Origin of the sequence: Okeania sp. SIO2C9 (assembly GCF_010672455.1) — a bacterium.
GTDB lineage: Bacteria > Cyanobacteriota > Cyanobacteriia > Cyanobacteriales > Microcoleaceae > Okeania.
Genome location: NZ_JAAHGO010000026.1, coordinates 5,710 through 63,380 on the forward strand (window position 1 = coordinate 5,710; position 57,671 = coordinate 63,380).

General features: G+C 36.2%; 45 protein-coding genes and 3 pseudogenes. 24 read left to right on the plus strand and 24 right to left on the minus strand.

What is annotated here, in order from left to right; all coding sequences use genetic code 11:
- A partial coding sequence (locus F6K23_RS20335) for a hypothetical protein (protein ID WP_293159184.1) occupies window positions 1-587 on the minus strand: 587 nt, incomplete at its 3' end.
- A gap of 787 nt (window positions 588-1,374) precedes the next feature.
- Here F6K23_RS20335 and F6K23_RS20340 point away from each other — a divergent pair.
- Entirely contained in the window at window positions 1,375-1,518 is a 144-nt protein-coding gene (locus F6K23_RS20340; protein WP_293159186.1) for a hypothetical protein, read from the plus strand.
- Between the two features lie 262 nt (window positions 1,519-1,780).
- On the opposite strand, the gene F6K23_RS20345 is transcribed toward F6K23_RS20340, so the two are convergent.
- On the minus strand, window positions 1,781-2,443 hold the full coding sequence (locus F6K23_RS20345; RefSeq protein ID WP_293159188.1) for a PEP-CTERM sorting domain-containing protein: 663 nt from the start codon (window positions 2,441-2,443) through the stop codon (window positions 1,781-1,783).
- Between the two features lie 787 nt (window positions 2,444-3,230).
- Here F6K23_RS20345 and F6K23_RS20350 point away from each other — a divergent pair.
- Complete coding sequence (locus F6K23_RS20350; protein ID WP_293159186.1) at window positions 3,231-3,374, plus strand: hypothetical protein; 144 nt, start codon at window positions 3,231-3,233, stop codon at window positions 3,372-3,374.
- 281 nt (window positions 3,375-3,655) lie between these two features.
- Here the strand turns inward: F6K23_RS20350 and F6K23_RS20355 are convergent, their stop codons facing one another.
- The gene (locus F6K23_RS20355) at window positions 3,656-3,745 is read right to left on the minus strand and encodes a PEP-CTERM sorting domain-containing protein (protein ID WP_293159190.1); all 90 of its coding nucleotides are present in this window, start codon (window positions 3,743-3,745) and stop codon (window positions 3,656-3,658) included.
- A 649-nt stretch (window positions 3,746-4,394) separates the two neighbouring features.
- Between F6K23_RS20355 and F6K23_RS20360 the strand changes: the two genes are divergently transcribed.
- Window positions 4,395-5,123: a Bax inhibitor-1 family protein gene (locus tag F6K23_RS20360; RefSeq protein WP_293159192.1), complete on the plus strand. Its 729-nt coding sequence runs from the start codon at window positions 4,395-4,397 to the stop codon at window positions 5,121-5,123.
- Between the two features lie 107 nt (window positions 5,124-5,230).
- Here the strand turns inward: F6K23_RS20360 and F6K23_RS20365 are convergent, their stop codons facing one another.
- Complete coding sequence (locus tag F6K23_RS20365) at window positions 5,231-6,442, minus strand: transposase (RefSeq protein WP_293159194.1); 1,212 nt, start codon at window positions 6,440-6,442, stop codon at window positions 5,231-5,233.
- 431 nt (window positions 6,443-6,873) lie between these two features.
- Between F6K23_RS20365 and prfB the strand changes: the two genes are divergently transcribed.
- Together prfB and F6K23_RS20375 are read left to right on the plus strand one after the other, a co-directional pair.
- Window positions 6,874-7,996, plus strand: a protein-coding gene (gene prfB / locus F6K23_RS20370; RefSeq protein WP_293159196.1) for a peptide chain release factor 2 whose coding sequence is annotated in 2 segments (ribosomal slippage) — window positions 6,874-6,945 and window positions 6,947-7,996 — 1,122 coding nt in all. Because the reading frame shifts where the segments join, the coding sequence is not laid out codon by codon here.
- Between the two features lie 481 nt (window positions 7,997-8,477).
- Entirely contained in the window at window positions 8,478-9,089 is a 612-nt protein-coding gene (locus F6K23_RS20375) for a hypothetical protein (RefSeq protein WP_124142708.1), read from the plus strand.
- A gap of 393 nt (window positions 9,090-9,482) precedes the next feature.
- Here the strand turns inward: F6K23_RS20375 and F6K23_RS20380 are convergent, their stop codons facing one another.
- The 4 genes from F6K23_RS20380 to F6K23_RS20395 all read right to left on the minus strand — a co-directional run bounded on the left by F6K23_RS20380 (window position 9,483) and on the right by F6K23_RS20395 (window position 12,691).
- Window positions 9,483-9,707: a hypothetical protein gene (locus F6K23_RS20380; protein ID WP_293159199.1), complete on the minus strand. Its 225-nt coding sequence runs from the start codon at window positions 9,705-9,707 to the stop codon at window positions 9,483-9,485.
- 569 nt (window positions 9,708-10,276) lie between these two features.
- On the minus strand, window positions 10,277-10,873 hold the full coding sequence (locus F6K23_RS20385) for a DUF2589 domain-containing protein (RefSeq protein WP_293159201.1): 597 nt from the start codon (window positions 10,871-10,873) through the stop codon (window positions 10,277-10,279).
- A gap of 176 nt (window positions 10,874-11,049) precedes the next feature.
- A complete protein-coding gene (locus F6K23_RS20390; protein WP_293159202.1) occupies window positions 11,050-11,643 on the minus strand; it encodes a beta/gamma crystallin-related protein in 594 nt (197 codons plus the stop codon).
- A 415-nt stretch (window positions 11,644-12,058) separates the two neighbouring features.
- Complete coding sequence (locus F6K23_RS20395) at window positions 12,059-12,691, minus strand: DUF2589 domain-containing protein (RefSeq protein ID WP_293159204.1); 633 nt, start codon at window positions 12,689-12,691, stop codon at window positions 12,059-12,061.
- A gap of 1,705 nt (window positions 12,692-14,396) precedes the next feature.
- Here F6K23_RS20395 and F6K23_RS20400 point away from each other — a divergent pair.
- Window positions 14,397-14,522, plus strand: coding sequence for a hypothetical protein (locus F6K23_RS20400; RefSeq protein ID WP_287324968.1), 126 nt, complete (start codon window positions 14,397-14,399; stop codon window positions 14,520-14,522).
- A gap of 254 nt (window positions 14,523-14,776) precedes the next feature.
- Window positions 14,777-16,237 carry an AAA-like domain-containing protein gene (locus F6K23_RS20405; protein ID WP_293159205.1) on the plus strand — a complete coding sequence of 487 codons (1,461 nt, stop codon included), beginning with the start codon at window positions 14,777-14,779 and terminating at the stop codon, window positions 16,235-16,237.
- Window positions 16,238-16,509: 272 nt separating this feature from the next.
- Here the strand turns inward: F6K23_RS20405 and F6K23_RS20410 are convergent.
- Window positions 16,510-16,644 (minus strand): annotated as a pseudogene (locus F6K23_RS20410) (Uma2 family endonuclease); the annotation flags it as partial.
- Window positions 16,645-16,691: 47 nt separating this feature from the next.
- Between F6K23_RS20410 and F6K23_RS20415 the strand changes: the two are divergent.
- The 4 genes and pseudogenes from F6K23_RS20415 (at window position 16,692) to F6K23_RS20425 (ending at window position 18,775) form a co-directional block, all read left to right on the plus strand.
- Window positions 16,692-16,841 (plus strand): hypothetical protein, encoded by a 150-nt coding sequence (locus tag F6K23_RS20415; RefSeq protein WP_293159206.1) that lies wholly within the window; start codon window positions 16,692-16,694, stop codon window positions 16,839-16,841.
- Between the two features lie 65 nt (window positions 16,842-16,906).
- Entirely contained in the window at window positions 16,907-17,056 is a 150-nt protein-coding gene (locus F6K23_RS20420; RefSeq protein ID WP_293159207.1) for a hypothetical protein, read from the plus strand.
- Between the two features lie 24 nt (window positions 17,057-17,080).
- A pseudogene (locus F6K23_RS42880) lies at window positions 17,081-17,398 on the plus strand (signal transduction protein); the annotation flags it as partial.
- Between the two features lie 3 nt (window positions 17,399-17,401).
- Window positions 17,402-18,775 carry an NACHT domain-containing protein gene (locus tag F6K23_RS20425; RefSeq protein WP_375340774.1) on the plus strand — a complete coding sequence of 458 codons (1,374 nt, stop codon included), beginning with the start codon at window positions 17,402-17,404 and terminating at the stop codon, window positions 18,773-18,775.
- Between the two features lie 149 nt (window positions 18,776-18,924).
- Here F6K23_RS20425 and F6K23_RS20430 read toward each other — a convergent pair whose 3' ends face one another.
- Both F6K23_RS20430 and F6K23_RS20435 read right to left on the minus strand, forming a co-directional pair.
- Complete coding sequence (locus tag F6K23_RS20430; protein WP_293159211.1) at window positions 18,925-19,026, minus strand: zinc ribbon domain-containing protein; 102 nt, start codon at window positions 19,024-19,026, stop codon at window positions 18,925-18,927.
- Window positions 19,004-19,849 (minus strand): RNA-guided endonuclease TnpB family protein, encoded by an 846-nt coding sequence (locus F6K23_RS20435; protein ID WP_293159213.1) that lies wholly within the window; start codon window positions 19,847-19,849, stop codon window positions 19,004-19,006. The genes F6K23_RS20430 and F6K23_RS20435 overlap by 23 nt, the downstream gene beginning before the upstream one ends.
- 764 nt (window positions 19,850-20,613) lie before the next feature.
- Between F6K23_RS20435 and F6K23_RS20445 the strand changes: the two genes are divergently transcribed.
- Window positions 20,614-21,423 carry a hypothetical protein gene (locus F6K23_RS20445; RefSeq protein WP_293159217.1) on the plus strand — a complete coding sequence of 270 codons (810 nt, stop codon included), beginning with the start codon at window positions 20,614-20,616 and terminating at the stop codon, window positions 21,421-21,423.
- 243 nt (window positions 21,424-21,666) lie between these two features.
- Here F6K23_RS20445 and F6K23_RS20450 read toward each other — a convergent pair whose 3' ends face one another.
- The gene (locus F6K23_RS20450; protein ID WP_293159219.1) at window positions 21,667-21,795 is read right to left on the minus strand and encodes a hypothetical protein; all 129 of its coding nucleotides are present in this window, start codon (window positions 21,793-21,795) and stop codon (window positions 21,667-21,669) included.
- A 288-nt stretch (window positions 21,796-22,083) separates the two neighbouring features.
- Between F6K23_RS20450 and F6K23_RS20455 the strand changes: the two genes are divergently transcribed.
- From F6K23_RS20455 to F6K23_RS20465, 3 genes are all read left to right on the plus strand, one after another.
- Window positions 22,084-22,323 (plus strand): hypothetical protein, encoded by a 240-nt coding sequence (locus F6K23_RS20455; protein WP_293159220.1) that lies wholly within the window; start codon window positions 22,084-22,086, stop codon window positions 22,321-22,323.
- Window positions 22,324-22,529: 206 nt separating this feature from the next.
- Window positions 22,530-22,625, plus strand: a complete 96-nt coding sequence (locus F6K23_RS20460) for a hypothetical protein (protein ID WP_293159308.1) — start codon at window positions 22,530-22,532, stop codon at window positions 22,623-22,625.
- Window positions 22,626-22,949: 324 nt separating this feature from the next.
- The gene (locus F6K23_RS20465) at window positions 22,950-23,207 is read left to right on the plus strand and encodes a toxin-antitoxin (TA) system antitoxin (protein WP_293159222.1); all 258 of its coding nucleotides are present in this window, start codon (window positions 22,950-22,952) and stop codon (window positions 23,205-23,207) included.
- 131 nt (window positions 23,208-23,338) lie between these two features.
- Here F6K23_RS20465 and F6K23_RS20470 read toward each other — a convergent pair whose 3' ends face one another.
- Window positions 23,339-24,442: a pentapeptide repeat-containing protein gene (locus F6K23_RS20470; RefSeq protein ID WP_293159224.1), complete on the minus strand. Its 1,104-nt coding sequence runs from the start codon at window positions 24,440-24,442 to the stop codon at window positions 23,339-23,341.
- A 551-nt stretch (window positions 24,443-24,993) separates the two neighbouring features.
- Here F6K23_RS20470 and F6K23_RS20475 point away from each other — a divergent pair.
- The 5 genes from F6K23_RS20475 to F6K23_RS20495 all read left to right on the plus strand — a co-directional run bounded on the left by F6K23_RS20475 (window position 24,994) and on the right by F6K23_RS20495 (window position 32,887).
- Window positions 24,994-25,125 (plus strand): hypothetical protein, encoded by a 132-nt coding sequence (locus F6K23_RS20475; protein ID WP_293159226.1) that lies wholly within the window; start codon window positions 24,994-24,996, stop codon window positions 25,123-25,125.
- A gap of 124 nt (window positions 25,126-25,249) precedes the next feature.
- A complete protein-coding gene (pcrA, locus tag F6K23_RS20480) occupies window positions 25,250-27,595 on the plus strand; it encodes a DNA helicase PcrA (protein WP_293159228.1) in 2,346 nt (781 codons plus the stop codon).
- Between the two features lie 1,041 nt (window positions 27,596-28,636).
- On the plus strand, window positions 28,637-29,320 hold the full coding sequence (locus tag F6K23_RS20485) for a Crp/Fnr family transcriptional regulator (RefSeq protein WP_293159230.1): 684 nt from the start codon (window positions 28,637-28,639) through the stop codon (window positions 29,318-29,320).
- 426 nt (window positions 29,321-29,746) lie between these two features.
- Complete coding sequence (locus F6K23_RS20490; protein ID WP_293159232.1) at window positions 29,747-30,652, plus strand: AraC family transcriptional regulator; 906 nt, start codon at window positions 29,747-29,749, stop codon at window positions 30,650-30,652.
- Window positions 30,653-31,192: 540 nt separating this feature from the next.
- Entirely contained in the window at window positions 31,193-32,887 is a 1,695-nt protein-coding gene (locus tag F6K23_RS20495) for a PP2C family protein-serine/threonine phosphatase (protein ID WP_293159234.1), read from the plus strand.
- Between the two features lie 613 nt (window positions 32,888-33,500).
- Here F6K23_RS20495 and F6K23_RS20500 read toward each other — a convergent pair.
- From F6K23_RS20500 to F6K23_RS20510, 3 genes are all read right to left on the minus strand, one after another.
- Entirely contained in the window at window positions 33,501-33,719 is a 219-nt protein-coding gene (locus tag F6K23_RS20500; RefSeq protein ID WP_293159236.1) for an NfeD family protein, read from the minus strand.
- A gap of 639 nt (window positions 33,720-34,358) precedes the next feature.
- On the minus strand, window positions 34,359-36,419 hold the full coding sequence (locus F6K23_RS20505) for a cation:proton antiporter (RefSeq protein ID WP_293159238.1): 2,061 nt from the start codon (window positions 36,417-36,419) through the stop codon (window positions 34,359-34,361).
- 1,543 nt (window positions 36,420-37,962) lie between these two features.
- Window positions 37,963-40,041 carry a cation:proton antiporter gene (locus F6K23_RS20510; protein ID WP_293159240.1) on the minus strand — a complete coding sequence of 693 codons (2,079 nt, stop codon included), beginning with the start codon at window positions 40,039-40,041 and terminating at the stop codon, window positions 37,963-37,965.
- Between the two features lie 905 nt (window positions 40,042-40,946).
- Here F6K23_RS20510 and F6K23_RS20515 point away from each other — a divergent pair.
- The gene (locus tag F6K23_RS20515; protein WP_293159310.1) at window positions 40,947-42,677 is read left to right on the plus strand and encodes a bifunctional serine/threonine-protein kinase/formylglycine-generating enzyme family protein; all 1,731 of its coding nucleotides are present in this window, start codon (window positions 40,947-40,949) and stop codon (window positions 42,675-42,677) included.
- 244 nt (window positions 42,678-42,921) lie between these two features.
- On the opposite strand, the gene F6K23_RS20520 is transcribed toward F6K23_RS20515, so the two are convergent.
- A complete protein-coding gene (locus F6K23_RS20520; protein WP_293159242.1) occupies window positions 42,922-43,158 on the minus strand; it encodes a hypothetical protein in 237 nt (78 codons plus the stop codon).
- A 164-nt stretch (window positions 43,159-43,322) separates the two neighbouring features.
- Between F6K23_RS20520 and F6K23_RS20525 the strand changes: the two genes are divergently transcribed.
- The gene (locus F6K23_RS20525; RefSeq protein WP_293159244.1) at window positions 43,323-43,472 is read left to right on the plus strand and encodes a hypothetical protein; all 150 of its coding nucleotides are present in this window, start codon (window positions 43,323-43,325) and stop codon (window positions 43,470-43,472) included.
- Window positions 43,473-43,640: 168 nt separating this feature from the next.
- On the opposite strand, the gene F6K23_RS20530 is transcribed toward F6K23_RS20525, so the two are convergent.
- From F6K23_RS20530 to F6K23_RS20545, 4 genes are all read right to left on the minus strand, one after another.
- The gene (locus F6K23_RS20530; protein ID WP_293159245.1) at window positions 43,641-43,784 is read right to left on the minus strand and encodes a hypothetical protein; all 144 of its coding nucleotides are present in this window, start codon (window positions 43,782-43,784) and stop codon (window positions 43,641-43,643) included.
- Window positions 43,785-43,892: 108 nt separating this feature from the next.
- Entirely contained in the window at window positions 43,893-44,069 is a 177-nt protein-coding gene (locus F6K23_RS20535) for a hypothetical protein (protein ID WP_293159246.1), read from the minus strand.
- A gap of 643 nt (window positions 44,070-44,712) precedes the next feature.
- Window positions 44,713-45,606: a hypothetical protein gene (locus F6K23_RS20540; protein ID WP_293159248.1), complete on the minus strand. Its 894-nt coding sequence runs from the start codon at window positions 45,604-45,606 to the stop codon at window positions 44,713-44,715.
- A gap of 1,435 nt (window positions 45,607-47,041) precedes the next feature.
- Window positions 47,042-50,728, minus strand: coding sequence for a WD40 repeat domain-containing protein (locus F6K23_RS20545; protein ID WP_293159250.1), 3,687 nt, complete (start codon window positions 50,726-50,728; stop codon window positions 47,042-47,044).
- A 480-nt stretch (window positions 50,729-51,208) separates the two neighbouring features.
- Between F6K23_RS20545 and F6K23_RS20550 the strand changes: the two genes are divergently transcribed.
- Window positions 51,209-52,021 (plus strand): SnoaL-like polyketide cyclase, encoded by an 813-nt coding sequence (locus F6K23_RS20550; RefSeq protein WP_293159252.1) that lies wholly within the window; start codon window positions 51,209-51,211, stop codon window positions 52,019-52,021.
- Between the two features lie 36 nt (window positions 52,022-52,057).
- Here the strand turns inward: F6K23_RS20550 and F6K23_RS20555 are convergent.
- Together F6K23_RS20555 and ylqF are read right to left on the minus strand one after the other, a co-directional pair.
- Window positions 52,058-53,279: pseudogene (locus F6K23_RS20555) on the minus strand (RNA-guided endonuclease InsQ/TnpB family protein).
- 502 nt (window positions 53,280-53,781) lie between these two features.
- Window positions 53,782-54,663: a ribosome biogenesis GTPase YlqF gene (gene ylqF, locus F6K23_RS20560; protein ID WP_293159254.1), complete on the minus strand. Its 882-nt coding sequence runs from the start codon at window positions 54,661-54,663 to the stop codon at window positions 53,782-53,784.
- Between the two features lie 524 nt (window positions 54,664-55,187).
- On the opposite strand from ylqF, the gene F6K23_RS20565 reads away from it, so the two are divergent.
- Window positions 55,188-56,894, plus strand: coding sequence for a SulP family inorganic anion transporter (locus F6K23_RS20565; protein ID WP_293159256.1), 1,707 nt, complete (start codon window positions 55,188-55,190; stop codon window positions 56,892-56,894).
- Between the two features lie 308 nt (window positions 56,895-57,202).
- Here F6K23_RS20565 and F6K23_RS20570 read toward each other — a convergent pair whose 3' ends face one another.
- Complete coding sequence (locus F6K23_RS20570) at window positions 57,203-57,613, minus strand: universal stress protein (RefSeq protein ID WP_293159258.1); 411 nt, start codon at window positions 57,611-57,613, stop codon at window positions 57,203-57,205.
- Window positions 57,614-57,671 lie beyond the last annotated feature (58 nt).

Consider the following 57,671-nt stretch of genomic DNA (forward strand, 5'->3'; position numbering starts at 1 on the left):
GGTACTGGTTTCATTTCCGCAATCACTTCTCCAGAAAAGGTTGTCTCTATAGGGTCAATACTTCCATCAAAAATACCCTCAATATATTCGGCATCTACACCTGCCATCTGAAATGTTATGTTACCAATACCTCTTGTTTCATCGCCAAATTCATCAGTAAACCATCCATTCAGGTCTAACATTATTTCTGCACCACCATTGGTGTCCATTACAGTTACAGTAGAACCAGAGTGAAGGGCAAAAGTATTCACACCATCACTTGTATCAGGATTACCAAAAGTACCTAAATCTAAGAAGGGATTTGTAACACTGGTTACTTCAAATGGACTGTCACCACTTCCATCAAACGTTAGCGGACCTTGAATAGTTGCTGCGTTAAATTGTGTAAAACTACCAGTTGTTACACTGGCAATTAAATCACCAGGATTTGGGTTAAAGCTCAACTCACCTTCTGACAAAGTAATGTTTGTGAAGAAACCATTGAAAGCAATTCTTCCAGTTAATCCAGCAGCTTCAGCAGCACCAGCGAATACAGCACCTAAAGCGAAAGGAAGAGCAGCGATGGAAGCAACGATTTGGTTTTTCATTTTTGAGACTCCTAATGATTAGTTATTTGTTTACTCAGTGACGATGAGGATAATACTTAGATTCTTATATACTTAACTACTTAAATTAAAGATTGATACTTCTCAGTAGTTTTAGGGGTTTGTGAACCTCTGTTGCCCTCATGAATATAAACTAACTAATTTCGCTGAGGAGTTGCAACCCTTTTTCCCAGTCTTTACTGAATCTTTAAAAAACTCTACTGCTAATTTCACCCTATTTAATGCTATTTCACCAGAGATATTTACCGAATCAAAGTGTTTTTGAGCACACATATAACAGTATTAACAATTAGGACAATAGTCGTAGATATATATAGTTAATTGATTTTACCTATTTGATATATATGGAAAATGATGAAAAAAAAGCCTGATATAGATTTCCATCCCATTCTCAGTAATTAGTCTACACAACTGAGTAATGTTACTAAGCATTTTTTACTAAGCTAAATTGCATTTTCATCAAATATAACAAGTCATTGTGAAATGTGTTTCATATCACTGACAAAAACAGATGTAATATGCTAGATATATGTAAAAATTTCATGAAAATGTCACAATAATCTAATCTAATGTATAGAGCTAAATAGAAGAAAAGTTAGGTAAAAGTCGAGGAGGCTTACTACTGGTAAATGACTATAAAATTAGGTCAATAGCTTTTTCTTTAAAGGGGATAAAAAAAAGAAAATTTAGTATTTTTTTGCCTTCCTATTGCAAAAGGTACTGCCAAGAGGCTAACTGAAATGACAATACCGGGACACAGAATTAATGAGTGTACATCTTCTTGATTCATACTTCAGTGCCTAACACTAATATTAATAGACTGACTTCCTTAATTATCCTTGCTAGTTTTATGTGGGGTCGTCTATGGAAAATGTTACCAACAATTAAGAGACAGTCTAGCGATCGCTATTAATTGATAAATACTAGGAGCGGGAGCGTGCAAAACTCCGACAAATGATCGACGACCGCTAATGAACTAGCGGTCGCCCTAAAAATTTATAACAGATACTTTTTGTAATAGGTAGATGTAAAAATCTCAGATAATTAAATGGATTTGAAATAATAGTTAGAAGGGAGCAAGCGATCGCTGTTTTTTCTACACTCTGATAATTTGACTAATGTAGATATTATTGTTGATACCAGAGCGACCGCGCACAAAATCATCAACCTTTAGATTAGGAGTTTTTCTGGCGACGGCTAGCTACTAAACCTGCAGTCACTACACCTAGACCGAATAATACAGTTGGTTCAGGTACTGGTTTCATTTCCGCAATCACTTCTCCAGAAAAGGTTGTCTCTATAGGGTCAATACTTCCATCAAAAATACCCTCAATATATTCGGCATCTACACCTGCCATCTGAAATGTTATGTTACCAATACCTCTTGTTTCATCGCCAAATTCATCAGTAAACCATCCATTCAGGTCTAACATTATTTCTGCACCACCATTGGTGTCCATTACAGTTACAGTAGAACCAGAGTGAAGGGCAAAAGTATTCACACCATCACTTGTATCAGGATTACCAAAAGTACCTAAATCTAAGAAGGGATTTGTAACACTGGTTACTTCAAATGGACTGTCACCACTTCCATCAAACGTTAGCGGACCTTGAATAGTTGCTGCGTTAAATTGTGTAAAACTACCAGTTGTTACACTGGCAATTAAATCACCAGGATTTGGGTTAAAGCTCAACTCACCTTCTGACAAAGTAATGTTTGTGAAGAAACCATTGAAAGCAATTCTTCCAGTTAATCCAGCAGCTTCAGCAGCACCAGCGAATACAGCACCTAAAGCGAAAGGAAGAGCAGCGATGGAAGCAACGATTTGGTTTTTCATTTTTGAGACTCCTAATGATTAGTTATTTGTTTACTCAGTGACGATGAGGATAATACTTAGATTCTTATATACTTAACTACTTAAATTAAAGATTGATACTTCTCAGTAGTTTTAGGGGTTTGTGAACCTCTGTTGCCCTCATGAATATAAACTAACTAATTTCGCTGAGGAGTTGCAACCCTTTTTCCCAGTCTTTACTGAATCTTTAAAAAACTCTACTGCTAATTTCACCCTATTTAATGCTATTTCACCAGAGATATTTACCGAATCAAAGTGTTTTTGAGCACACATATAACAGTATTAACAATTAGGACAATAGTCGTAGATATATATAGTTAATTGATTTTACCTATTTGATATATATGGAAAATGATGAAAAAAAAGCCTGATATAGATTTCCATCCCATTCTCAGTAATTAGTCTACACAACTGAGTAATGTTACTAAGCATTTTTTACTAAGCTAAATTGCATTTTCATCAAATATAACAAGTCATTGTGAAATGTGTTTCATATCACTGACAAAAACAGATGTAATATGCTAGATATATGTAAAAATTTCATGAAAATGTCACAATAATCTAATCTAATGTATAGAGCTAAATAGAAGAAAAGTTAGGTAAAAGTCGAGGAGGCTTACTACTGGTAAATGACTATAAAATTAGGTCAATAGCTTTTTCTTTAAAGGGGATAAAAAAAAGAAAATTTAGTATTTTTTTGCCTTCCTATTGCAAAAGGTACTGCCAAGAGGCTAACTGAAATGACAATACCGGGACACAGAATTAATGAGTGTACATCTTCTTGATTCATACTTCAGTGCCTAACACTAATATTAATAGACTGACTTCCTTAATTATCCTTGCTAGTTTTATGTGGGGTCGTCTATGGAAAATGTTACCAACAATTAAGAGACAGTCTAGCGATCGCTATTAATTGATAAATACTAGGAGCGGGAGCGTGCAAAACTCCGACAAATGATCGACGACCGCTAATGAACTAGCGGTCGCCCTAAAAATTTATAACAGATATTTTTTGTAATTAAGTATAGATGTAAAAATCTCAGATAATTAAATGGATTTGAAATAATAGTTAGGAAGGAGCAAGCGATCGCTGTTTTTTCTACACTCTGATAATTTGACTAATCATAGATATTCTAATCATAGATATTATTGATTAGACCAGAGCGATCGCAAAGACAATCATCAACTTTTAGTTTAGGAGTTTTTCTTACGACGGCTAGCGACTAAACCTGTAGCAACTACAGCTAGACCGAATAATGCAGTTGGTTCTGGAGCATCAATCATCACATCAAGCTGTGAGTTAGTAGTTTGTGAACCTCTCTTGCCCTCACGAATATAATCTACCTAATTTCACTGAGGTATTGCAACCATTTTTGCGAGACTTTACGGAATCTTTAAAAAACTCTACTACAAAATTAACTTTACGTCATGAGATTTTACGAGGTATTTACGGAAATAAGGCATTATTTTTTACATTTATGTATCAGTATTAACAACTAGGCTAATAGTCATATATTTATGTAGTTAGTTGATTGAAACTACTTTATATCGATAAAAAACGAGGATAAACAGTTATATATAGATTTAATTCTCATTTAACAATTAGTCCAAACGACTCAGTGATGTGACTAAGTATTTTCCGATCAGCTAAAGTGAATTTTCATCGGAACTAACAAATTATCGTGAAGTGTGTTTCATATCACTGACAAAAATCAATATAATATGCTATAAGCAAAAATCCAACTAAAATGTCACAATAATATGTAGATATAAAAAGTCAGGTCTAAAGTAGAAGAGGCTTGGAATTGGCAACGTACAATACCAAGACACAAAATTAATGAGTGAGGATCTGAAATTCAACTCTGACTCCTGACTCCTAGTTCCTGACTCCTTTCTTGATAAAAGTCCTTTTTTGTAATTAAGGAAAACTCTTATGGCTAATACCAGCAATTTTCGTCAAGCAATTCGTGAGGCTCAAAGTCAAAACCTAGTTGGCCCAAACGTGATTTCTAATGCTCTACCTTTTGTAGGTGGTGGCCTAATTCTCACAGCAGTAGGTACTTTTGGTGGCCTACAAGTGCTACAGTCTAACCCCGGTCTATTTATGACCACATTCTGGGTAGCACTTATCGGCGAATTAGCATTATTTTTTATTGCCCGTGGAATTGCGGAAAGAGGCAATAATAACGTAGCCCTACCTTTATTAGCTACTTACAGCTTGTTATCCGGCTATACCCTGAGTGGTTTAGTATATGTGGCCTTAAGTACCCAAGGAGTAGGTATTGGAGGAGTAGGTTTTGCGGCTCTCGGTTGTGGTGTCACCTTTATTGGAGCTCGTCAAATAGGCTCAAATCTATCTGAAGAAGATGGCATGGCCTTGACTAAAACTGTCAGCTTGGGAATAATTGCTTTATTAGTAGCAGTTGTAGGCCAAGTTATTTTTAGCTTTTTCGGTGTTTATACTCCAAGTTGGTTAGAAATAGGTATATCTGGCATAGGTGTATTTCTATTTGCTGGCGCTGCAGTAGTAGATTTCTACATTTTGCCCCGTACTTATCGTGACGATCAGTATATTCCCGCAGCTCTCTCGATGTACTTAACTTACATCAACCTATTCATTTTTATTCTGCGACTTTTGATTGCTATTAATAGTCGCGAGTGACATACTCCCACACTGATTACAAGAATCAGTGTGGGCTTCTCAGCGACTTCTCTATGAGAACATTGACTGAGCTAGCACGGGATGCCCCACCGCTCCAATTCAATTAGTTAGAATAGGCTTAATTGTACGCCTTCACATCCTTCAAACCTTGTTGTTGGTAGTAGGTTTTTAATCAAAGCCTTTGCTCTATTCTTGATATTAATTGCAGCATTTAAGTCACGCCCAATTGATAGATTACATTGAGGACAATTGTGCTTTCTTTGAGCCAAAGTTTTCTTGACTTTATGTCCACAATTACTACATTCAGTTGATGTTCCATGAGGTTTTACTTTGACTATTAACTGACCAGCTCTTCCAGCCTTGTCAGTTAATATTTGATTAAATTGACCCCACCCTGCATCATGTACAGACTTTGCTAATTTAGACTTAGCCATACCTTTTATATTCAGTTTCTCAACTGCTACAATATCGTAATTAGATAATAAATTATTAGCCGTTTTGAAATGAAAATCTTTTCTTGTATCAGCTACCTTTCTATGTTTCTTAGCTAATTGTTTAATTGCTTTTTGCCTACGCTTACTGCCCTTTTTTCTTCTAGATACTTTCCTTTGGGCTGATTTAAGTTTACATTCAGCTTTTCTCAAGTATTTAGGAGCAGGTATAGATTCATTATCAGAAGTTACTACAAAATCAATTAAACCTACATCTATACCTACTATTTTACCTCGTTTTATATCTGGTTTGATTTCGGGTACAGTTTGATCCTCTAAACTAAAAGTGACAAAATAACCGTTAGATTTTCTCGTAACTGATACAGTTTTCATCATAAATCCATCTGGTAATGGTCTGTGAACAATTACTTTGACATCACCTATTTTAGACAACTTGACTTGATTATTAACAAACCAGTGTTGTTTAAATTGAGGATAAACAAAAGTTTTATATTGGTTCAATCCTTTAAATCTTGGTTTACCAAGACGCTTTCCAGACTTATCACTTTTCATCCATCTATCAAAGGCTAACTCAACTCTTTTTGGTACTTCTTGCAATACTTGAGAATGAATATCTTTGTACCATGGTCTATCGATTTTTAATTTAGGTAATGATTGTTTTTGACTATAGTAAGTCGGTTGGTCTTTTAATTCTGGCAAGTGGCAAATTAAAGGACAATAATTAATTGAGCATCTATTTTGCTTCCACCAATCAAATCTTTGAGCCAACATATAGTTGTACTGGAAACGTAACATTTCCAGAGTTTTATCTATTTTTTCTGCTTGAGTTTTTGTTGGACGTAATTTGTATTGGTAAGCAATTCTCATCTCGATATTTCTTGAGCTACCAGAATTATATTATCATAGTTTATATACATATTTGCCAGATATTAAAGATGAAAAAAACATGACAAAATCATGAATAATTAATGATTAACAATTATTAATTAGCCAGATAATGTACAAGATAAACGTTGAGAAATTGACACACATTGTAGAAAAAAAATCACGCATTCATCCCACACTGACTAAGCACGTTTTCAGTTTGGGACTTCTGCTTAAAACAGCTAAAATTTGAAAAACCCGGTATTAGTGCTAAACCTAGCACTGAAATAAACCAGGTTTTATTGTATAGTTTATGTTGAATAATGGTTTGTGTATAAGTTTAAAGATATAACCTGCATGGAAAACCACAAGCTCAAAGAAACAAAAAAGCTGAAAGCTAATTGCTATATTTCTATTGAAAGGAGGCGATCGCCATGGAAGTATTAGACATTAAACGAGAAATTGAAAATTTGTCCTCTCGTCTGGGAAAAACCCAGGACTATCTTTGACGTTCCGGCACTAAAAGCAAAAATCCAAGATTTAGAGCAAGTTGCAGCTCAACCGGAATTTTGGGATGACCAAACAACGGCACAAAATACTCTGCAAGAGCTTAATGACCTCAAATCTCATCTACAGCAATATCAGCAATGGCAAAATAATCTGGAAGATACTAGAGCAATCTTTGAGTTATTGGAGCTAGAGACAGATGAATCTTTATTGGAGGAAGCTCAAGCAACTATCTCTGGTCTCAACCAGGAGTTAGACCGGTGGGAACTACAGCAATTATTATCTGGTCTCTATGACCAAAATGGTGCAGTTATTACTATTAATGCTGGCGCTGGAGGTACAGACGCTCAAGACTGGGCAGAGATGTTGTTGCGGATGTATACCCGGTGGGGAGAAAGTCATAACTATAAGGTACAGTTGGCAGAAATTTCTGAGGGAGATGAAGCAGGTATTAAGTCTGCAACTCTGGAAATTATCGGGCGCTATGCTTACGGTTATCTGAAAGCAGAAAAAGGTACTCACCGCTTGGTCAGAATTTCACCTTTTAATGCTAATGGCAAACGACAAACCAGTTTTGCAGGAGTGGAAGTGATGCCTGTGCTAGATAATTCTGTAGAGTTGGAAATTCCAGAAAAAGATTTGGAAATTACTACTTCTCGGTCTGGCGGCAAGGGTGGTCAAAACGTCAACAAAGTTGAAACAGCAGTGCGAATTGTTCATATTCCTACAGGTTTAGCTGTGCGTTGTACTCAAGAACGCAGTCAGTTACAAAATAAGGAAAAAGCTTTAGCATTGCTCAAAGCTAGGTTACTGATAATTGCCAAAGAGCAACGCGCTCAAGAAATTGGTGAAATTCGGGGTGACATGGTAGAAGCAGCTTGGGGTAATCAAATTCGTAACTATGTATTCCATCCTTATCAGATGGTAAAAGACTTACGGACTCAGAAAGAAACTACTGCTATTACAGATGTAATGAATGGCGAGCTAGACTCATTCATTGAAGCTTATCTGCGACAGGAAAATCAAATGGTCGAGAGTCAGTCTGCATAAACAAAGGCAGAAGGCAGAAGGGACAATTGGAAGGGGTTTCTGACCCCAACAAGCTTCTGATTTATGAATTCGTTAATGGTTCGGGGGCGGGTTTATCTGAATAATTTGTCATACCATTAACTTAACGCGGAACCCGCCCCTACTGAGGAACCCGCCCCCTACTGTGGAATTCGTTAATGGGTCGGGGCGGGTTTATCTGAATAATTTGTCATACCATTAACTTAACGCGGAACCCGCCCCTACTATTCAACATTTTAGGTGTGTCACACCACTACTGGACTGTACACTTTATTTACGCAGGAACTCTACATATAGCAAGCAAGGGCGAATGCCATTCGCCCCTACTCAGCTACTCCGCTACTCCCCCGCTCCCCCGCTCCCCTACTCAGCTACTCCGCTACTCCCTATTCCTACTCCCTCTTTAGCCCAAAGTATGTCACAATGAAGATATTTTATCCAACCCTGACTATAATATGTCCTCATGTCAAAGGTCTACAGCACTATAGAGCTAATAGATATCCTAGCTGAAGAGCGCCAAGCTTGTCTGCAAGGCCAGCGCCTGAATTTGGCAGCAACTCCCCGCACGGGAAACCCAGTAGTTGACCATTTTCTCAAACCAGAAGCTTTCCAAAAGTTTACTGCATATCAAGATTTTAAGGCTGCTGTTCATCGCTATCAAACAGAATATTTGGTTTCTGGTATTGTGTGGCGACAGGTGACAGTTAATGATAAGATTATTAGTTTTCCCGTAGTGCATGAACAATTAATTGCTTTATTGAGCGATCTAGAAATTTTGCAGGCAGCAAAGGTTTCTGTATTAAATTTCTGGAGTCAGGTGACAATGGGGATGGACTTATATTTAAGTGTGGGTAGTGGTCGAGACTTTCGCAAAATAGAAATACAAGAAGTAGAAGCGATCGCTCAACGTACAGAATGGGCAAATATGTTGAAGTGGGAAAAATCCAATTTTCTGGAGATGCTATTACAGTTAGGATGGGGAAAACCAGAGTTAGCAGCTTATCGTAGTGGCTGGCCTAATTCTGGAAGTGAGTATATTCATGCTGTGAAACCAGGAAAGCAACCTATTTGTTAAAAAAGCGGTCAGCACCTCAGCAGTAAACGTTATATAGTGGTTATGCGTAAGTCCTGTTCATCTAAGTTTTCTGGTGAGTGGTTGGCGATCGCCCGTTTGACAGCAGATTTCAGGTAAATAGCGAGTGGTGGCGGTAAAAGTTCAATTTTACGAGCGATCGCCAGTTTGTGGAATTCAGGAACTGGGAAAATTTACCGACCAAAATTAGAGGAAATTCTGTTTTTACCGCAAGATTGATTGGTTTTTCCTGCGGAATGCTGCGCAAACATGCCCTAGCTCCCCTACGGGAGAGCGCGGGTCTTCAACCAACGTTGAGATAAAATTATTTCCTCTCTTTACTGCGATTTAATATAACGAAACTGAGTATGCTAAATAGCAATCAGGAAAAAAGCCTTATCGAAACTGTCTTCTTGTCTGTTCTACCTTCTGCGTAGCCTCATGTAACTGATTTACCAATTTCAGGCTATCAGCAGATTTTTCAGCATCGACGTGGAGAGCTAATCCACACATCGGGCAAACTATCGGCTCTCCAGAGAGCAACATCGGCATAGTAGTGGGGATGACAAAAGTGCATTCGGGGCAGGGAATACCATGTTGGTGAGTAGACTGTCTGGGCATAATATCTCCTATACAAAATAAATTACAAATTTTACGAGGGAATACCGTTTCACAGAAGTTAAAAGTCAAAAGTAAGATTTTATAGACTCTAAACTTTGATGCCAAACTAATTTCAGGAATTTATTTTAAATATATAGTTTGAAACTATTTGTGACATCTTTCAAGTGAATTGGTATAATAACTCTGCTGTCATCTTTTTGACCAAAAGATCGGGTCTCAAGCCTCCCCTTTTCAGGGGATGAAAAAAATCAAATTCAGTATTTCAATCCCGATGGCGATCGCCAGATGTACTGATAAGTGAGGTGTTGGTAATTTGAGGTATGATACCATGTCCGGATAAGAGCGCGATAGAACTCCGTGACCTTTACGCGACCAAAAGACTTTCTCCTTCTACTCGGGGTTTCTTCTATCTTTCTTCCCTCCTGACTCGCTCCGACTGACTTCCCCTCCTGGGAGGGGCACGCGGGTGGGTTGACTCCTAAAGAATTAAGACTAATATCATACACTAATTTACCAACGCCATAAGTGATAACTGATAACTGAAATGCTGATGGTGTATCCTAGCCTTCTTAGGACGGCTCAGTGGTAGTTGTTGTATCACTTTCCTCTGATGAGTTTTCAGCATCAAGAGTTTCTACTTTTCCGCTTGTGGTACTAATTCCTTGTTCCATCACCCTAAATAAGGTCAGCAAACCAACCGGAGTATCCGCTTGACCTGCGCTGATATGTATCTTCATTGCCGAGCTAGAACTCTGTTTCGCTAGACCCGCTTTAAATGCCAAGATATTAGGTTCCAGAGAAGAGTCTTGACCAGATGTCTCAGTGGGATTAATGGTTGTTCTGTGTTCAAGCTCAACTGCTTCATTAACCTCTACCCCAAAGTCAATGGTCGCCTCGCGTACTTCTATTATGGGAATAGGGACGATGGACAATACTGGAATCTCGACCGTAAACTCGATTGTATCTCCCCCTACTCCCGTCTTTGTATACTTAAAAGTAAATGTTTTTAACTGACTAACTCCTTCGTCATCATCATCAAACCCTACTTGTTCAATAAAATTAGCAGTTGCTTGCGCTGCTTGGCTTTCAGCTTGCACGAGTGCCAACAATGGCGCTCCAATAATCTGATACAGTGGTACCGATGATAGGTCTGTAGCATTTGGCATAGTTTAATCTCCAAAGTTTTTTTACTGGGTAATTAATAATTAATAATTATTAATTAAATAATTGAGGTTAAAAGCCTCCTCTTTCAAGGGAAAAAAAATTGATTTTTTCCCCCTTTGCGTCAATCTGATGGTTTTAACCATAGGTAATTATCAATTAATGAAAAGTCGTGGCAACCCTAAAAGTTCGTCAAATCCAGTTTTAGCGAAATCGATGATAGTGCTGTCTCTGGCAGACTTGTGAGTTCCCTTGTAACCACCTCAACGTTAATTTCCTCAAGATCTTTCATCAATAATTTTTCAACCTTGATCGAAGAGGTAATATCATTGAAATCGTCTCCCACCCAAGGAGTGTCCTTTGTAAAAGTCTTGGCTCTACCTTGGAATCCCTCATGTTCGTAAAGTGTAACCTTCATCCCCCTTGGTACTTTCAAGGAACTCAACTGATCGTTTTCTAAGCTTGCGGTATCGTAGCTTCCCTCACTGAGTTCCTGACACGCTCCTTCATAATTCTCATGTTGATAGATGACGACTTTGCTGGTCGGGATTGGGTCATTTTTGCTGGTCGGGATTGGGTCATTTTGATTGCTGAGAATAGCAAACTTCAGATCGATGGTCGCTTCCTTAATATCCGTTCGGGGAACAGAGAGGAGTTTAAGAAACGGATCTTCTTTGTATAAAGGTCTTAGATCGCGAGAATAGTTATCTGAAATAACTCGTGCTTGACTGATTTCACTAAGAATTTCTCCGATAATATGTTTCAATTTTGCCATAATATTAGTCTCCAAGTTTTGATTACAGGATAGTTAATAATTAATAATTAATAATTAATAATTAATAATTAAATAATTCTGGTTTGAAGGAGCAGTCAGCAAGCCTCTTGCCTCCTCCGGAGGAGCTGCCTCTTGCAGAGGAGCTTCCGCTTTTCATGTCGGCGACAGCCGAAGTGCGAAGTTGTGCGGAACGCTAAACGCTATATCCAATCAACCAAGAGAAAAGTGCTAGGATATTTCCTGACCTTCAATTCCCGTAAGGTTTTAACCAGAGGTAATTATCAATTATCCATTAATGAAAGGATTTTCCTCTGAGGTTGAATAAACTGTGACCATATCCACATTCACAAACTACCATGAATGTAGATATGAAGTCACGCTACTCAAATATCAAAGCTCTATATTTGAGTTGTGCTTATACTGTTGTTGTAACTGGTTCTGCGTCCGGCGATGTAATAATATCATTGAGAATAGTCAAGACTTTCTGCATTCCTGCTGGCATATCATCCTGTACAGCATGGAGAGAGATATCCATGGTATATTCAACTGCATACTTAGAGTTCGCAGCCGAGGAGCTATCTTTTTTGGCAGAATATGCGGCGTTGAACTTCGCTTGAACTTTTGTCCCACCCCAGCGAGATTTGGCTTTGACGCTTGCGCTTATATCTTTTTCCGTTCCCTCTGTTGTTGTTTTTTCCGTTTCTGTTTCAGCACTGATATTCGCCTTGAATTGGATCGTCATATCATCAATGCGAATATAGGGGATAGGCACAATTGTTAGTAATGGAACTTCGAGTGTTTTATATGTTGTTGTACGATCAGTAAGACTACTATCATTTTCATTCTCTGCATCTGTATAACCCGTACTATATTTAAAACTGATATTCTGGATATCACCTTCCTCAGTCATACCAATTGACTCAATAAACTCAACCGTCGATATTGCTGCTTGTGACTGGGCTTCAACTGCAGCAACCAAGGGACCACCAATGATATTGCCAAAGGGAATGGCTCCCAATTGTTCTGTTGCCTCGATTTGAACTGTCATAATAATTTCTGTTGTTTAATGCTTAAAGGACAATTGTTAGAAAAAATTCTGCATTCTTCTAGTTACAGATATTTTTTCTTAACTAGCTATTAGCTTTTAGCATTTCCGTTCCCGAAGACTCCGCAAACAGCGAGCCTCCTGGGAAGGAACTAGGTTAACAGTTTTTAGCAGCTCTGGGTTTACCCCGGTTTCTATAAAGGAGGGGTTGGAATTCCCTTCTAAAGATTTACTGCCAACTGCTAACTGCTAAGTGCTGATTGCTTATTTAAGTGGTTCAGTAACTTCTCAATCCACTTATGACTCCATAGTGGCAAGTTTCTGCTGTAAACGCCACTAAAGTTTGCAATTTTAAGAAAAAAGATAAGGATTTAGCTCCAGCAATTCCCCAAAGCTAGTACCCATAACAATTTCAGAGATATAAAACTTAAGAACATCCCTACTATTTAGGGGAAAATTGCTTAACTTTGGAAAAACTTAAAAGTTAAGGATTTTAGGCGTTGGTAATTTGAGATCTGATATCTTGTCTGTATAAAAGCGCGATCGAACTCCATGACCTTTACACAACCAAAAAACTTTCTCCTTCTATTCCTCTTTCTTCTTCTTTCTTCCCTCCTGACTCCTGAGGACTGACTCCTGACTCCTAGGTGATTGAGATTAATACCATACACTAATTTACCAACGCCGGATTTTACTTCTGGTTTCCGATGGACAATAATCAGAAAAAATTCAAATAATCCACAAAAATTTCTATTATCAAATTTATTCCATAAACACCACTAAAGTTGACAATTTTTAAGAAAAACTTAATAATTTAGTACCAGCCAATCCCAAAGACCAGTTATTGTATTGGTTTCAGATATCGAAAACTTATATTAATAACCTCATCACTTTGGAGTGTTATCAGAAACCGGGTTTATTGGAGACAGATGTGAGTATAAGCATTTTTTATGAACCCGGTTTCTCTGCTTTATTTATACCGACACTACCGGATTTGAAATTGTACTTATTATATCATGTCCGTTTATATCGTTTGTGTAAACCCAAGGGTGAATATCTACAGGAAATAATGGTTTTTTTCTTGCGAGGGTAGCCTTTCTTCCTCTTCTCTCTTCCCTCTTCCTTCTTCCCTCTTCCTTCTTCCTTACCTTTGCTATACAAGACCGATGCTGCCGGACATGATATTACTTAACTTTTGACCGGAAAATTTGGGTCAATAGCCTCCCCTTTTAAGGGGATAAAAAAAAGAATATTCCGTATTTCAAGCCTCCTAGTTCAGCAGGAGGTACTGATAACTGATAACTGATAACTGATAACTGAAATGACAACCCCCAAACTTAAAAACTTTACTTCAAATTCCGCACCCTTAACATATTTTAACATTAAACTGTAGTCTAACATTATCAAGTATTTGCGGGTAAATAGACTTGTTTTGAAATCAAGAATTGTCCTATGACTCTAGATAGCCAAATAATTTGTTCGGCAATGACATCTTTAAAATAACTTGAGAGAACCCGATCCTTGAATATTGGCGTAATCTGAAATTCGATGACGCCTATTGGCCAAGTTTTTAGATGCCTGCAAGTAAGCATAGGTAACCGTATTTATGCTGAATGAACCAGGAAAATCTAATTTGGTACTTAAATTGTACGGATATAATGTTAACCAATACTGAATATGAAGTTAATTTTCTTGCCAAAAGATCAAAATGACTTTTTCCCAAAATAAACCCGTGGATTTTGAACCTATTAACAAAAAAATCCTAGATGCAGAAGTTTTACAGGAAAACAACTTATCGGAGAAATATACAAGAATTTATGGCGTTGCTGAATAAATGTATGATTTTACAGGATTCAGGAGTCAGGATTCAGTAGGTATAAAAGAGTTTTTCAGTAACTTTCAGAAGAAGAAATAAGTATAATTTGCACTGTTGTTTTGGCTTAAAATTTACCCAAAATTGAATTTCATACCGTGTTTCAGCAACGCCGAATTTATAAATGATCCCTATTTTATGAAGATAGGCATCAGGGACATCTTTACTTCTACAGATAAGATAAAAAATTTGTTAATCAAAAAAATATAACAAAAATGAGTAAATATGTACGCAGACGTGGTGTAACCCTTACCAATCAGGGTTCAAGGAAACTTAATCAAGCCAAATCAGAGGCAGAAATTGAGCAAAACCAGCGATACACCCTTGAATCTCTTAGTAAAAAAATAGGTTTAACTCCCAATACCCTTAGCAAAATATTTACCTGCTCGTCAGGAGTCGATAAACGTACCTTAAAATGCTGCTTCGATGCCTTTAATCTGAGTTTGTTAGCGGATGATTATCTCTACTTGAAGTCTGAGCAAGATAATCAGGTCCAGATTAACCCTATACCCCCTGCAGAAAACTACTCCTTCCTAGAACCAGTCTGCAATTCTCCTTTCGATATGCTGCGCGATCGCAACAACGCTGCCCAAATAAAAAAAATGGTTCAACCACAAGACGATCTGCAACCTCGTTTGCCAACAGCACCGGGAGGACAGATGCCCCTATATTCTGTCTTTTACATTGACCGTCCCATCATTGAATCCCTCTGTTACGAAGGCATCCAGGAACCAGGTACACTGTTGAACATCCGTGCTCACAAGCAAATGGGCAAAACCTCCCTAATGAGCCGTATCTTGTATTACGCTAGATCCCTCGATTATCAAACCGTTTCCCTGAACTTACAACTGGCAGATGCAGAGATTTTACAGAACCTAGAACGCTTCCTAAAATGGTTCTGTGCTAGAGTTAGCAAGGAGTTAGAATTTCCCTATTCGCCATCCCATGAGCAGATAGCTGATTTTTGGGATAATTCCTTGGGCAGCAAATCAATCGCCACTGACTATTTCAATGATATTATCTTAGCAAACCTAGATCGTCCTTTGGTAATAGCTATTGATGAACTCAATCAGCTTTTTGCCTACCCCGATATTGCTCGTGAATTTCTCCAACTTCTGCGAACCTGGTCTGAGCAAGCAAAAGCAGGGGTAGCAGAAAGTAATGCTTGGCAAAAGCTGCGACTGGTGACAGTTCATTCTACGGAAATTATCATGCCTCCATCGATTAATCCCTCCTTGTTGAATACTGGGTTAGTCATCAATTTACCTGAGTTTACTCCAGCTCAAGTGCAGGATCTAGCACGGCGCTACGAACAAGAGATGACCGAACAACAAATCCAGCAACTAATTACTATTCTAGGCGGACATCCCTATCGCTTACAGTTAGCATTTTATTACCTACACCAACAGACTATAACCCTAGAAGAACTTTTAGAAAATTCTCAGAGCGCAACTTCTCTTTATGCAGAACATTTAAAACAACAATGGTGGAATCTGCAACGCTATGATGAATTATTGCCTATCTTTACTGAAATTGTGAACAACCCCAAACCGATAGAAATAAAAGTATCCCTTGGTTATAAGTTGCAAAACATGGGGTTGATTCATTTGGAAAGCGATCGAGCGTGTCTGTCTTGTGAGTTATTTCGTCCGTTTTTTATGGGAGTTTTGAATTGATTTAGGACTTACGCAGATACGCTATATATAGCGCTCAAAACTATTGGACAATAGTTAGTTATTGTAATCTATACATAGTGCCTTTGCATAAGTCCTGTTGATTGTTATTTTGACTGCGTTACATTTCATTAATACACTCTACTAGACTAATGAAATAACTACTTAGGTAAGGTTGATGGTAGGCAAATGCGGCGCTCACACAGATTATGGCACGGATGCACAGATTAAGTGTAAGTGTATTTCATTAATGGATAATGGATAATTACCTCTGGTTAAAACCGTCCTAATTTTTGCAATAAATCGAAAACCACATAATACCAGACTCCTATTCGTGCATAACCTGCAAGTTTACTACCCAATTCGTTCCCCACTTTGTTAGAAACTATTTCCACTACTACATCTGGTGCTTTACCAAATTCCCAAGTATAATAGCTGAAGAAACTATGGTGAAATTATGGATTTTGTTTCAATTGCCAAAATAGCAGCACCAATTGCAGGTTCTTTGGCAAATGTTGCTGTTCAAAAAGGATTTCAATTTATTAATCAAACAGACATACAAAAAGCATATGTAGGGGCGAATGGCATTCGCCCTCAGTTGATTTAGTATCCGTGCATAAGTCCTGATATATAATTTAATACCAAAGATTTAGAAGAGAGTATGGTGAAATTATGGATTTATTTTCAATTGCCAAAATAGCAGCACCAATTGCAGGTTCTTTGGCAAATGTTGCTGTTCAAAAAGGATTTCAATTTATTAATCAAACAGACATACAAAAAGCAATTGAATCTGGAATCAAAGCTGTGGAAAAAGAGGAATAAAAATTCCCTGAACAACAGCGTTTATTTTATTCAGCTAGAAAAGATGGTTGGTCTGGAACCGATAATTTTTTAAATCATTATTTTAGTGATTCTGGCGTTTTAGCACAACTGCAAAAGCCTTTAACTAATCAAGGCAAACCAGACATTAAAGTTTTAACTGAAATATTTAAACAAGCAGCAGAAGCTAAAAATATTAAATTGACTGAATCAAGTCTACAAAAATGGATAGAAACATTTGTTAATGCTTATTTTCAAAACACTACAACTTATATTAGCTTCCAAGTTGCTAAAGAAGATTATTTGAAGCAGCTAAATACCTGGTTTAATAATGTAATTTTTGCTGGCATTAATGTTGCGCCACAAGAAGAAGAAAGAAAAAAGTTAGTTGATATTTTTGTGATTCCAGAGGTGAAGGAAGAGGCTTATAAACAAGATTTTCTATTAGCAGAAACTCCAGAAAAACTAGAAAATAAACTCTTGGTAAATACTTCTGGTCGTAAATTTTTAGCTTCTCAGTTATTGAGTGAAAATAAGTCTCAAAAATTTGTCATCTTGGGTGGACCTGGTTCTGGTAAAACAACCTTAATGAGTTATTTTGCTCTAATGTTGGCACAGAAACAGTCTCAAGTTTTGGGTTTAGACCGCGATCGCGACTGGTTGCCTATTTTAATTAGAATACGAGATTTTGTCAGAGATTTAGATAAAACTATTCCGGAACATATTCGTTTATTTGCTGAAACAAATATGGCACTCCAAGATTTGCCGACAGGATTTTTTGAGCATTGGTTAGAAGATGGTAGAGCTTTAATTTTACTGGATGGTTTGGATGAGGTGGCGGAAGAAGGCAAACGTTATGATGTTGTGCGGCGCATTGAGACTTTTTTAGGGAAGTTTGATAAAAATCCAGCAATTATTACATCTCGCCCTGTGGGTTATCGGCGCGACTTTTTCAATACCGCAGAATTTCCCCACTATCAAATGCAGTCTTTTGATGATGACAAAATTTCTCTGTTTCTTGATAACTGGTACAATAGTCGTTTTGCAGATCCACAGCAAGCACAAAGGTGGAAGGAAAGTTTACAAAGGGCGTTGGGTGAGAATGACCGGATTAAATTATTGGCAAGAAATCCGTTGTTGTTGACGATTATTGCTTTGATTCATCGGTATCAGGCGGTTTTGCCGAAGCAAAGAAATAAACTTTATGAAAAAGCAGTGGAGACTTTGTTGGTTTCTTGGGATGAAATCAAGGAATTGAGCAGTCATCAGCGACTGAAGCATTTGGATATGGAGGATCTGAAACGGTTGATGGAATTGTTGGCATATTGGGTACATACTCAGGGAAAGTTTGGGAATGAGGAAGAGGGTGGTACTTTGATAGATAAGGATGACTTGATTGAAAAGTTGAATCTGGAGATTCGGGAATTAAAGGATTTAAAGTTGTATCAAGCACAGGAAGAAACAGGAAGATTTCTGGAGTTGATTCAGGGGCGCACTGGTTTATTGAATGAGCAGGGGCAAGATTATTATGCTTTTGTGCATAAAACGTTTCAAGAATATTTGTGCGCTCAAGAGATTCAATATCGGGCAAAGAATGAATATGATTTAGGAATTATTTTGAATTGTATTCGGGAGAATTTGCACGATGCTCACTGGCGGGAAGTCTTACTATTGCTGGTCGTTCTCGGCCATATTGGATCAAATTTCGGAGGATGTAGTTAATGCTCTATTACCAGTTCTACTAAACTTACCCAAACTTACCAATACACGACCGCATAGGTTTTGGAGCTAGTTTCCTGTTTCACAGAAGACCACTGACCGCAGTCTGTAACTTATCTTCTCCACAGGCTTAAATTCGCTTGAAACTCAAGCTACTGATACACATAATTTTTCAGGTTGATAGCAGCGTTCAAATCTCTGTCAGCTTGAAAACCGCATTCACTGCATTTGCTAACGCAAAGCTGCGCTAACATAAGTTCTCAAGTGTAACGGCATTTTCTGTTGATGCCCACAGTTTGAACATATTTGAGAACTTGGATAAAATCTATCCGCTATGACTAATTCACTGCCGTACCATTCACATTTGTATGTAAGCTGACGCTTGAATTCATAAAATCCACAATCTGCTATGGCACTTGCTAATTTGTGATGTCTTGGTGCGCGTTCCCTTGCGACTGGCGTCGTCGCGGGGTCGCACCGCTTTTTGAGCATTCCACTTACATTCAAGTCCTCAATTACTATGGTGCTGTGGTTTTTAGCTAACCATGTCGTGAGTTTATGTAGAGTATCTGCTCTGATATCAGCAACTTTTTTGTGAACTTTGGCTAATTTTTTTACTGCTTTGAGTCGGTTTTTGGAACCAATAACTTTTTTGCTGACTGCACGTTGATGACGAACTAATTGTTTTTTGGCTTTCCTGTAAGCTTTGACATTAGCAAATTTACTGCCATCAGAACAGGTTGCTAATGTATTTATGCCTATATCTACACCAATAATTTCACGTTGCTTTTGAGTTGGATAAGGTTCAAAATCGTACTTAAAACTGATGTACCAACTATCTGCTCGTTTGGATATGGTGACGTTTTTTACTGGTACTGAAGGTAAAATTTCATAAGTTTTTACTACTCCTATTCTGGGTAATTGTATGTAGTTACCTTGAGTGATTTTAATACTTCCTTCTAAGTAAAAGCTGTCTTTTCTGCCTTTTTTCTTAAATTTAGGAAACCCACATCTAGGAATATTTAGAAAGTTTTTAAATGCCCTCTCTAAATCCCTTAAGGCTTGCCCTTGGTGCACATTTAGATACTTCATAGTACCAGGGATTAATTGATTTGACTTCAGCTACTAAACGTTTGTGCAAAGTAATTGCACTGGGACGTTTCTTGGTTAATTCGTACTCTTTGATACAAGTTGTTAACCCCCAGTTATAGGCATGACGTTAGCGTTTGCGGTAGCATTCCGATAGGAAAGCTTTGCGCCAGCAAACTACTCCTGCGTGTTTGGCAAGTATTGTTTTTTGTTGATTGTTAAGTTTTAACTTAGTTTTAAAGGATTTCATTGTCAGCGAGGGGTTACCTCCTGTCATAAATTAAACACAACGCAATTATATCACAATAAATATCTAATTATATCAAATTTTTTAACTTCTGTAGTTAGCCCTCAACATCCCACCAACGCAACCAAACATCCTGCTTGCCTTCAAATTCTCCTGACCATAAAGTTAACCCCAACCCGACTTTTTCTAACCAAATTTCCGTCATTTCACGACTTACGCAGTACAACGTATTTTCGTCGTTGCGACCGATAGGGAAGCAATCTCAAATCCTAGTTTTTCGTACCTCATGCGTAAGTCTTATATGAATAAGATGACTGCCATATTCTATACTTTAAAGGAACACCTCAATTCTCACATCTGATTCCTGATTGCTATATTCTACATTTGTTCCTGAAGACGAGATAAACTCGTTGAATTATTATATAAAGATAACTGGTTATTGTGTGATATTTGACAATAAAAATTGTCTTTAGTTTGAAAATCTCAATGAGGAGTTTAATTGATTATGGTAGGATTAGATAGGAACAATTTGAATAATTCAATTATTGCAGATGGAAATCACGATGAAGAAGAAATAGAGGCTAAAAATTATCGACAACAAAGGTTTCAAGAGTTTTCTACTGATTCTGCTAAAATAAGTGTTTACTTCCGAAACCTTCAAGAAAAATTAATTGAGAAAATTAACCAATACTCAGTTATAGTTGGCTGTGTAGCGTGGTTCACAAATAAAGATGTTTTAAAAGCTTTAGCTACCAGAGAAAAAGTATCAATTATTATTCAAAAAGAAGATTTTCTCAGACCAGATACAGGTGATTGGTCGAGTAAAAAACTAAAACGCCTTTATGGTAATTTACCTCCTGGTCCATCTAAAAGTGGTGAATATTGGGGTGATTTGTTACAAAGCTTAAATATTAATAGCACTTGGGATTCTGAACCCATTCGGTGGGCAGGTAACTTCAATACTGAAAAATTACCAGCATTTCCAAGAATGCACAATAAATTTTTAGTATTTTGTGAGTTTGAATTAGTTGAGCGTTTAATTCCGATAAATGATGATAATGACAATCTCTATAGTATTAAGGCTGATTTAGAAAAAGAACTGAAAATAGTACCAAAAGCTGTATGGACAGGTTCATTTAATATTACTAATAATGGCACAATGTCATTAGAGAATGCTGTATATATAGTAGATACTAAAATATCTAAAGCTTACTATGATGAATGGCAATACATTTTTGCTTTAAGTGAATCTATTCCCAACAAACATTGGAAAAAATATTGGGATGCACCAGAGGAATTTAGAATCGGTACTTAAACTATTAATATAATCAGCTTCTGGCCTCAATAAATAGGGGGCTTTTTTTTACATCAATTAAGACAGGTTGTGTGGGAGTGATCGCCTTAATTTTCATCAGTCCAGTAGGGTGCGTTACGCTAACGCACCATCCATAAAACAGGTATCGTAGATTGACAAATCTAAAATGGTCTGTTACGACGGATTGTTAAATCTCTTTTCTGATATGAATTTAAGCCGTCTAAATGAGCCTACAAATTTTGCTTAAACAACACTAAAAGTTTGAAAAAGTTGTTTCATTTCAGCTTTAAGTGCTGAAATTGCATCTTCTAAAGAACCACAATCATCTGTATCAAGTAAATGAGCATCACCAAAATCAGCACTTGACCACAAATAAACAGGTAATCCAATAGTTAAACTTCCTCTCCACGCGATCGCCTACTTATATCATGTTCGGTTTAATGCTTGTCAAAAAAAATTAGCACAGAGATAATTAGTGTGCCACATATTTGCCAAGTATTCCGAGGGAAAAAGGGTGATTCGTAACCCATCAAATGCAACATTTTAGGTGTATCACTTGCCACGATCCAGAAACTTATAAATTAACAGAGTTTGCTGTTGTTTAAATTAAGATTTTATTTTAGAATAAAAAATATGTCCTAATATATTCTAGCTAGAAATATGAACCAAAAACTAACGTTAAATATTGAAGAAGATCAACTCCATTTTCTTCTCCATCATAAAAACTATGGCTTTAAAGATGAAGCAGAAATGATTAAGGTGGCCTTGCAAAAGTTACAGTCAGAATTAGAAGCTCAAGATTTACAAGAGTCAGCACAATTATATGCAGAAATATACGAAGAAGATGCCGAATTACAAGAATTAACTGAGACTGCTTGTGCATATTTTAAAGAAACATGAAACTAAAACGAGGTATGATTATTGATGTGAATCTTGACCAAAAAATTAGGTCTCAAGCCTCCCCTTTCAAGGGGATGAAAAAAAATAAACTTCAATATTTCAAGCCTCTGACTTTAGGCAGAGGTACTGATAACTGATAACTGATAACTGATAACTGAAATGACCCTACTTTAGGTTCAGAAACAGGAAAGATTAGACCTTGTATTATTGTCACGAATAATACTTATAACGAGCGTGTACCTGTTATTCAAGTTCCGTTACAAACTGGAGTCAAAAAAAGGCAAGGATTAAAACTAATGTAGTAATTGAACCATCTTCAGTTAACTGTTTAAGTGAAAAATAAATAGCAGATTGTTTACAAACTAGACCCATTGATTATTGTTCTAGTTTAGTAAGTATTAGGGGTGAACTAGAAACAGAATTAATCCTAAAAATTGATCTAGCTTTAAAAATTGTCTTTGCTCTATAGAGTATTATTGTTTTAGCTTTCCACGATCCAAAAACTCGTAAGTTAACTGAGTTTGCAGTTGTTTAAATTCAACTTAAATCCATTAGGCTGAGTTAGTGTTAAATTAACCGAACCTTCGAGGCTATAATTAGAAGATATCACTCTTAGATACGAAGCTATGTCAAACAAAACATTTGACCTGAAACAACTACCAATCAGTATTACTGAATTACTATATTCGATTCAAAATGAGCAAGAAATAGTCATTACTAATGATAATATTTCGGTTGCTAAATTGACTCTACTTAATCCAGTTGCTGAAACTAGATTGCCATTAGAAAAAACACCTCAACCTGGATTAAATTTAGGTGCTATGGTAATGATTGATGACTTCTATCAACCTTTACCAGATGAATTTTGGTTGCAAAATAGATGAAATTACTGTTAGATACACATACTTTTATTTGGTGGGATAGTGAGCCATCAAAACTTTCTCAACGTGCATTAGAGTTATTAACAGATAAGAATAATTTGAGGTTATTGAGTGTGGTTAGTCTCTGGGAAATTTCAATCATGGCAGTATGCAGAATCAGCATAATTTACACTATATTCTTGTAGATCGTATGCATATCGAAGTGCTTTGTCTTGATCCCATATATGCTCTAATGCAGTTTTCAGACTCACCCAGAAATCTAGAGATCCTATAGAAAAATCCGAGGATTCATTACTGTATTTTATCCAAAGACTATAAATAGCCTTTAAGTCTTCATCAGGAATACTGGTTGTCATACCATCTGGCATAACACTATCCGGACGTCCCCTGAAGATTGGAGTAGGTGTCTCTGCGTATGTTATTTTAGGATTGAGAATTTTGTCAATATTAGTTTTCTCTTGGCAACCAGATATCTGTCGCAGAATCCTTTCTGTTTCTTGATCAGCTTGCTTCCATCTCCCCTGACTTAAAAGTTCCTGCAATAGATTGTAGTCTACTCCAATTTGTGATTTCAGTTGAATTTTTCCCAGGTCAGCCCCTTTAAAGTTGACTTCTTTAAGGTTAGCTCCACTAAGGTTAGCTCCACTAAGGTTAGCTTCACTGAGGTTAGCTTCACTGAGGTTAGCTCTACTAAGGTCAGCTCTACTAAGGTCAGCTTCACTGAGGTTAGCTCTACTAAGGTCAGCTTCACTGAGGTCAGCTTGACTAAGGTTAGCTCCACTGAGGTTAGCTTGACTAAAGACAACTTTACTAAGGTCAACTTTACCAAGGTTAGCTCCACTAAGGTTAGCTCTACTAAGGTGAGCTTCTCTGAGGTTAGCTCCACTAAGGTTAGCTTCTCTGAGGTTAGCTCCACTAAGATTAGCTTGACTAAGGTTAATTCCAATAAGATTAGCTTGACTAAGGTTAGATCCATAGTTAAGGCTAGCTCTACTAAGGTTAGCTCCACTAAGTTTAGCTTCTCTGAGGTTAGCTCCACTAAGTTTAGCTTCTCTGAGGTCAGCTCCACTAAGGTCAGCTCCACTAAGGTTAGCTTCTCTGAGGTTAGCTCCACTAAGGTTAGCTTCACTAAGGTTAGCTTCACTAAGGTCTACTTGAACATCTCTTTGTTGTTTTCGCCACTGATTCCAAGTATCAATCCCTTTTCTTAAAATTTCTAGCTGCTCAGTATTAGCCATTATATTTAATCTCCAATTTTTGTATTTCCAGTCTATTCAAAATTTCACTCAAGTCAAACAGTACAAATACTTAATTTGACTTTGCTAACCTCAACCTGAATAGTTACATTTTACTTTTGACCTCCAATAATCCTCAAGGAATAACAATCGGATAATTACAGCAACAACTCAACTGTTCTCCGTCAATGTTGCAGATTTGTTTAAAGGGTTTGATGGCGGACAAGTTCATTTATTATCCGGTTCAACAACAGAATTGATACAAAAATGCCCCAGTATTGTCGGGGTTATACCATTTTGAAAAAAGAATGTTACGAATAATAAGCACCATAAAAAGACTTTCAGATAAAGTCTGTTTCAAGAAAAAGGTAATTTGCCACATCAAAAATGGTATTAAATCTATCCATTCTGCATTCTAAATTCTAAATTATAAGAAATACCCTAATTATTTGTAGCAAACATTTATCAATTTGGTATTATAATCTTGATCAAACTTGATAAAGTTGCGACTCGTTGCACGATCCCTAGGTTTACACCTAATACCAATTCAATAAATGTTTGTTACAAAAAAACAATTGGATCGAGTTATTAGTTTAGTGATCGCGGAGCATGGTGTCAGCCGTATTGCTCAAATTACTGAAGATGATGCCATGGGTTGGTTTGAACATTGTGGTTTATTCATATGAAAACCGCTGTAATGTGGAACATGCCTCCACTATTGCAACATTTTAGTTGTGTCAGTCAACTACTATTTTGTTTTAGTTTGGTGATAATATGCAATATATTAACTGATATATTAAATACTTAACTATGCAAACTACTGAATTTCTGAATGAGCTAAATTTATCGCAACGTCAAGCAGTACAACATTTCTGCGGGCCGATGCTAGTTGTGGCGGGAGCTGGTTCTGGCAAAACTAGAGCGCTCACCTATCGCGTGGCCCATCTAATACGTCATCATCGGGTACATCCAGAAAATATTCTGGCGGTGACATTTACAAATAAAGCTGCACGGGAAATGAAGGAGCGGATCGAGAAGCTATTTGCTGGGCAACAAGCAGAAGCAAAATATGGTAAACCATTATCAGCTTTAACACTGGAAGAACAGACTAAGTTGCGATCGCAGGTCTATAAAAGTATTACGAAACATTTATGGATGGGAACTTTTCATAGTCTTTGCGCTCGTATTCTGCGTTTTGATATTAATAAATATCAGGATGAAAAAAAACGTCGTTGGGATAAAAATTTTTCTATTTTTGATGAAAGTGATGCTCAAACTTTGATTAAGCAAATTGTTACTAAACAGCTCAATTTAGATGACAAAAGATTTGAACCACGTTCGGTTAGATATGCTATTGGTAATGCTAAAAATAAGGGAATGTCGCCTCTAGAATATCAAAGGTCGGAACCAGATTATCGGGGGCGGGTAATTGCTGAAGTTTATGGTATTTATCAAGATAATTTGGCAGCTAATAATGCTCTTGATTTTGACGATTTAATCAGAATACCTGTAGAATTATTTCGGCAAAATGAGCAAGTATTGGCTTATTGGCATAAACATTTTAACCATATTTTAGTGGATGAATATCAAGATACTAATCGGACTCAATATAACTTTATTAGATTTTTAGCAACTAATGGTGAAGACCCTAAATATTTTAATAAATGGGAAAATCGTTCTGTTTTTGTGGTGGGAGATGTAGACCAATCTATTTATTCTTTCCGCATGGCAGATTACACAATTTTGCTAGATTTTCAACATGATTTTGGTGATGGTTTGGCGGATGAAGATACGCGGACAATGATTAAATTGGAGGAAAATTATCGGTCGCGGGAAAATATTTTGGAAGTGGCAAATAAGTTGATTGAAAATAATACTCAACGTATTGATAAAATTCTCAAACCAACGAGAGGTTTAGGGGAAGAAATTTATTGTTATGAGGCAGAAAGTGAGTTGGAAGAAGCGGAATTTGTTTGTAGTAAAATTCAGGAAATTACAGACCAAAACCCAGAGTTAGATTTAGGGAGTTTTGCTGTACTTTATCGGACTAATTCTCAGTCACGCGCTCTGGAAGAAGCTTTGATTCATTACGATATTAAATATGTGATAATTGGCGGATTGAGATTTTATGACCGGAAGGAAATTAAGGATTCTTTGGCTTATTTACGAGTTATTGCTAATCCGGCTGATACTGTTAGTTTGCTCAGAATTATTAATACTCCGAGAAGAGGTATTGGTAAGGCGACTATTGATTCTTTGGTAAATGCTTCTTTGGAGATGGGAATACCTTTGTGGGAAATTATTAATGATGAAACTTCTGTTAATACTTTGGCTGGTCGTTCTGCAAAGGCTGTGAATAGATTTGCTGAGATAATTAAGAATTGGCAAAATGAAGTAGAAAATCTGACTGCTGTGGAAATTGTTGAAGGAATTTTGGAGACTTCTGGTTATATTGAAGAGTTGAAAAAAAAGGGTACGGAAGAAGCAGATAATCGACTGGCAAATTTGGGGGAATTATGTAGTGCTGTTGCTCAATTTCAAGAGGATAATGAAGATACAAGTTTAGGAGGTTTTTTGGCGAATGCCTCTCTAGCTTCTGATTTAGATAATCTACAAGATGGGCAGGAAGCTGTATCGTTAATGACTTTACATTCGGCTAAAGGTTTGGAATTTCCAGTGGTTTTTATGGTTGGTTTGGAAGAGGGTTTATTACCTCATTTTCGCAGTAAAAATGACCCTTTGTCTTTGGAAGAGGAAAGGCGACTTTGTTATGTAGGAATTACGAGGGCGCAGGAACAATTATTTATTTCTTATGCTACTGAAAGGCGACAGTTTTGGGGAGCGCGAGATGTGGCAGTTCCATCTCAATTTTTGGCTGAGTTACCAGAAGATTTGATTAATACTAATGGGATGAAAAAGGTGATTTATCGTTCCCGTCGTCAAAGCAAAAATACTAAGAATTCTACTGTCAAAAAATCGGCAAATAATCAAGGAGAAAATTGGAAAGTAGGCGAGAAGGTGATGCACAAAAGTTTTGGAGTAGGACAGGTAACTAATGTTTTTGGTGGGGGACAAAAATTGAGTTTGGGTATCAAATTTGGTAAGAGTAAAAAAATTATTGACCCTAGAACTGCACCGATGGAAAAATTGGAATAATGGGAGTAGGGGAGTGTGGAATAGGCATCTTGCCTGTTCCTGATATTTCCCCTATTCTATTTCTAAATTTCCCGGTCTCATATCCAGATAATGATATTAAATCTGGTAATATCGTTGTTATTCAGTATTTAAAGATAAGAGTCTATATTATATCAATTACTATGCATTAATGCTATACTTAGGTAACACTTCAGTTATTAAGTAATTAAACTATCCTAATAAACTTTTTGCTAACTTGAGTCAATTTAATATTAATTATCATTATTTTTACTTCTCCTCTACTCCCAAGCATTCAGCCATCAGCTATCAGCTATTAGTTGTTAGCTCATTATCAGCTCAAAATAGGAATTAGTCACCAAGGAGAATTAAAACTTATAAAAAAAATGTCTTCAGCTAACCTTAGTAATTTCTTGAATATGTTCATGTATCTGTTTGCGCAGCATTCCGTAGGAAATGCTGAATGCTGAATGCTGAATGCTTACCTCTACTCCCCCACTCCCTACTGCCTACTGCCTGTTTTCTGGATCTATTGATTGTGAGGTTATTTAGCCGGATTTGATATTAAACCCATAAGGGAAAAATCCAGTAGTGGACTAGAGACAAAAATCTATTGCACAGTTTTAGCTGTGTCAGTCCACTACTTAATCTTTTGTTGAGAAACAGTCTCTAACTGATAACTGAATTGACCTTATTTCCTATTCGAGAATAACAGTTATTTGTGGGTATTTAACGAGACACAATATTAAGAGCTATATCAAAAGCTTTGACTTTAATATAAAAGTTAAATTAATGATGAGAAACAGATAAATTAATGATGAGAATTTGATTAAAAGTATATAAATTGCTTCTAAATTGGCAATAATTAATAATTTATTTGAATAAAAGCTAATATACTTGACTGAGCGTTCTGTTATTGGTAGGGTAGTTATATAAGCAAAAAATAACCATCAATTATCAATTTATACAAGTTTGGCTCGGATTGTCCACAACTGGAAAACACCCTGTTATGACATTCTTTAGATAAACTTCTAACGCTGAAATTTGTGTGATTTTCTTTGTGGTTTCTGGAATAATCGTTCCAAAAAAACTGATAAATCTCACTTAACAGGAGAAGCAAAAGTGCCGACGAAGCTCTTAGATATAGATATCCTTCCTTCTTATTTACGTCAAACGATCGCTATGCGAGAGTTGTCAGAAGAGCAAAAACTATTCTGGCAGGGAGACTCAGCTCAAGCAGTCTTTATTGTCAAGACTGGGCGACTCAAAGTAGTGCGCTACAAAAGTTGTGGAACAATAGTTAGGTTATGCACTGCTACAGCAGGAGATATTTTAGCCGAGACAACACTTTTTTCTAGCAGATATACCAATACAGCGATCGCAGAAACAGCCTCACAAGTAATGGTTTATCCAAAGAAACATTTTTTAGCAGCTTTGCATAGCTATCCCGACTTAGCTGAAGATTTCATGGCAATTTTAGTCAAAAAGAATCAATGTCTACAACACCATCTAGAATTACGGGATATCAAGACTGCCCACGAACGAGTGCTTCAATATTTATCCCAGATAGCTAGACTTTCTAACCAAGCATCTGTCAACTTAGATAGACCCCTCAAAGAAATAGCTGCTGAGTTAGGGTTGACCCCAGAAACTCTATCCCGTGCCCTAAAACGCTTAGAAAGAGATGGTTTGATTAGTCGTTCTCAGCGTGCGATCGCCCTACATTAGAGTTGTTGGGAGTGGGGGAGTAGGGAAGTGGGGGAGTAGGGGAGTGGAGGAGTAGGGGAGTGGGGGAGATTGAAGTAATTATAGAATTATCAACATATACTATATACCCCGATTCTATATTACCGAATAATTAAGGTTTAAAGCCTCTCCTTTAAGGGAGAAAAAAGCGGAAAATATCAGGTAACGGGGAAAATATCAGGAACGGGCAAGATGCCCATTCCACAATGCAAAACTCCTAAAATTCAGACAACACAATATTTTCCTCCTTCCTCCTTCTAGTCAAAGGATGGCTCCGAAACCTGCGCTGACCGACCATCGACCAAGATAAAATAAAGTTCAATATTTCAAACCTCTGACTTTCCTACGGAATGCTGCGCAAACAGGTACTGATAACTGATAACTGATAACTGATAACTGATAACTGAAATGATACTACAATCTAATGTAATTCCTCAATCAACAAAAATATCAGACCAACCAGAATCTAGCAAACTATTGATATCAAGTAAACAGAATAATTGGCAAGGTATTCTGCTACAACGTATATACTATTCCGCAGCAGAAAGTAAATTTTCCTTACCTGCAATACCAGAAGAACTACTGATAATTCATTTAGACTATCCTTGTCACATAGAGCGATCGCTAAAAGGAAAATACGACCGGGGGAGAATAGTACCTGGAGATATAACTGTTGTGCCAAGTGGAGAAATTTCCCAATGGCATATTCAAGGAAACCCAGACTTGTTATACATATATTTAGCACCTTCGCTCATGGAAAAAGTTGCGACTGAAGTAGTAGAAGTAGACCCCCAGCGAATTGAACTCGTAGACAGATTTACTCTGCGCGATCCATTTATTCGCCAGGTTGGGTTGCTGCTACTAGGGGAACTAGAATCAGGAGGAGTAGCAGGTCGGTTATATGCAGAATCATTAGCATATTCATTAACCGTTCACTTAGTCCGCGAATATTCCACTATGACTTTAGAAGTTAATGAGTACCGAGGAGGATTATCAAAATATAGACTTCGTCAAGCAATTGAATATATTAATGAACATTTGGACCGAGATTTAAAACTAGCTAGAATTGCTGCTGTAGTTGGTATGAGTCAATATCATTTTTCCCGGTTATTCAAACAATCAATGGGTATTAGTCCCTATAAATATGTAATTCACCAAAGGGTAGAAATGGCAAAAAAATTATTGAAACAACAAAATATAAGTATTACAGAAATTGCTTTTCAATGTGGTTTTTCTCATCAAAGCCACTTAACTAAAATCTTTCATCAACTTACAGGTACTACTCCAAAACAATACAAAAACCAAGTTATTTAAAGCAGATTTTATCGTGAATAAATCTGTACAGTTTCAGAGATAAAAATTAAATTTTTGTAGCTATAAAATTACAATAATTGTTTAAAATAATATATCAGATACTGTTTGTCAATAATTGATAATTACCTCTCCCTAAAAGGAAGAGAATTGACAGGATAGGGAAAATTTTTTTTGTTTCTCCTTTAAAGGAGAGGCTTTAAACCTTAATTATTCGGTAAAAGGAATATTAAATCCAGGTGTAGGGTGGGTTAGACGACAACAATTATGGGTAGGGAAGCAAAATTTTAACTGTCCGTCATAATCCACCGAACATACCGAATATTAAGACAGTGTATTGGCTTAATCTTTGCTTGTGCATTCGCTCTCTAAATAACATAATCTATAGTTAGTATTTTTAGATATAGTGTTTCTCAAGTTAATGAGGTACAGTTGTTTTTCTTCTTTTCTATGCCCTACTCCCTACTCCCTAAAATAAACGAATAAAGTATGATTTTTTAGAGTAAAGCAGTCAAATAATATATATAATAAAGAGCAGAATATATGTTATCAAATAATTCAAGTTATCAAACCAAAATTGAGATGAAAAAAAATAAACAGAATAGCAAACTATCTGGCATTCAAAAGTTAGCTCAGTCAATTAATGACCGACTAAAATCAAAATTGTCTCGTCGTGTAGTGTTATGTGTTTTTACTAGCATTATTGTCATTGAAGCAATTCTTTTAATCCCTTCTGTCAAGAGAAGAGAAAAAGAACTTCTATCTCAAATTAAGCAAATGTCCTCTGGGAAAGTTGCTTGGATTTTGATTACCTATCCTAATGCTTCACATACAGAGCTTGTCAATCATTTATCAGAACTTATGCAACATAATGCTTCAATTTTAGGAGGTGCTGTTTATGATACTAACAAACAAAAAGTAGGTACATTTGGTGAGTCTCCAGAATTGTCACTTTCTGAAGTAAATAATTCCAAAAAACTCTTCCTTTCCACCAGTAGTAATGTTTATCGTTATGATGACTTAATTTGGTCTGGAAAAGATATGCAAACAGACTATAGTATTATTATTCGCCATGATTGTTCTAATATCAGACCAGAATTACTGGCTTATATTTCTCGAATTATTGGTTTAGTTATTATCATATCTCTGTTTTTGACAATTACAGTTTGGCTATGTTTAGAACCAATTATAATTAATCCTATTCTACTATTAAGAAGCGATTTGAATCAAGCAGGGGAAGCAATATATAATGATCGAGAACCACCTGCATTTAGCTCAATTTCTCTCCAAAGACAAGATGAATTAGGAGAAGTAATTAATGCCTTTGAACTAATGTTTATGAAAATTTCTGAAGCAATCAGTGAGCGGAAAAAAGCTGAAGCAGCTTTACAGGAAAGTCTAGAAAAAGTCAAAGCTTATTCTCAAGCTCTTAATTATGAATTAGAGCAAGGTCATCAGATGCAGCAGAATTTTCTACCTGCTAAAATTTCGCAACAAAATGGTTGGGAAATTGCTAGTTTCTTTCAACCAGCTAGACAAGTTGCTGGTGATTTTTATGATGTATTTGAACTTTCTAATCATACAGTAGGATTAGTAATTGCTGATGTTTGCGATAAAGGAGTAGGAGCAGCATTATTTATGAGTTTGTTCCGCAGCTTAATTAGAGTTTTTTCTGGTCAAAATTATTTTGAAGAAATGAATGAGGATTTAGGAAGCGAAAAAGATAAGTTGTATTTAGATAGAGGTCTAGCTACTGAAGATTGCTATCATGCTTTGAAAGCTGTATGTTTGACTAATAATTATATTGCGAAAAATCATGGCGAAGTGGGAATGTTTGCCACACTTTTCTTTGGGGTTTTAGACATAAATAATGGCAAAATTACTTATATTAATGGTGGTCATGAACCACTATTTATTATTAGTGCTACAGGAGAAATCAAGGAAGAGTTAAATTCTACAGGTCCAGCAGTTGGAATGTTGCCCGATATGAAATTTAAAATTGAACAAACTCACTTAGAAGTTGGTGAAATTTTATTGGGTTACACAGACGGAGTACCAGAAGCTCGTAATGGTAAAGGTGAATTTTTTACCAATGAAAAATTGCGGTTACTTGTAGAGAAAAAAGCAGCTTCGGCGGAAGGTTTACTCAAAGAAATATCTACTAGTGTTTTAAATCATACTGGTAGTGCCACACAGTTTGATGATATTACTTTATTGGCTGTACAACGACAAGTTTAATAACAAGTCTGATAAATATTTGCTACAAATAAATAGGTGATTTTTTAGGAGTCAGGAGTCAAAATGAATGGCTTTAATACCAGTTTTTAGGTCAGAAATTATCTTTTTGTCAAAGGAACATCAGCCAAATCGTATTTTTGACAATTAGCACCCTAGGAGCACATTAATTATTCTGATGTTTACCGAAAAATTGTGGTTTAAAGCCTCCCCTTTTAAGGGGATAATAAATAAAAATTTTCATCTCTTTGTCAATCCTCTTCTTTTCAAGGAGAGGTAATTATTAATTATTCATTATTCATTATTCATTATTCATTATTGAATTCCCCTCCCAGGAGCAGGGCTAATTCTTTGCCTGGGGAGAATATTTACAACTCTATATTTTTGCTTAACTAATCCTAGCAAGATGTACGAAATTTCAAAGGATACAATTTTTCGCTCCCGTGACAATAAATTGACCCTACTGCCCCACTCCCCTACTCCCCCACTCCCTTTTTCGCTCCCGTGACAATAAATTGACCCTGCTCCCAGGAGGGGTTAGGAGTGAGTTCCTTCTTAGTAGGGACGTTGTATGCAACATCCCTACCCACTCCCCTACTCCCCTACTCCCTCACCTCTAAAAAGGGCGTACTAATAATGTAATTCCCTGACGACCGATAACTGCAACTTCTTGACCAGGTTCAAGAGTCATGCTGTAACCTCTAAAAAGCATAGCAGGCCAATATGTAGCTTTGAATTTAACTCTCCCAGGTTCATCAAAAGTAATCTTTTCATCGACCACACCAACTTGAGGTTTAGAAAATATTTTGGGAGTATTATTACTAAATGTCTGCATTACTATTCTTCCTTTATTCCTTAAATTTGAGTCAGTATTAATTTTTTAAATGCCCCCATAGTTAGAAAATCTTAAAAAGCTTAAATACTTGATTTTGTTCTTAAATAGCACTACATTTTGCTGATGTCGTTTTCCGGAGATTATTGAGTTTACAGTTCTGATAATTTTTGTAGATATATATACTTGTCGCAATTTTACTTGAGGCTGTAATAGAATTAGGTATTTACCAAGGGTGATAAATGTTTGCTACATTTTATTGAGCGGGGGAGCAGGGAAGAATTCAACAATGAATAATGAATAATGAATAATTAATAATTAATAATTAATAATTAATAATTACCTCTCCTTGAAAAGAAGAGGATTGACAAAGAGATGAAAATTTTTATTCTCTTGGTCGATTGGATATGGCTCCTTTGACCTCGCCATCCCATCCTACGGAATGCTGCGCAAACGACCGCTTATTATCCCCTTAAAAGGGGAGGCTTTAAACCACAATTTTTCGGTAAAAACAAGAATAATTAACAATAACTAGCTAATTGGTATTATATAAAATCCGGTTATATAGTATATGTTTATAATTCTATCTACACTTCAATATTCAACCTCCCCTACTCCCCTACTGCCTACTCCCTGCTTAACTTAAGAATGAGGTTCGCCAAACAAAACCAAAGAACAATTTAACTCTTTCAAAACCTCATTAGTCACATCACTAACAGCCAAACCACCAGCAGTACGACGACGCATAGAACGCAAAATAACTAAATCAAAATACCGTGCCATTTTAACAATTACTTGAGCAACATTATCATTAGCAATAACTTTAATTTTTAATTTAACTTCAGATTCATTAACAGAAACAATCTCTGAAAGTTGAGACTTAAATTCTTCCATTTGTTCTACAGAACTAACACTAGAACAAATATGTAATAAAGTCACATAAGCTTGATTAGTATCAGCAAAAAGTTGCGCAAAACGAACAGTTCGTAATGCTTGAGGAGTAATATTTTTTACTGGTACTAAAATTTTATGAATATCAATAGGGTCATCTAGTAATCTTGTCACTGCTACCGGACAATGAGAAGACCAAAAAACACTATCAATAATACTTCCAAATAAACGCGCCCGTAAACCACTTTGTTGACTCCAACCCATAATAATTAAACTGGCATTTTTTTCTCTAGCAGTGCAGCTTATTCCCTGAGAAATATCATTATAAATTCGTAGTTCTGGTTGAGCTTCAACATGAAATTGTTGAGTAATTTCTTGAGTTCGTTTTAGTTGTCGTTCGCTATGGCGAATTGCTGTACTTAAAACTGGTTCATCCAAATGAAAATTAGCTTTAACAATTGATAAAGGCACAACTAATCCTGACTCATGTTTGGCTAACATTGCTCCCATTTCTAGCAAATAATTTTCAGTTACAGGATTATATATGGAAACTAAAACAGTAAACTTATGTTCATCACTTTCTGCCTCTAATTCTTGTTCATGTGTTTCCCACCAAATTCCAGATTTATTACCACCATTAAATAGACTCAAAGGTTGGGATAATAAGGGAGCAAATCTGGATGTAGTTAAAGGTCCGAGTATAGAAGTTACTAACATTAAAACAATTACGCCATTGAAAAATGGTTCTGTTAATATTCCTTCCTGAAGACCAACTAAAGCTTCGACTAAAGTAGCAGCAACATGAGGTAAAGTGAGAGACCACATTGTCAAAGTTTCTGGGAAATTATAATTGTATAATTGTTTCGCTAATAAAGCTGCAAGAAATTTACTAATAATTACTCCTACAATAATAGCTAAAGTCATTACAAATTCATTAGTTATAGTTGAAACAAAAGCCGGAACATCTAAAATCAATCCCATATCTACAAAGAAAAAAGGAATAAACAATGTACTACCAATAAATTCCACTTTTTCCTTAACCGGACCATTTCCCACAACTTCATTCACAGCAATACCAGCTAGGAAAGCTCCCACAATAATATCAACATGAATTATTTGTGCTTCTACACTAGCAATAAATACAACTAACATTATGAATAAAAATTGATTTCCCTCTTCATCCCCAGTCCGACGGAAATATTGTTCCCCTAACCATTTAAAACCAAACAAAACAACTACTGCATAAATAGCTAATTCTCCTAACTGAATAATCAGACTAACAACAGAAAATTCTCCCGCATTAACCGACACACAAATTGCCAGAACTAATAGAGCAGCAATATCAGTAAATATTGTTGCTCCAATAGTCACAGTAACCGCTTCATTAGCCACTACACCCAATCTATTAACAATGGGATAACCTAAAAGAGTATGAGGTGCAAATAGAGAACCAATTAAAATCGAAGCATTCCAGCCAAAACCAAAAAATCTACCAACTAAAATACCTGCAATAATAGGGATAAAAAAAGTGATAAAGCCAAAACCAATGGAGCGATTTCTAGTTTGATTAAATTGTTCTAAATCAATTTCTAAAGCTATGACAAACATCAGATATATTTTGCCAATATCTGATAGTAACTTCATAGTTTCTGTCTCACTATTTAGAAGCTGTAAACCATGAGGACCTAGTACAACTCCTCCTACTAATAATCCTACTAAACCAGGTAGTCGGAGACGTTCAAAAATAGGCGGAATGGTTAAAATAACCAGTAGAAGAATAGCGAAGGCAACAATTGGAGTATTGGGTAGCAACTTAATTACCTCTGATTAAAATTTTCAATATATTAGCAAACCCTCTACATTTTGCACAAAAATTTAAGTTAGCTCGTTCAGCATTTAGACTATATATCCCAATTTTGAAAAGGGAACACTGGAGCGCCGAATCTGGAAACAGAGAATATAAAATTTTAATAGACATTTATAGAAAAGAGTGAATAGGGAACAGGGAACAGGGAACAGGGAACAGGGAAAAATAATTAATAATTTATAGATAAGAATTGATTTGATTTTTGATTTTTACCGAATAATTAAGCTTTAAAGCCTCTCCTTTAAAGAAGAAACAAGAAAAAATTCTCTTTAAGGGTCAATCCTCTCCTTGAAAAGAAGAGGAAATTGTTAATTATTAATGGTTGAAGAGAGATCTATTAGTAATAAATACAATCTATCTCTGATTTTGGCTGCTCGGAGACAGAAATATTCTGAGGTTATTTCTACTATTCCCTATTCCCTATTCCCTATTCCCTATTCCCTAAAATGATGATTTTGGCTGGTTGGAAACAGAAATATTCTGAGGTTATTTCTACTATTCCCTATTCCCTATTCCCTATTCCCTATTCCCTAAAATGATGATTTTGGCTGGTTGGAAACAGAAATATTCTGAGGTTATTTCTACTATTCCCTATTCCCTATTCCCTATTCCCTATTCCCTAAAATGATGATTTTGGCTGGTTGGAAACAGAAATATTCTGAGGTTATTTCTACTATTCCCTATTCCCTATTCCCTATTCCCTAAAATGATGATTTTGGCTGGTTGGAAACAGAAATATTCTGAGGTTATTTCTACTATTCCCTATTCCCTATTCCCTAAAATGATGATTTTGGCTGGTTGGAAACAGAAATATTCTGAGATTATTCCTGCTATTCTCTATTCCCTATTCCCTATTTCCTAAAATGATGATTTTTGCTGCTTGGAAACAGAAATAGTTTGAGATTATTTCTACTATTCCCTATTCCTTATTTCCTATTTCCTAAAATAATGATTTTGGCTGGTTGGAAACAGAAATATTCTGAGATTATTCCTGTAAGCATTCAACTATTAGCATTCAGCTATCAGCAATGTGAGTAATAGACATCTCCAGAAAAGAATGAACAGGGAAAAGGGAAAAATAATTGACAATTTATGGATAATAATTGATTTGATTTTGAATTTCTAGCAGATGTCTAATTAGTAATTATTTCTAAGCAGCTAATAGCTGAGAGCTGACCGCTGTTTGCGCAGCATTCCGCAGGAAATGCTTACTTATTTCTGCTATTCCCTATTCCCTATTCCCTATTCCCCAAAATAATGATTTTGGCTGGTCGGAAACAGAAATATTCTGAGATTATTTCTACTATTCCCTATTGCCTAAAATAATGATTTTGGCTGCTAGGAAATAGAAATAGATGGATAAGAATTGATTTGATTTTGAATTTCCACGCCTATGTCTAATGAATAATTACTTCTAAAAGCTAATAGCTCATAGCTGACCGCTGTTTGCGCAGCAGTCCGCAGGAAATGCTTACTTATTCCCTAAAACTAAGAATAAGGTTCTCCAAATATAACTACCGAACAAGTAATTTCTGACAAAACTTTAGTAGTAACATCACTAACAGATAATCCTGCCGCAGTACGTCGCCGCATAGAACGTAATACTACTAATTGATATGATTTTGCTGCCTTACTAATTACAGGAGCAACATCATCATAACGAATAATTTTAATTCTCGATTTTACCTCGGTTTTTCCTTGAGAAACAAGCAGAGAAAGTTGGGAATGAAACTTCGCAATTTGTTCCTTAGAAGTCTGGCGATCGCATACATGAAGTAGAGTTACAGAAGCTTGATTAGCATCAGCAAAAAGTTGAGCAAAACGTACAGTTCTTAATGCTTGGGGAGTAATATTTTTAACAGGTACTAAAATCCGATGAATATTAATTGGCTTTTCCAACAAACGTACCACAGCTACCGGGCAATGAGCAGACCAAAATATTCGGTCTATTATATTTCCAAATAAACGAGATTTAATACCAGTAGTATTGCGCCAACCCATGACAATCAAACTAGCATTTTTTTCCCTTGCTGTGCGACTAACACCTTTAGCAAAATCATCATAAATTCGGATTTCAGAAGTAGCATCAACTTCAAAACTTCGACTAATTTCTAAAACAGAATCTAACTTTTCACTACTCTGTTGTAAAGCCAAATTTAACTGAGGATCATCCATATTTAGATAACCTTTTACTATAGATAAAGGAATCATTAAACCCCCCTCATGTTTTGCCAACATTACTGCCATTTCAATTAAATACTTTGTTTGTCCTGGAGAAAAATATACAGGCACTAATACAACAAACTTATGATTAAAAATTCCATCAACCCTCTCAGTAAAACTATCTGGAACTTGCTGATGAGTTTCCCACCAAATCAAAGAATTATCCGAGGTAAAATCTACCTCTGGCACAGAAATTTTACTCGCAAACCTAGCAGTAAGAATCGGACCCAAAATAGAAGTAACCAACATCAAAAAAATTACACTATTAAATATTACCTCTGGCAAAATTCCTACTTGCAAACCCACCAATGCCGCAGCCAAAGTAGCAGCCACCTGTGGCATAGATAGAGACCACATACTCATCGTTTCATGCCAATTATATTTATAAATCTTTTTTGCCAAAAACGCAGCAAAAAATTTACTCCCAAGCAAACCTAAAATAATAGATAAAGTTAATTCAAAGCTAGTTAAAAAAGTATTTACAAAAGCTGACATATCCAGCAATAATCCCATATCAACAAAAAAACAAGGAATAAATAAAACACTCCCAACAAACTCTATTTTTTCCTTAACCGGACTTTTACCCACCACATCATTAATTGCCAAACCTGCCAAAAAAGCACCAACAATTTGATCGACATTAATCAATGTTGCACCCAAAGCAGCAATAAACACCACCAACAAAACAAACAAAAATTGATTACTTTCTTGATTAGTAGTTCGCCGGAAAAATTGTTTACCCACCCATTGAAAACCCCAGAGAATTACTCCCGAATAAATTGCCAAACTTCCCAATTGAATTCCTAAACTAATCGCCGAAAAATTACCAGCATTAATCGACACACAAATTGCCAGAACTAATAAAGCAGCAATATCAGTAAAAATAGTCGCCCCAATAGTAACAGTAATTGCTTGATTTCCCACAACACCCAACTGTTGAACAATGGGATAACCTAAGAGAGTATGAGAAGCAAGTAAAGAACCAGTTAAAATCGCACCATTCCAACCCAAGCCAAATATTTTGGCAATTAATGTACCAGTAATAAGTGGGAATAAAAATGTAGCAATACCAAAACCAACAGAGCGGTCTTGATTTTTTTTAAACTCTATTAAATCAATTTCTAATCCCGCGACAAACATCAGATAAACCTTACCAATATCTGATAATAACTTCATCGTTTCTGTTTCGGGGTCGAGTAATTTTAATCCATCTCCACCTAAAATAATTCCTGCCACTAATAAACCCACTAATCCAGGTAGTTTGAGACGTTCAAATAGAGGTGGCAGAGTGAGAATTACTAATAAAAGAATCGTAAATGTAACAATCGGATTTTGTGAAAGCACCTTTGTTATCCCCTATTAATGAAGTCAGAAGTCAGTAGGGGCGTTAACGATAGTTATGCGAAGCAAACGGCCGTTCGCCCCTACAGAAGTTATTTTTGTAACGGGGATTTAAGCCCCACTCCAAAAATATTTCGCCTTAAAAGACGGGGTTTTAAACCCATATTATTTTGATAAAAAAACATCCTATTATTTCTACTTTATAGTAAAGAGTAACAATTGAAGAAGGAAGAAGGGAAAAAGTAAGCATTCAGCTATCAACTATTGCTTTTAGTTCTAGATAAAAGCTTTACTAACTGTTGAAATCTCCTTTGTCTGTAGTAGAGCTTTAGCACATTAAATATTGATTTTATTACTCAAGTCCTACTACTAGCTGAATACTACTAACTGGATACTGATAACTGATAACTGATAACTGAAAAAAGGGGGGTTGACAAAAAAACTTGACATGATATTATAAGTATAATAGAAAAGGTGCGCTCATATATACTCAAATAAATGAGGCCAAAAAAACCATATTTCCCTAACTTAACAGCAAAATTAACTAGCTATCAGCTTTTATCAAAATAATTGGGTCGCGCCACCCCACCTTTTAAGGCGAAATAAAATATTTTTGCAGGCTTGCTCAAATCCTCGTTGGTGCTTCACAAAAAGTATGCTGAAAGCTGACCGCTGACTGTTTCTTTAAATTACACAGCTTGGGAAAAATTTTGAAACAAAGCTAGACAGTTTACAAAGAAATTTGATCGCTGATAACTGAAAAAAGGGCGGTTGACAAAAAAACTTGACATGATATTATAAGTATAATAGAAAAGGTGTGCTCATATATACTCAAATAAATTAGGCCAAAAAAGCCATATTTCCCTGCTAGGCAGTATGCGAGGAATTCTGATAACTGAAAAGTAATGATACAGTCTGGAAAAATCCTGAGACAACGCTACAAAATAATAGACACTCTAGGAAGTGGAGGTTTTGGAGATACCTACCTAGCTCAAGACTTAGACTTACCAAAAAAACCCAAATGTGTAGTCAAACATCTATCACCCAAAACCTCAGACCCCGCAGTTTTGCCCATTGCCCAAAAATTGTTTGATAGAGAAGCAGAAGCACTATACGAATTAGGCAAAGACTCAGACCAAATACCAAAACTATTTGCTCACTTCCAGGAAGGAACAGAATTTTACCTAGTACAAGAATATATAGAAGGGCAAGATATAAGTAAAGAACTTACCCGAGGAAAAAAATTAAGCGAGTCTTACACCATTGCCTTACTCAAAGGAATATTATCAGCATTAGCAGTAGCTCATAAAAATAATATAATTCACCGAGACATCAAACCACAAAACTTGATGCGTCGTAAGTCAGACAACAAAATAGTATTGATAGACTTTGGTGCCGTAAAAGAAATAAACGTATTAACCACAGCAAACCAACCAGGGAAAACCACCTTAACCGTAGCAGTAGGAACACCAGGATATATGCCAAGTGAACAGGCGATCGGTAAACCAAAACTGAGTAGCGATATTTATGCAGTAGGAATGGTAGGAATAAAAGCACTCACAGGAAAAGACCCCCACAATTTACCCACAGACACAAAGACAGGAAATATTATCTGGCGAAATGAAGCACAAGTAACTAACCATCTGGCAAATATATTAGACAGGATGGTACATGAATATTTTCCACAGCGTTATGAAAATTCCACAGAAGTATTAGAAGCATTAGGTTTGACAACTTCACCACAACCAACACCCACACCCACACCTATACCAGTAACAAAACCAGCAAAAATAGTATTAGCATCTACCTCTAATGCAAATATTTCCATTCAAAAATTTAAGACTGTGACAGTAAATACCAGGGGAGAAATAATCAGTCGCAGTCCAGGTCAAGCAGAAGTAATGACAGAAAACTTCGATAATGGAGTCACCCTAGAAATGGTAAAAATTCCCACAGGTAGATTTCTTATGGGGTCTCCAGAAACAGAAACAGGGAGAGAAAATAATGAAAGTCCGCAACATTATGTAGATGTGCCAGAATTTTTCATGGGAAAGTATCCAGTCACTCAAGCACAATGGCAAGCAATTATGGGAAATAATCCTTCTAGGTTTAAAGGTGTAAGGCGTCCTGTAGAAAATGTAAGTTGGAACAACGCCACAGAATATTGTCAGAAACTCTCTCAAATAACAGGTAAAAAATATAGTTTACCCAGTGAGAGTCAGTGGGAATATGCTTGTCGAGCTCGAACAACAACACCATTTTATTTTGGCAAAACTATAACGTCTGAGCTAGCTAACTATCGTGGTACTTTTACTTATGCTGATGAACCGAAAGGAAAATATCGTCAAGAAACAACAGATGTAGGAATTTTTCCACCTAATGCTTTTGGTTTGTACGATATGCATGGTAATGTCTGGGAATTGTGTGCTGATGATTGGCACAATAATTATAATGGTGCACCTAAAGATGGAAGTGCTTGGTTAGATGAAAATGAGAATCGTTCTGCGCTGCGTGGCGGTTCCTGGCTTTACAATCCTAATGACTGCCGTTCTGCGATTCGCGACTTCAACTTTAGGCGCGACAAGCACTTCGACATTATTGGTTTTCGTGTAGTATGCGATGGCGGGAGAACTCTGTAGCCCTTTTCTCTTTTCACCTTTTGCCCTCTTTCCTACATCCATCCGTACATCCGTGCCATAATCCGTTTGAGCGGAGAAGTCAGGGCAAGACAAAGATTTTGCCACCGATGCACGGATGATTAATCTGAGTCTGCATTCTGTGAAGCACCAAAAAAATCAGCAGGAGATTGCCCTTGCATCGCCAAAAAAATCATGGTAGTATGTAATTATTGGGTGTTGCTCGTACCTACGCATGACTTTTTATTCAACGCAAAAACAGCATTTTAGAAGTAAGCATATATAACGACTCAAAAGCGTACGCCAACAATAACATCAGAAGCCAAAAATCATTCTGTGAAGCACCAAAAGAAAAGATTTCTCCCATAGAGACTTTGATAAATAAACTCACAGAGCGATCGCTACCATCACAAACCAATAACTCATTCTGTGAAGCACCAAAAAAATAGGCAGGATATTCCCCTTGCGTCGGAAAAAAAATCATAGTAGTATGTAATTATTGGGGGTTGCTCGTACCTACGCATGACTTTTTATTCAACGCAAAAACAGCATTTTAGAAGTAAGTACTATATACAGACTCAAAAGCGTACGCCTACAATACATCAGGATAGTCCTGCATAGTAATGGTATACAAGAAACAAGGGATGGTTGGCACGGGAGCAAGATGCTCCCACTGCCGTAGGTCGTAACAAAAATAATGCAATGCACCACCATTACAATCCACCACCAACATTAGAAAGAAAATCATTCTGTGAAGCACCTGCAAAATATTTCTTCCATAGAGACTTTGCTCAATAAACTCACACAGCGATCGCGACCATCACAAACCAATTAATCATTCTGTGAAGCACCAAAAATATTTGCAGGATATTCCCCTTGCATCCCCAAAAAAATCATGGTAGTATGTAATTATCGGGGGTTGCTCGTACCTACGCATGACTTTTTATTCAACGCAAAAACAGCATTTTAGAAGTAAGTACTATATAGAGACTCAAAAGCGATCGCCAACATTAGAAAGAAAATCATTCTGTGAAGCACCAAAAATATTTCTCCCATAGAGACTTTAATAAATAAACTTATAGAGCGATCGCTCACAAACCAATTAATCATTCTGTGAAGCACCAAAAATATTTGCAGGATATTCCCCTTGCATCCCCAAAAAAATCATAGTAGTATGTAATTATTGGGGGTTGCTCGTACCTACGCATGACTTTTTATTCAACAGCAAAACAGGGTTTTATCAACTAAGCATATATATAGAGACTCAAAAGCGATCGCCAATAATAAAATCAGAAGCCACAAATCATTCTGTGAAGCACCAAAAGAAAATATTTCTCCCATAGATACTTTGATAAATAAACTCACAGAGCGATCGCTCACAAACCAATTATTCATTCTATGAAGCACCAAAAAAGTAGGGAGGATGTTCCCCTTGCATCCCTAAAAAAATCATAGTAGTATGTAATTATTGCGCATTACTCGTACCTAAGCATGACTTTTTATTCAACAAAAAAACAGGATTTTATCAACTAAGCATATATATAGAGACTCAAAAGCGATCGCCAATAATAAAATCAGAAGCCAAAATTATTCTGTGAAGCACCAAAAGAAAAGATTTCTCCCTCCCATAGAGACTTTGATAAATAAACTCACAGAGCGATCGCTACCATCACAAACTAATTACTCATTCTGCGAAGCACCAAAAAAATAAGCAGGAGAATCTCCTTGCATCGGCAAAAAAATCATAGTAGTATGTAATCATTGGGTGTCACTCGCACCTACGCATGACTTTTTATTCAACACCAAAACAGCATTTTAGAAGTAAGCATATATAACGACTCAAAAGCGTACGCCAATAATTAAAGGAGAAAAAAAGCGGTCGAGGGATGGCGAGGTCTCAGAGCCATATCCAATCGACCACATATCTAATCGACCAAGAGAAGAAAAAATTTTCCCTACCGCATCAATCCTCTTCTTTTCAAGGAGATGTATTTGTTAATTATTAATTATTAATTATTAATTATTAATTATTAATTGTTCAAACTTCCTCAGCCGCTTGCAAAATCAAACGACGAGCAACAGTTTGAGTACCAGTATGTTCAAAATAATTAGTAGTCAAATCGAGAAAAGCCGCCAAATAATCCAACTTATCATCAGCAATATCCACAAAACCTTGTAAATGATCAATAATCATTTGAGGGTCTAATCCCTGCGACGAGACTAAATTACTCATCCAACCCCTAACCGCATCAAAACTATTACCAATAAAATCAAGCTTACCCTCAGTACCATCACCAGGAATCAAATTATTTACCTTCTGAAACAAAGGATTTTGTTGCAGACCAGCAGAACTCATTCCCCCAATAATATCTCCCACGCGATCGACAAAATCAGGTCCCAAAGGAATCAACCCATCAAAACACACCAAAGCAACCATTCGCATCAAAGAAGGTCCACTATATTCTTCTGCCAAAGCTGCCGAAAAATCTCCTAAACTTTCTCTAGTTGGCATTCCATTTAATTTGCAGAAAGCAACCAACTCACCCACCACCTTAATCGCTAAATCAACTGCCTGAGTTTGATCGGCACTTGGGGTTAACTTATTCAGAAAACTGAGAAAAGAGATTTTTTCACCAATTTTGTTGGCCATTGCTGCCGCACCCATCGCAGCATCAGCTTTATCCAGGGTTTGGTAGGCCCAGATAGCGCCCTGATAACCTTGAGATTCGTCATTATATATCCACAAAGCACGCTCACTGATTTTTTGAATCCTTTCTAAGTCTTCTTCGCCAGTTACTTTACGAACAGTATTTCTAAAACCTACTAAATTGTTCCATTCTCCAGGTACGATGAAATCTAAAGCGCGTAATGCTGAAACTGTAATCCCACCATTGGGTAAGTCATCTACTAATGTGATAATTGAATTGTTCATAATTTATTTGTCTGTGTTAATTTTTTCTCCATTACAATTTATCCTCGTTCCGGAGACGATATTTCTATCCTAATTTGCATGGAGCAAATCTTCCGATAAGTAGTTCAAATACGATAACATCCTAACTTTTACTCTCTCTACAAGAGTTTGAAAATCAAGGAAAATATCATTCTGTGAAGCACTCGAAAAAATCGGCGGCGCAGGGAGATTTTCCCTTGCATCCTCAAAAAAATTGTGATACTGTGTGTTTAATTGGTGCTTTTCGTACATACGCATGACTTTTTATTCAACTAAAAAAATTTCTAATTTTATTTGACAAATATTCTCTAAAACCTACTACCTAAGCGCGTAATGCTGAAACTGTAATCCCACCAGTGGGTAAGTTATCTACTAATGTGATAATTGAATTGTTCATAATTTATTTGTCCGTATTAATTTTTTCTCCATTACAATTTATCTTGGTTCCGGAGACGATATTTCTATCCTATTTGCATGGAGCAAATTTTCCGATAAGTAGTTCAAGCACGATAACATCCTAACTTTTACTCTCTCTACAAGAGTTTGAAAATCAAGGAAAATATCATTCTGTGAAGCACTCGAAAAAAATCGGCGGCGCAGTGAGATTTTCCCTTGCATCCTCAAAAAAATTGTGATACTGTGTATTTAATGGGGTTTGCTCGTACCTGCGCATGACTTTTTATTCAACTAAAAAAGTATTTCACAACTATAACAGGGAAAAGTTGGAAAAACATTTTCTAGTCTAAGATTCGTCATTCGTGTAAGTCCTAACCAATTATTTCTTAGCGATAAAAATATTTAATTTCAGATTATAGCGATCGCCAAGCTTATAGAATTTTGAGGAAGCACTTTAGTAATATTTTTCCTTCAAGTTGATCAATAGTCTCTAATGAGGGTTTGCGCTTCACTAGTCTTTTAGTAGGGGTAGGAAACAGGAGACAGGAGAAATAGGAATTTAAAGGAGGTAGGAGTAAGAATTGTTCCTTAATTTTTCTACCATAGTCAGCCCAAAATACTAGCTTTTTGAGCTTTTTGCACCGAAAATCTGGCACTTTTTTGAACCCCAAAAAGACTAATACCTTTATTTATCAATACTTTGAGAACTAATCAGCAAGCCCTAATTATATTTAATATCATGTCTCTTTAAATAACCACTTCGGAAAAATTTAGGGAGTAGGGAGTAGGGAGTAAGGAACAAAGGGAAATTTGAAGAATATTCTCTCTGATAGAGAAGAAAATCTTTATTATAGCGTTCTTAATAAGACTTGATATAAGCATTCAGCTTTTAGCTTTTTAATAAACAATGTAAATAGATTTATGAAGTCAAGGGAGTGTGATTTGAGAGTAACTTTTAATTCTTTCTCAATGTATCAATAACAATTCCTGCTTAACTCAGCAATGGATTAATAGTTGATAGCTAATAGCTGAATGCTGAATGCTTACAATTATATGCACCTAATTCTTTTAAATTAGTAATAGTTGAATTTGACAAACCTGTTACTCCTGAAATCTCGATATTTTCATAAGGTCTGTCGCCCTGAAAAGAATTAATTATTTTACCCGCATTAATATCCCAAACTTGAAATTTTTCTCTATCTCTACCTATAACTAAGAAATTGGAATCTGAACTAAAAGCAAGAGACCAAATTGAGGAAAATTTTTCTTGTAATATTTTGATTGATTGACTATTTTTAATATCCCAAATATTTACAATTCCATCGTAAGTACCATAAGCGATAAATTTACCATCATAACTACAAGCCATAGAAATAATTGGTTTACCAAATTTGCCTAAAGTCTCAATACATTCTCCAGTAACTACATCCCAAAGTTTAACTATTCCAGTAGTTTGCCCACTAACTAAAATTAAACCATTAAAATTAAATCTAATAATATAAGAAGCTTTTTCTTGTATAGTTCTCTTACATTCTCCGGTGACTATATCCCAAAATTTAATAATTGAATGACCGCCACAACTTGCAATTGTTTTTCCATCAGGACTAAAAGCAACAGAAAGTATCGGGCGAGAATGACCGTAGAAAGTTTTTAAACATTCTCCTGTTTGAGAATTCCAAATTTTTACAGTTCTGTCGCTACTACCACTAACTATTTTCGTACTATCTGGGCTAAAAGCAATCGACCAAATACTATCATTATGTCCTTGCAATATTTTGTGAGATATTTGATGATTAGTAATTTCGTGAAGATTATTTTTAGTAAGGCTATCTATCTGCCAAGCTCGGATAATATTATTTCTATTACCGACATTTGCACAAGCTATAAATTTTTCATCAGGACTAATAATTAATGAAGAAAGCCAATCTTTATGTTCAAAAAAAGTAGATAGACATTGATTAGTATTTACATCCCAAAATTTAATTGTATATTGACTGCCACTCACAATTATTTGAGCATTTTTACTAAAAATAACCGAATGAACAAAATCTGCACGACCTTGTAAAGTTTTCAGACATTTACCTGTAGTTATATCCCATATTTTTACTGTTCTATCGACGCTAGTTGTAGCTAAAATATTTTTACTACTAAAAGTTATAGCGTTAATTTCTGAAAGATGCCCTTCTAAACTTTGTAAAAATAAACCTGTCTGAATATTCCAGACTTTAACAATTTTTTCTCCACTACCAGTCGCCAAATTTTCACCATTAATACTAATATCAATCAAGGAAATATGATAGCTCTGAGATTTGAATGTATTTAAACATTTACAATTATGTACATCCCAAATTTTTACAGTTTTATTTTCTAAACTAGAAGCTAAAATCTGATTATTATCGATAATCTTGACTGATAAAATTACGCCACTGTTCGTGTTAAAACTATTGGTAACTGTTCTTGTGTTGATATCCCACAAATAAACCACACCATTTTCACAACCAAAAGCTAAGAGACCTGTTTGAGGGGAAAGACTTAAGGCAGAAATACAACTCTCTGATTCAATCAATATATCTGAATTACCAGTTTCTAAATTCCAAGATATTATTTGTTTTTCTGAGTAACCAAATAACTGACTTCCATCGAAATTAAAAACAATACTTTTGACTATTTGATTGTTCGGTGAATTTAAAGTAAAAATACATTTTCCTGTAGCAACATCCCAGATTTTTATATTTCTATCTCTACTAGAACTAGCTATTTTTTGATTATCGGGACTAAAAGTAATAGAATCAACTATAGTTGTATGTTCTTGATGTTTAAAAATTTGTCGATTTTCTTGCCATTTCCACAAACAAACCTCACCATCAATACTTCCCGTAACTAAAAATTCTCCACTCGGACTAAAAGCTAGACTAAAAATAATACCAAAGGTATCAGTGAAAGTTGTTTTGGCAAAATTACTATTCGTAAAATTAACATTGTTTAAAGTTATCCCCTGTAAATTTCCTTGGCAAATACTTAAATCGGAGAAATCTTTGTCACTGATTTTTACAGATAAATTAGATAGTATATTCAGAATATTTCCCGCAACATATCCAGTAAAAGACGGAGACTTTCTGCGGAAGCGATCGAGCATTTTCATCAAATAACTCTCAATTTCCTCCTTACTGCCTAAAGTCATTTCTAAACGTTCAATAATTGGTTTAATAATTAGACGTTTTTGTATTTCTTGAATATAATCCGATGCCGTAGCTTTAAGCAAAGCATGACTTTGAAATAGTAAAATTTCACCACAGATAATTTCGTAAGATATTCTTTCAATTAAATTTAGAGTTACATATTCCATAACTACTGGTTGTAGTGAAAATTTAGAGCTATTGTGAATATCATCTCTAGTTTTTTCAATTAGGGAACGACGATGTAATGAATCTAATATTTCTAGTAAACTAAACTGATTAATCGATCTTAATTCCAGAGTTGATTCATTCCTATTCCCATTTTCAAACTTAGGTGACAATAAATCATCCTTTAATTCGGTTATAGCCACAGCATCTCTGTTGATAGCCAACCAATATAATACAGATTTTTCTAATTGTGATAAATGCTGAAATTGTCGATTAATAAGATTACAAATATCACCAAATACCGTTGTACTTTGAGCCAGAAAATCATCAACATTACCATCGAATAAATCCAATATAGTAGTTGCAATAACTTTAAGATATAAAGGATTACCACCATAATTATTAATCAACTCTTGTAAATCTAAATCTCTAGTATCAACAATTCCTTTAGCTTTAAAAATTTCCTTGATTTCTGAAATACCCAAACCGCTAATTTGTAATGAACGAACAGGTAACTCTTTGCCTTCAATAGCAGCAATTTCTTTTGGCTTCTCTCTAGAAGTAATTAGCAAACAACTTTGATGATTTGTTTCCCCTACTTTTTGAAAAAAATCACCATAACCCTCATATCCTTCCAGATAATTACCAGCATAATTACCCTCCGAAAAAATAGCATCAACATTATCCAAAATTAATAAACAACGTCGATTTTTCAGATATCCAATTAACTTATTAATTATCAGAGTAATATTTTTCCCTAAATCTGTTTCCTCTCCATTAGATAAAACCTGTAAAAAATTAGTAATAATTTCTAAAAGTGGTGGTGCATTCCGTAAAGAAAACCAAATTGAACACTCAAAATATTGACTCAAATTTTTAGTAACTTTCGCGGATAAAGTAGTTTTCCCAATTCCACCAATTCCAATTAATGTAATTAAACGACAACCATCATCTACAACCCATTCTTTGAGTATATTTAACTCTTCAGAACGACCATAAAAAATCGAAACATCTGGAGCTTCATCACAAAAATAATTATTTCGTTTATTATCCCTTGGTATTTCAACCTTATTATTCACGAAATCTAATTTTGTATAATCACTAGGATTTAACTCCAAACCAAAACCACGAAAAAAACGATCTAAAGTACGTTTATCAACACCAACTTCTCGACGTAAAACCTTAGAAATAGTCGTCGGATCGAGTCTAGTTATTTCACTCAAATTTTCAATAGTATAAGGTTTGACAGAATTTTCTTTACTTTCTTGAATTTGTTGAGCATTATTTAGTTTATGCCATCCCTCACTTGTTAGAATAACTCCTCGTTTACCTCTGCTTCGTCCAGCCATAGTAGAATTACCCATTATTTACCTCTTATTCTTCCTCAGCATAATTATTATCAATCTGGAAGTTATGGATTTTTATGGAAGTTTTACATTTTTATTTGATTTATTATTGACTATACTGTTATGACAAAAATATTGAAATTGTTAGGGTTCAGAACACTTGATACTCAAATATACAAATAATTTTTTATAACTTCCCGAACTTCCCTGGTGTTAATAATTAACAGATGCAATGATACTTACAGATGGAATTACAAAGACATTCAAATTTTCCAGTTAATGGTTATTTTTAAAATCTACTTTCATCTATATTAACGAATAATTTACCAATTGATAATTAGCAATTAATTCATTAGGTTGAAAGTTTCTCCTAATAATTGATAATTGATAGTTGATAATTGCCTTCAAAAATAATTATCCATTATCCATTATCCATTGTTGATTATCAATTGTTAAAGAAGTAATTATCCATTATCCATTAATGAAACGAGGTACATAATGACTCAAATTAACACCAATAATCTACCATTATGGGTTCAAGATAGAGAGGAAGTATTAAAATCCAGTCAGAACGTAGAATGGCGTAATGGAGCAGCACCAAATTATACTGCTTCTACTAAAAATCTAGCCAAAGAAAGTAAATATAACCACACAGAAAACTCTCTTGAATCAATTGTACAAAATTTAGTACGAACATTCGATATTGAGGCAAATTTTAAAACAAATCCTCAAGACTGGTTAACTGTAGTTCAAGATAAATTCCGTATGAGTACAAACGGTGGAACTAATTATCAATTACAAGATTTAATAGACTCAGGTACTTACAAATTATTGATAGGTAATACTCAGCATTATAAAGCTTCAGAAGAAAGTTTTGAGACTTCCACAAATCTCTTTCATACTGCATTTCCCGAAGGTTTTTTATGGGAAGTCGTAGAAGTTTATTCTCCCCCACCAACAATTGTTGTTAAATGGAGACATTGGGGACACTTTCGAGGAAATTATAAAGATTATGTTTCTACAGGAGAAACAATTGAAGTTATTGGAGTAAGTATTGTCAAAGTTAGTGATGATTTAAAAATTCTTTCATTAGAACACTATTATGACAATACAAAATTTTTAGATAGTCTAACATCCGGTGGTAAAGCTACTGCTGAAAAGCAACAAAAATCATCCGGAGGAACACAAACTTCTAATTCCTTACAACAGAAATTTATGGGTTTTATCAAAAACTTTTTGCCATTGAAAAAAAATCCAAAAGTCTCTAATTCACCAGTAAGTCGCTGTCCTTTTGCAGCTTTTATGCATTGACATCCTCCCCTGCCTAAAGGCGAGGGGATTCCCACATCACTGTGAGACCTTCCTCTTTCGTCGAGTCAACTTACTTGCCTGAGTTTCCTCATTCAAGCAGAGGTCGTTCTCTCCAGAGGCGTGACTTTCCCTGTGCCCCAGGGTAGTTGCTAATTCTCTTAATGCTGATTGGAGTATGTTGATTGCTGCATTCTCATCCCTGTCGGCAACATAACCACAGTTTGGACATTGATGAGTCCTGGTGCTGAGGGTCTTGACAACAGTTTCACCGCAGCTTGAACAATTTACAGACGTATATGCAGGTTCTACTGCTACTACAGGCACACCATAGACTCTGCCAAAATACTCCAACCATTCTCGCTCACCTGTACCATGCTGCATCTGCTATAGACTTCGCTAACTTATGGTTTTTCATCATATTACGCACTTTCAGGTTTTCTATCGCTACCAAGTCGTTAGATTGTATGACGCGCTGTGCTAATTTAACTGCCCAGTCGTTACGTCTGCGTGAAACCTTCAGATGCGCTCTACCTAACCTATTCCTAGCTTTACTCCTATTTTGACTACCCTTTTGAGTGCGAGAAAGGCGACGTTGTAGTTTCTTGATTTTACGTTCACCTTGTCTCAAAAATCTCGGATTATCTACTTTTTCACCAGCTGAGTCAGTGTAGAAATGATTTAAACCTAAGTCTATTCCTAATTGCTTTCCTGTAAGATTTTTCTTCTCCTCCCTAGTATGGTCAATTGAGAATTGAGCATAGTAGCCATCATGCCTTCTGACAACTCTGACTCGTTTGATTTGATTGATTTGATAGAAATGAAGGTTTCGACTACCCCAAAGTTTAAAAGTACCTGCTTGAAAACCATCAGTAAAAGTTAAATAGCGTCTATCTTCTGATAGTTTCCATCCGCTAGTTTTGTATTCTACTGAGTCTCTCACAAGGTATTTTTTAAACTTGGGAAAACCTTTCTTACCAGCAACATTAGCTTTACAGTTTCGATAGAATCTTTCTATTGCTGCCCATGCTCTCTCAGCATGAGCTTGTCTAGCCATTGAGTTGAGTTGCTTTGTCCAGGGAAACTCTCGATTGTGTGCTAGTTTTGTGCAGTATTTGTAGGCATCGTTACGACTATGAATTTCTCTATCTATCCATGCTCGGATAATGCGATTGCGCACAAATCTACCAGTCCTAATGGCTGAATCTAGCTGATTATATTGGCCTTGTGTGCCTTGCAACTTCATTTCATAGATGAGCATAGAAATGTTTTATCGTTTAATGCCACGATAAAACCTTACCACACAGTTGAGCATATCTGTAACTATATGCAATAATAAAGTCCCCCTAAAAGGGGTAGGCACCTACCCCAATTTTCCGGTAATATTGTTTCTAGTAGGGCTAAAGCCCTATCTAAGACTTGCTGATTAACTTTCAAAGCCTTTATCTGTAAATATTTTAGCCTCTTTAGAGTAAAAATATGATTGTGTAGATTGGAAAAACTGGAGTATTTTTCAATCGTAAGCATTCAGCTGTCAGCCATCAGCTATCAGCTATTACTTTTAATTTAGGATAAAAGCTTTATTAATTGTCTGACTACAAAAGTTGCCTCCCTTGCTCTTAAAGTCAGTTGTTAATTTAAACACTGTCCTTAAGAAGAAGGTCTTGTTGCTGAAGGCCACAGTTCCTCCGTAGGAGGCTAGCTGACAGCGAGCTAGCTGAATGCTTGCTTTCAATCTTTTTCCCATATTGCCTCTGTAGCTTTTAACTTTTAACTTTTGACTTTTGACTTGCCCTTGGTGGTAACTCCAAAGGTATTTGCCCTAATAAACCCTTACGAAAATCATCCAAAATTCGTCTAGCAGTACGCTCAATATCTCCTTGGTAAAGTAGATTTGCTAGTTCATGTAAATAACTTTCACCTGTATAATTACTCGCTTCTAAATCATAACGAGATTTTAAACTAGAGACAGAAACAAAACCATTACTATCAACCTCTAGAGACATCAACAAATCAATCAAACTAGCAACAATTCGCTGATTATCATAAGCAGCATCCCCAATATCCTCACAAATAGCCAACTTAATCGCATCCTCTTCATTTTTAATCCTACTAGGAATTACCCCAGGAGCATCCAACAATTCAATCTCATCAGATATCCGTACCCATCTTAATTGCTTAGTCACACCAGCACGTCTAGCACTCTCAACAACCTTCCTCTTCAACAACCTATTAATCAGAGCAGACTTTCCCACATTAGGAAAACCAATAACCACAGCACGAACAGGACGAGGTAACATCCCGCGATCGCGCCTTCTTTGATTAACAGCACGACCAGCTTCCCGCGCCGCCTTGGCCACACCCTTCACCCCATCACCCAACTTAGCATTAGTAAAATAAGGCACTTGTCCCTCAGCTTCAAACCATTCCTGCCAAATCTTCATCACATCCGAAGAAATCATATCCATACGGTTCAAAACTAATACCCGCGCCTTATTCCCCACCCACTCAGACACCTGGGGATGATTAGTAGTCAGCGGGATACGAGCATCTCTAACTTCCAGAACCACATCAACCCGTTTCAGTTGTTCCTTAAGATTTCGTTCGGCCTTCGCAATATGGCCCGGATACCATTGTATAGTCATTAATTTAGAATTTAGAATTTAGAATTTAGAATTACCTCTTCTGAATAAATTAAGAGGATTGGAGCATTAGAATTTATAATTTATAATTTATAATTTTACCAATTTGAAAAAAGAATGCTACAAAAAGGTACATATTCATCGGATATACTTAGAAATAGCTGCTCCAGTTAATTTGAGATAGTTATATCTATTTTTTTTCCCTTTTTTTCAAAATTTACCCCTTCTTCCTTCTTCCCTATTCCTTCTTTCGTACGGACGTTGCATAAGGGCGTCCCTACCATTTGTAACAGACATTTATCAAATTGGAATTACCTCTTCTGATAAATTAAGAGCATTGGAACACAAGAATTTAGAATTTAGAATTTAGAATTACCTCTTCTTAATAAATTAAGAGGCTTGATACCTGAATTTTTCGGTAATTATTGGGAGTACCACCGCCCATCGCCCAAATGGCCAAATAAATTTAGGATCGTATTTGCATTATTCAGATGTAGCATCTTAATTGTGATTCAGGGAAATCTTTCATGCAAATTACCAATACGATTCATTTCCGAAACCTAAAAGGAGATATTTTTGGCGGGTTGACTGCCGCAGTGGTGGCCCTACCAATGGCACTAGCTTTCGGAATTGCTTCTGGAGCAGGTGCTGCTGCGGGGATGTGGGGAGCAATCTTAGTCGGATTTTTTGCCGCTTTATTTGGTGGCACCCCCAGTCTAATCTCTGAACCAACTGGACCAATGACGGTCATTGTCACCGCTGTTATCGCCGAATTAATGGCCGTAAATCCTGAAAATGGTCTAGCAATGGCCTTTACCGTGGTGATGATGGCGGGTATCTTTCAAATCCTATTTGGAGTCCTGCGGTTGGGGAAGTATATTACGATGCTTCCTTATAACGTCATTTCTGGCTTTATGACAGGAATTGGTGTGATTTTGATTTTTTTGCAAATTGCGCCGTTTATCGGTCAAGAAACTCCCTCTGGTGGAGTAATTGGCGTGATAAAGGCTTTCCCTAATTTGATTGCCAATATTAATCCATGGGAAACGTTGCTAGGATTAATTACTTTAGGAATTTTGTTCTTTTGTCCCGCCAAACTAAAAAAGTTAGTCCCTCCCCAACTAATAGCTTTGGTAATTGGCACAGCGATTTCTTTAATTTTCTTTGGAAACATTGAAATTCGGACGATCGCTACAATTGGAGAAATTACCCCCGGTTTACCACAACTGCAAATGCCTACATTTACCGCTGAAAATTTACGGTTAATGTTTGTGAATGCCATGGTTTTGGGTATGGTGGGTTCTATTGATTGTCTATTAACTTGTTTGGTGTCAGATAGTTTGACCAGAACTGAACATAAATCTAATAAAGAATTAATCAGTCAAGGGGTGGCTAACTTAATTACAGGTTTATGCGGTGGAATTGCTGGTTCTGGAGCCACAACAGCAACTGTAGTTAGTATCCAAGCGGGGGGACGCACCGCTTTAGCTGGCATTAGTCGTGCTTTAGCACTGTTGATTGTTGTGTTATGGGCGGCACCTTTAACTTCCGGAATTCCCCTAGCTGTGTTAGCAGGAATTGTCTTAAAGGTGGGAATTGATATTATTGATTGGGGTTTCCTCAAACGGGTTCACAACATTTCTTGGAAAGCTGCCGGAATTGTTTATAGTGTGGTACTCCTCACGGTATTTGTGGATTTAATGGTAGCGGTTGCCGTGGGAGTTTTTATCGCCAATATTTTAACCATTGAACGTCTCGAAGAAATGCAATCTCAGTCTGTAAAAGCGATTACTGATGCAGACGATCAAATCGTAATGACTGATGAAGAAAAGCAAATTTTGGATTGGGCAAATGGCCGAGTTTTGCTGTTTCATTTGAGCGGGCCAATGATTTTTGGAGTAGCCAAAGCAATTTCCAGAGAACATAGTGCCATTGATAATTATGATGTGTTGATTGTCGATTTGAGTGAAGTGCCAATTCTAGGGGTGACTTCTTCTTTAGCGATTGAAAATGCCATTCAAGAGGCGATTGACGCTGGACGAAATATAATTATGGTTGGAGCAACTGGAAAGGTAAAACGTCGGTTAGAAAAACTGGGAATTGCTGGCTTAATTCCAGAGAATTACTGGATGGGCAATCGCCTGACTGCACTTCAGGAAGGTTTACAAATAGTGAAGCAAAAACAAACCTCTATCTATGAAGATATGCAAAAACCTGCTGTTCCAAGTTCTTAATCCTATTGTTCTCACAGAAACAGGATTTTTCCCAACTTGATTTGGCAAGGGGTCTCCCGTTATAATCCGCGATTTAACGGGAGGGAAATTGCCAGCAGCAAATTAAACAGGTATCAATGGTAATGAATAATGAATAATTAACAATTAATAATTATCAGAATTTAATTTAACTAAATAAACATCTAATAATTAACAATTAATAGTTAATAATCATTATCTTTATTTCATGATTAATTATTCATTATTAATTATTCATTATTTATTGTCTTTATTTCATGATTAATTATTCATGATTAATTATTCATTATTTAAGGTACTACCAAAATTGGACAAGGAGACAGATTAATAATCCGGTTACTGACACTATCAGTAGCTCCTTCCTCACTCAAACCAGTACCTCGGCAGCCAATCACAATTAAATCCGCATTAATCTCATCTGCCACATCACAGATAGTAAAAGCCGGATGGCCTTCCCTTTGGATTGTTTCAGCTTCAATACCCTGCTCGGCAAATAGAGCCTTAGCTTCCTCTAAAAGTTGGGTAACTGTTTGCTCAGAAGTCATTTCTGGGTGAAATGCTTCCTGGCCTTCTGAAACTACTTCTCGCACTGAAATTACTACCAAGCGAGCTTGATATGTCTTGACAATGTTAATCACTTTATCCGCAGCTTCGCGAGCTTCTCGGCTACGGTCTACAGGAAATAGAACTGTTTTAAACATAGAAGTATATGTGACGTTCTCCTACATTAAATCAAAAATTATGATGTAGGCTTCCCAA

What these genes read in the sequence shown, in the direction of transcription:
- F6K23_RS20470 (WP_293159224.1), bottom strand. Translation starts at nt 24,442, where the DNA reads ATGGCTAATACTGAGCAGCTAGAAATTTTAAGAAAAGGGATTGATACT.
- F6K23_RS20390 (WP_293159202.1), bottom strand. Translation starts at nt 11,643, where the DNA reads ATGGCAAAATTGAAACATATTATCGGAGAAATTCTTAGTGAAATCAGT.
- F6K23_RS20540 (WP_293159248.1), bottom strand. Translation starts at nt 45,606, where the DNA reads ATGAACAATTCAATTATCACATTAGTAGATGACTTACCCAATGGTGGG.
- F6K23_RS20565 (WP_293159256.1), top strand. Translation starts at nt 55,188, where the DNA reads ATGCAAATTACCAATACGATTCATTTCCGAAACCTAAAAGGAGATATT.
- F6K23_RS20365 (WP_293159194.1), bottom strand. Translation starts at nt 6,442, where the DNA reads ATGAGAATTGCTTACCAATACAAATTACGTCCAACAAAAACTCAAGCA.
- F6K23_RS20400 (WP_287324968.1), top strand. Translation starts at nt 14,397, where the DNA reads ATGACTTTTTCCCAAAATAAACCCGTGGATTTTGAACCTATTAACAAA.
- F6K23_RS20420 (WP_293159207.1), top strand. Translation starts at nt 16,907, where the DNA reads ATGGATTTATTTTCAATTGCCAAAATAGCAGCACCAATTGCAGGTTCT.
- F6K23_RS20430 (WP_293159211.1), bottom strand. Translation starts at nt 19,026, where the DNA reads ATGTTAGCGCAGCTTTGCGTTAGCAAATGCAGTGAATGCGGTTTTCAA.
- pcrA (WP_293159228.1), top strand. Translation starts at nt 25,250, where the DNA reads ATGCAAACTACTGAATTTCTGAATGAGCTAAATTTATCGCAACGTCAA.
- F6K23_RS20535 (WP_293159246.1), bottom strand. Translation starts at nt 44,069, where the DNA reads ATGAATAATTGGTTTGTGAGCGATCGCTCTGTGAGTTTATTTATCAAA.
- F6K23_RS20495 (WP_293159234.1), top strand. Translation starts at nt 31,193, where the DNA reads ATGTTATCAAATAATTCAAGTTATCAAACCAAAATTGAGATGAAAAAA.
- F6K23_RS20360 (WP_293159192.1), top strand. Translation starts at nt 4,395, where the DNA reads ATGGCTAATACCAGCAATTTTCGTCAAGCAATTCGTGAGGCTCAAAGT.
- F6K23_RS20520 (WP_293159242.1), bottom strand. Translation starts at nt 43,158, where the DNA reads ATGATTTTTTTTCCGACGCAAGGGGAATATCCTGCCTATTTTTTTGGT.
- F6K23_RS20545 (WP_293159250.1), bottom strand. Translation starts at nt 50,728, where the DNA reads ATGGGTAATTCTACTATGGCTGGACGAAGCAGAGGTAAACGAGGAGTT.
- F6K23_RS20475 (WP_293159226.1), top strand. Translation starts at nt 24,994, where the DNA reads ATGTTTGTTACAAAAAAACAATTGGATCGAGTTATTAGTTTAGTGATC.
- F6K23_RS20570 (WP_293159258.1), bottom strand. Translation starts at nt 57,613, where the DNA reads ATGTTTAAAACAGTTCTATTTCCTGTAGACCGTAGCCGAGAAGCTCGC.
- F6K23_RS20490 (WP_293159232.1), top strand. Translation starts at nt 29,747, where the DNA reads ATGATACTACAATCTAATGTAATTCCTCAATCAACAAAAATATCAGAC.
- F6K23_RS20445 (WP_293159217.1), top strand. Translation starts at nt 20,614, where the DNA reads ATGGTAGGATTAGATAGGAACAATTTGAATAATTCAATTATTGCAGAT.
- F6K23_RS20380 (WP_293159199.1), bottom strand. Translation starts at nt 9,707, where the DNA reads ATGCCCAGACAGTCTACTCACCAACATGGTATTCCCTGCCCCGAATGC.
- F6K23_RS20530 (WP_293159245.1), bottom strand. Translation starts at nt 43,784, where the DNA reads ATGATTAATTGGTTTGTGAGCGATCGCTCTATAAGTTTATTTATTAAA.
- F6K23_RS20355 (WP_293159190.1), bottom strand. Translation starts at nt 3,745, where the DNA reads ATGATTGATGCTCCAGAACCAACTGCATTATTCGGTCTAGCTGTAGTT.
- F6K23_RS20395 (WP_293159204.1), bottom strand. Translation starts at nt 12,691, where the DNA reads ATGACAGTTCAAATCGAGGCAACAGAACAATTGGGAGCCATTCCCTTT.
- F6K23_RS20465 (WP_293159222.1), top strand. Translation starts at nt 22,950, where the DNA reads ATGTCAAACAAAACATTTGACCTGAAACAACTACCAATCAGTATTACT.
- ylqF (WP_293159254.1), bottom strand. Translation starts at nt 54,663, where the DNA reads ATGACTATACAATGGTATCCGGGCCATATTGCGAAGGCCGAACGAAAT.
- F6K23_RS20455 (WP_293159220.1), top strand. Translation starts at nt 22,084, where the DNA reads ATGAACCAAAAACTAACGTTAAATATTGAAGAAGATCAACTCCATTTT.
- F6K23_RS20500 (WP_293159236.1), bottom strand. Translation starts at nt 33,719, where the DNA reads ATGCAGACATTTAGTAATAATACTCCCAAAATATTTTCTAAACCTCAA.
- F6K23_RS20385 (WP_293159201.1), bottom strand. Translation starts at nt 10,873, where the DNA reads ATGCCAAATGCTACAGACCTATCATCGGTACCACTGTATCAGATTATT.
- F6K23_RS20405 (WP_293159205.1), top strand. Translation starts at nt 14,777, where the DNA reads ATGAGTAAATATGTACGCAGACGTGGTGTAACCCTTACCAATCAGGGT.
- F6K23_RS20375 (WP_124142708.1), top strand. Translation starts at nt 8,478, where the DNA reads ATGTCAAAGGTCTACAGCACTATAGAGCTAATAGATATCCTAGCTGAA.
- F6K23_RS20550 (WP_293159252.1), top strand. Translation starts at nt 51,209, where the DNA reads ATGACTCAAATTAACACCAATAATCTACCATTATGGGTTCAAGATAGA.
- F6K23_RS20415 (WP_293159206.1), top strand. Translation starts at nt 16,692, where the DNA reads ATGGATTTTGTTTCAATTGCCAAAATAGCAGCACCAATTGCAGGTTCT.
- F6K23_RS20345 (WP_293159188.1), bottom strand. Translation starts at nt 2,443, where the DNA reads ATGAAAAACCAAATCGTTGCTTCCATCGCTGCTCTTCCTTTCGCTTTA.